This window comes from Pseudonocardia sp., from assembly GCF_029263155.1.
In the GTDB taxonomy this organism is placed as follows: domain Bacteria; phylum Actinomycetota; class Actinomycetes; order Mycobacteriales; family Pseudonocardiaceae; genus Pseudonocardia.
On the sequence record NZ_JAJCYB010000099.1, the window covers coordinates 1 to 55743 of the forward strand.

The 55743-nt window shown below is 72.3% G+C and carries 60 protein-coding genes, 2 tRNA genes and 1 pseudogene (1 of these 63 only partly in view); 42 read left to right on the top strand and 21 right to left on the bottom strand.

Features of this window, described 5'->3' with window-relative positions:
• The 4 genes from Q1K26_RS19670 to Q1K26_RS19685 form a co-directional block, all read left to right on the top strand.
• Positions 1-244, top strand: a 244-nt coding sequence (locus Q1K26_RS19670; protein WP_300014978.1) for a hypothetical protein, incomplete at its 5' end; no start/stop codon positions are given.
• Between the two features lie 189 nt (positions 245-433).
• Positions 434-880, top strand: coding sequence for a GNAT family N-acetyltransferase (locus tag Q1K26_RS19675; RefSeq protein ID WP_300014981.1), 447 nt, complete (start codon positions 434-436; stop codon positions 878-880).
• A 48-nt stretch (positions 881-928) separates the two neighbouring features.
• Positions 929-1738 carry a hypothetical protein gene (locus Q1K26_RS19680; protein WP_300014984.1) on the top strand — a complete coding sequence of 270 codons (810 nt, stop codon included), beginning with the start codon at positions 929-931 and terminating at the stop codon, positions 1736-1738.
• A 54-nt stretch (positions 1739-1792) separates the two neighbouring features.
• A complete protein-coding gene (locus tag Q1K26_RS19685) occupies positions 1793-2140 on the top strand; it encodes an MmcQ/YjbR family DNA-binding protein (RefSeq protein ID WP_300014987.1) in 348 nt (115 codons plus the stop codon).
• Here the strand turns inward: Q1K26_RS19685 and Q1K26_RS19690 are convergent.
• Complete coding sequence (locus tag Q1K26_RS19690; RefSeq protein ID WP_300014989.1) at positions 2073-2663, bottom strand: GNAT family N-acetyltransferase; 591 nt, start codon at positions 2661-2663, stop codon at positions 2073-2075. The genes Q1K26_RS19685 and Q1K26_RS19690 overlap by 68 nt on opposite strands.
• A 203-nt stretch (positions 2664-2866) precedes the next feature.
• On the opposite strand from Q1K26_RS19690, the gene Q1K26_RS19695 reads away from it, so the two are divergent.
• Both Q1K26_RS19695 and Q1K26_RS19700 read left to right on the top strand, forming a co-directional pair.
• Positions 2867-3136: a hypothetical protein gene (locus Q1K26_RS19695; protein ID WP_300014991.1), complete on the top strand. Its 270-nt coding sequence runs from the start codon at positions 2867-2869 to the stop codon at positions 3134-3136.
• A 389-nt stretch (positions 3137-3525) separates the two neighbouring features.
• A complete protein-coding gene (locus Q1K26_RS19700) occupies positions 3526-3690 on the top strand; it encodes a hypothetical protein (protein ID WP_300014993.1) in 165 nt (54 codons plus the stop codon).
• An 87-nt stretch (positions 3691-3777) separates the two neighbouring features.
• On the opposite strand, the gene Q1K26_RS19705 is transcribed toward Q1K26_RS19700, so the two are convergent.
• Positions 3778-3851 (bottom strand) — tRNA-Gly (locus Q1K26_RS19705).
• 187 nt (positions 3852-4038) lie between these two features.
• On the opposite strand from Q1K26_RS19705, the gene Q1K26_RS19710 reads away from it, so the two are divergent.
• Together Q1K26_RS19710 and dcd are read left to right on the top strand one after the other, a co-directional pair.
• Positions 4039-5211 carry a UDP-N-acetylglucosamine 2-epimerase gene (locus Q1K26_RS19710; protein WP_300014995.1) on the top strand — a complete coding sequence of 391 codons (1173 nt, stop codon included), beginning with the start codon at positions 4039-4041 and terminating at the stop codon, positions 5209-5211.
• Positions 5212-5220: 9 nt separating this feature from the next.
• On the top strand, positions 5221-5802 hold the full coding sequence (dcd, locus tag Q1K26_RS19715; protein WP_300014997.1) for a dCTP deaminase: 582 nt from the start codon (positions 5221-5223) through the stop codon (positions 5800-5802).
• On the opposite strand, the gene Q1K26_RS19720 is transcribed toward dcd, so the two are convergent.
• Both Q1K26_RS19720 and Q1K26_RS19725 read right to left on the bottom strand, forming a co-directional pair.
• Positions 5803-6588, bottom strand: a complete 786-nt coding sequence (locus Q1K26_RS19720) for an ABC transporter permease (RefSeq protein WP_300014999.1) — start codon at positions 6586-6588, stop codon at positions 5803-5805.
• Positions 6585-7526, bottom strand: a complete 942-nt coding sequence (locus Q1K26_RS19725; RefSeq protein ID WP_300015001.1) for an ABC transporter ATP-binding protein — start codon at positions 7524-7526, stop codon at positions 6585-6587. The genes Q1K26_RS19720 and Q1K26_RS19725 overlap by 4 nt, the downstream gene beginning before the upstream one ends.
• A 136-nt stretch (positions 7527-7662) precedes the next feature.
• Between Q1K26_RS19725 and Q1K26_RS19730 the strand changes: the two genes are divergently transcribed.
• Genes Q1K26_RS19730 through Q1K26_RS19740 form a run of 3 tightly spaced genes read left to right on the top strand, consistent with a single transcriptional unit; the run spans position 7663 to position 10459 of the window.
• On the top strand, positions 7663-8847 hold the full coding sequence (locus Q1K26_RS19730; protein WP_300015003.1) for a histidine kinase: 1185 nt from the start codon (positions 7663-7665) through the stop codon (positions 8845-8847).
• Positions 8844-9512 (top strand): response regulator transcription factor, encoded by a 669-nt coding sequence (locus tag Q1K26_RS19735; protein WP_300015005.1) that lies wholly within the window; start codon positions 8844-8846, stop codon positions 9510-9512. The genes Q1K26_RS19730 and Q1K26_RS19735 overlap by 4 nt, the downstream gene beginning before the upstream one ends.
• A gap of 35 nt (positions 9513-9547) precedes the next feature.
• A complete protein-coding gene (locus tag Q1K26_RS19740) occupies positions 9548-10459 on the top strand; it encodes a hypothetical protein (RefSeq protein ID WP_300015007.1) in 912 nt (303 codons plus the stop codon).
• Between the two features lie 16 nt (positions 10460-10475).
• On the opposite strand, the gene Q1K26_RS19745 is transcribed toward Q1K26_RS19740, so the two are convergent.
• Positions 10476-12842 carry a (Fe-S)-binding protein gene (locus Q1K26_RS19745; protein WP_300015010.1) on the bottom strand — a complete coding sequence of 789 codons (2367 nt, stop codon included), beginning with the start codon at positions 12840-12842 and terminating at the stop codon, positions 10476-10478.
• 286 nt (positions 12843-13128) lie between these two features.
• Here Q1K26_RS19745 and Q1K26_RS19750 point away from each other — a divergent pair, with 286 nt between their 5' ends.
• The 12 genes from Q1K26_RS19750 to Q1K26_RS19805 all read left to right on the top strand — a co-directional run bounded on the left by Q1K26_RS19750 (position 13129) and on the right by Q1K26_RS19805 (position 25861).
• Positions 13129-13647, top strand: coding sequence for a hypothetical protein (locus Q1K26_RS19750; protein WP_300015013.1), 519 nt, complete (start codon positions 13129-13131; stop codon positions 13645-13647).
• Between the two features lie 191 nt (positions 13648-13838).
• Positions 13839-14102, top strand: coding sequence for a hypothetical protein (locus Q1K26_RS19755; RefSeq protein ID WP_300015353.1), 264 nt, complete (start codon positions 13839-13841; stop codon positions 14100-14102).
• Positions 14099-14509 carry a hypothetical protein gene (locus Q1K26_RS19760; RefSeq protein ID WP_300015016.1) on the top strand — a complete coding sequence of 137 codons (411 nt, stop codon included), beginning with the start codon at positions 14099-14101 and terminating at the stop codon, positions 14507-14509. Before Q1K26_RS19755 ends, Q1K26_RS19760 begins: the two co-directional genes overlap by 4 nt.
• Complete coding sequence (locus tag Q1K26_RS19765) at positions 14496-17363, top strand: ATP-binding protein (RefSeq protein WP_300015019.1); 2868 nt, start codon at positions 14496-14498, stop codon at positions 17361-17363. The genes Q1K26_RS19760 and Q1K26_RS19765 overlap by 14 nt, the downstream gene beginning before the upstream one ends.
• Positions 17360-19267 carry a hypothetical protein gene (locus Q1K26_RS19770; protein WP_300015021.1) on the top strand — a complete coding sequence of 636 codons (1908 nt, stop codon included), beginning with the start codon at positions 17360-17362 and terminating at the stop codon, positions 19265-19267. The genes Q1K26_RS19765 and Q1K26_RS19770 overlap by 4 nt, the downstream gene beginning before the upstream one ends.
• Positions 19248-19868 carry a hypothetical protein gene (locus tag Q1K26_RS19775; protein WP_300015024.1) on the top strand — a complete coding sequence of 207 codons (621 nt, stop codon included), beginning with the start codon at positions 19248-19250 and terminating at the stop codon, positions 19866-19868. The genes Q1K26_RS19770 and Q1K26_RS19775 overlap by 20 nt, the downstream gene beginning before the upstream one ends.
• A 6-nt stretch (positions 19869-19874) precedes the next feature.
• The gene (locus Q1K26_RS19780; protein WP_300015027.1) at positions 19875-20894 is read left to right on the top strand and encodes a C40 family peptidase; all 1020 of its coding nucleotides are present in this window, start codon (positions 19875-19877) and stop codon (positions 20892-20894) included.
• A 36-nt stretch (positions 20895-20930) separates the two neighbouring features.
• Positions 20931-21359 (top strand): hypothetical protein, encoded by a 429-nt coding sequence (locus Q1K26_RS19785; protein WP_300015030.1) that lies wholly within the window; start codon positions 20931-20933, stop codon positions 21357-21359.
• A 304-nt stretch (positions 21360-21663) separates the two neighbouring features.
• Positions 21664-23535 carry a molecular chaperone DnaK gene (gene dnaK / locus Q1K26_RS19790; RefSeq protein WP_300015033.1) on the top strand — a complete coding sequence of 624 codons (1872 nt, stop codon included), beginning with the start codon at positions 21664-21666 and terminating at the stop codon, positions 23533-23535.
• Complete coding sequence (gene grpE, locus Q1K26_RS19795; protein ID WP_300015036.1) at positions 23532-24209, top strand: nucleotide exchange factor GrpE; 678 nt, start codon at positions 23532-23534, stop codon at positions 24207-24209. Before dnaK ends, grpE begins: the two co-directional genes overlap by 4 nt.
• A 12-nt stretch (positions 24210-24221) precedes the next feature.
• A complete protein-coding gene (dnaJ, locus tag Q1K26_RS19800; RefSeq protein WP_300015039.1) occupies positions 24222-25430 on the top strand; it encodes a molecular chaperone DnaJ in 1209 nt (402 codons plus the stop codon).
• Positions 25427-25861, top strand: coding sequence for a helix-turn-helix transcriptional regulator (locus Q1K26_RS19805; protein ID WP_300015042.1), 435 nt, complete (start codon positions 25427-25429; stop codon positions 25859-25861). Before dnaJ ends, Q1K26_RS19805 begins: the two co-directional genes overlap by 4 nt.
• Positions 25862-25870: 9 nt before the next feature.
• Here Q1K26_RS19805 and Q1K26_RS19810 read toward each other — a convergent pair whose 3' ends face one another.
• Positions 25871-27043 (bottom strand): globin domain-containing protein, encoded by a 1173-nt coding sequence (locus Q1K26_RS19810; RefSeq protein ID WP_300015044.1) that lies wholly within the window; start codon positions 27041-27043, stop codon positions 25871-25873.
• Positions 27044-27196: 153 nt separating this feature from the next.
• On the opposite strand from Q1K26_RS19810, the gene Q1K26_RS19815 reads away from it, so the two are divergent.
• Complete coding sequence (locus Q1K26_RS19815) at positions 27197-27865, top strand: pyridoxamine 5'-phosphate oxidase family protein (RefSeq protein WP_363320501.1); 669 nt, start codon at positions 27197-27199, stop codon at positions 27863-27865.
• Here Q1K26_RS19815 and Q1K26_RS19820 read toward each other — a convergent pair.
• Together Q1K26_RS19820 and Q1K26_RS19825 are read right to left on the bottom strand one after the other, a co-directional pair.
• The gene (locus Q1K26_RS19820; protein ID WP_300015052.1) at positions 27853-29448 is read right to left on the bottom strand and encodes a helix-turn-helix domain-containing protein; all 1596 of its coding nucleotides are present in this window, start codon (positions 29446-29448) and stop codon (positions 27853-27855) included. The two genes, Q1K26_RS19815 and Q1K26_RS19820, sit on opposite strands and share 13 nt — an antisense overlap.
• Before the next feature lie 45 nt (positions 29449-29493).
• Positions 29494-30669, bottom strand: a complete 1176-nt coding sequence (locus Q1K26_RS19825; protein ID WP_300015055.1) for an LLM class flavin-dependent oxidoreductase — start codon at positions 30667-30669, stop codon at positions 29494-29496.
• A gap of 256 nt (positions 30670-30925) precedes the next feature.
• On the opposite strand from Q1K26_RS19825, the gene Q1K26_RS19830 reads away from it, so the two are divergent.
• Positions 30926-31438, top strand: a complete 513-nt coding sequence (locus Q1K26_RS19830; protein WP_300015057.1) for a DUF1097 domain-containing protein — start codon at positions 30926-30928, stop codon at positions 31436-31438.
• Positions 31439-31510: 72 nt separating this feature from the next.
• Complete coding sequence (locus tag Q1K26_RS19835; RefSeq protein ID WP_300015060.1) at positions 31511-34645, top strand: BTAD domain-containing putative transcriptional regulator; 3135 nt, start codon at positions 31511-31513, stop codon at positions 34643-34645.
• Here Q1K26_RS19835 and Q1K26_RS19840 read toward each other — a convergent pair.
• The 3 genes from Q1K26_RS19840 to Q1K26_RS19850 form a co-directional block, all read right to left on the bottom strand.
• Positions 34621-35403 (bottom strand): ABC transporter permease, encoded by a 783-nt coding sequence (locus tag Q1K26_RS19840; protein WP_300015062.1) that lies wholly within the window; start codon positions 35401-35403, stop codon positions 34621-34623. The two genes, Q1K26_RS19835 and Q1K26_RS19840, sit on opposite strands and share 25 nt — an antisense overlap.
• Positions 35400-36398, bottom strand: coding sequence for an ATP-binding cassette domain-containing protein (locus Q1K26_RS19845; protein WP_300015064.1), 999 nt, complete (start codon positions 36396-36398; stop codon positions 35400-35402). The genes Q1K26_RS19840 and Q1K26_RS19845 overlap by 4 nt, the downstream gene beginning before the upstream one ends.
• A 78-nt stretch (positions 36399-36476) precedes the next feature.
• Entirely contained in the window at positions 36477-37310 is an 834-nt protein-coding gene (locus Q1K26_RS19850; protein WP_300015066.1) for a MerR family transcriptional regulator, read from the bottom strand.
• 47 nt (positions 37311-37357) lie between these two features.
• Here Q1K26_RS19850 and Q1K26_RS19855 point away from each other — a divergent pair, with 47 nt between their 5' ends.
• Positions 37358-37669, top strand: coding sequence for a nuclear transport factor 2 family protein (locus Q1K26_RS19855; RefSeq protein WP_300015068.1), 312 nt, complete (start codon positions 37358-37360; stop codon positions 37667-37669).
• Between the two features lie 125 nt (positions 37670-37794).
• Here the strand turns inward: Q1K26_RS19855 and Q1K26_RS19860 are convergent, their stop codons facing one another.
• A complete protein-coding gene (locus tag Q1K26_RS19860) occupies positions 37795-38256 on the bottom strand; it encodes a MarR family transcriptional regulator (RefSeq protein WP_300015070.1) in 462 nt (153 codons plus the stop codon).
• 64 nt (positions 38257-38320) lie between these two features.
• Here Q1K26_RS19860 and Q1K26_RS19865 point away from each other — a divergent pair, with 64 nt between their 5' ends.
• From Q1K26_RS19865 to Q1K26_RS19880, 4 genes are all read left to right on the top strand, one after another.
• A complete protein-coding gene (locus Q1K26_RS19865) occupies positions 38321-39418 on the top strand; it encodes a substrate-binding domain-containing protein (RefSeq protein ID WP_300015072.1) in 1098 nt (365 codons plus the stop codon).
• A gap of 176 nt (positions 39419-39594) precedes the next feature.
• The gene (locus Q1K26_RS19870; protein WP_300015074.1) at positions 39595-39894 is read left to right on the top strand and encodes a zinc ribbon domain-containing protein; all 300 of its coding nucleotides are present in this window, start codon (positions 39595-39597) and stop codon (positions 39892-39894) included.
• A 79-nt stretch (positions 39895-39973) separates the two neighbouring features.
• A complete protein-coding gene (gene fmdA / locus Q1K26_RS19875; RefSeq protein WP_300015356.1) occupies positions 39974-41227 on the top strand; it encodes a formamidase in 1254 nt (417 codons plus the stop codon).
• A gap of 166 nt (positions 41228-41393) precedes the next feature.
• Entirely contained in the window at positions 41394-42509 is a 1116-nt protein-coding gene (locus tag Q1K26_RS19880) for an urea transporter (protein ID WP_300015076.1), read from the top strand.
• A 21-nt stretch (positions 42510-42530) separates the two neighbouring features.
• On the opposite strand, the gene Q1K26_RS19885 is transcribed toward Q1K26_RS19880, so the two are convergent.
• A complete protein-coding gene (locus Q1K26_RS19885; RefSeq protein ID WP_300015078.1) occupies positions 42531-43787 on the bottom strand; it encodes a cation:proton antiporter in 1257 nt (418 codons plus the stop codon).
• Positions 43788-43984: 197 nt separating this feature from the next.
• Between Q1K26_RS19885 and Q1K26_RS19890 the strand changes: the two genes are divergently transcribed.
• The 3 genes from Q1K26_RS19890 (at position 43985) to Q1K26_RS19900 (ending at position 45627) form a co-directional block, all read left to right on the top strand.
• On the top strand, positions 43985-44386 hold the full coding sequence (locus Q1K26_RS19890) for a hypothetical protein (RefSeq protein WP_300015080.1): 402 nt from the start codon (positions 43985-43987) through the stop codon (positions 44384-44386).
• Positions 44387-44489: 103 nt separating this feature from the next.
• Positions 44490-44786 (top strand): YggT family protein, encoded by a 297-nt coding sequence (locus tag Q1K26_RS19895; RefSeq protein WP_300015082.1) that lies wholly within the window; start codon positions 44490-44492, stop codon positions 44784-44786.
• A 160-nt stretch (positions 44787-44946) separates the two neighbouring features.
• Entirely contained in the window at positions 44947-45627 is a 681-nt protein-coding gene (locus Q1K26_RS19900) for a class I SAM-dependent methyltransferase (RefSeq protein ID WP_300015083.1), read from the top strand.
• A gap of 214 nt (positions 45628-45841) precedes the next feature.
• Here Q1K26_RS19900 and Q1K26_RS19905 read toward each other — a convergent pair whose 3' ends face one another.
• Positions 45842-46870 (bottom strand): hypothetical protein, encoded by a 1029-nt coding sequence (locus Q1K26_RS19905; RefSeq protein ID WP_300015085.1) that lies wholly within the window; start codon positions 46868-46870, stop codon positions 45842-45844.
• Between the two features lie 116 nt (positions 46871-46986).
• On the opposite strand from Q1K26_RS19905, the gene Q1K26_RS19910 reads away from it, so the two are divergent.
• The gene (locus Q1K26_RS19910) at positions 46987-47586 is read left to right on the top strand and encodes a TetR/AcrR family transcriptional regulator (RefSeq protein WP_300015087.1); all 600 of its coding nucleotides are present in this window, start codon (positions 46987-46989) and stop codon (positions 47584-47586) included.
• Positions 47587-47683: 97 nt separating this feature from the next.
• Here Q1K26_RS19910 and Q1K26_RS19915 read toward each other — a convergent pair whose 3' ends face one another.
• From Q1K26_RS19915 to Q1K26_RS19930, 4 genes are all read right to left on the bottom strand, one after another.
• Positions 47684-48487: a class I SAM-dependent methyltransferase gene (locus Q1K26_RS19915; RefSeq protein WP_300015089.1), complete on the bottom strand. Its 804-nt coding sequence runs from the start codon at positions 48485-48487 to the stop codon at positions 47684-47686.
• Positions 48488-48533: 46 nt separating this feature from the next.
• Positions 48534-49769 carry an NAD(P)-binding domain-containing protein gene (locus Q1K26_RS19920; RefSeq protein WP_300015091.1) on the bottom strand — a complete coding sequence of 412 codons (1236 nt, stop codon included), beginning with the start codon at positions 49767-49769 and terminating at the stop codon, positions 48534-48536.
• Position 49770: 1 nt separating this feature from the next.
• Positions 49771-50334 (bottom strand): OsmC family protein, encoded by a 564-nt coding sequence (locus tag Q1K26_RS19925; RefSeq protein ID WP_300015093.1) that lies wholly within the window; start codon positions 50332-50334, stop codon positions 49771-49773.
• Between the two features lie 211 nt (positions 50335-50545).
• Entirely contained in the window at positions 50546-50998 is a 453-nt protein-coding gene (locus tag Q1K26_RS19930; protein ID WP_363320502.1) for a tautomerase family protein, read from the bottom strand.
• Between the two features lie 24 nt (positions 50999-51022).
• Here Q1K26_RS19930 and Q1K26_RS19935 point away from each other — a divergent pair, with 24 nt between their 5' ends.
• The 7 genes and pseudogenes from Q1K26_RS19935 to Q1K26_RS19965 all read left to right on the top strand — a co-directional run bounded on the left by Q1K26_RS19935 (position 51023) and on the right by Q1K26_RS19965 (position 54814).
• Complete coding sequence (locus tag Q1K26_RS19935) at positions 51023-51469, top strand: helix-turn-helix domain-containing protein (RefSeq protein ID WP_300015097.1); 447 nt, start codon at positions 51023-51025, stop codon at positions 51467-51469.
• Positions 51470-51790: 321 nt separating this feature from the next.
• On the top strand, positions 51791-52480 hold the full coding sequence (locus Q1K26_RS19940) for a GntR family transcriptional regulator (protein WP_300015099.1): 690 nt from the start codon (positions 51791-51793) through the stop codon (positions 52478-52480).
• 202 nt (positions 52481-52682) lie between these two features.
• Positions 52683-53018, top strand: coding sequence for a transposase (locus Q1K26_RS19945; protein WP_300015102.1), 336 nt, complete (start codon positions 52683-52685; stop codon positions 53016-53018).
• Positions 53019-53200: 182 nt separating this feature from the next.
• A pseudogene (locus Q1K26_RS19950) lies at positions 53201-53312 on the top strand (transposase); the annotation flags it as partial.
• 36 nt (positions 53313-53348) lie between these two features.
• A complete protein-coding gene (locus Q1K26_RS19955) occupies positions 53349-53570 on the top strand; it encodes a hypothetical protein (RefSeq protein WP_300015359.1) in 222 nt (73 codons plus the stop codon).
• A 678-nt stretch (positions 53571-54248) separates the two neighbouring features.
• Positions 54249-54539, top strand: a complete 291-nt coding sequence (locus Q1K26_RS19960; RefSeq protein ID WP_300015105.1) for a hypothetical protein — start codon at positions 54249-54251, stop codon at positions 54537-54539.
• Positions 54536-54814, top strand: coding sequence for a type II toxin-antitoxin system RelE/ParE family toxin (locus Q1K26_RS19965; protein WP_300015108.1), 279 nt, complete (start codon positions 54536-54538; stop codon positions 54812-54814). Before Q1K26_RS19960 ends, Q1K26_RS19965 begins: the two co-directional genes overlap by 4 nt.
• A gap of 147 nt (positions 54815-54961) precedes the next feature.
• On the opposite strand, the gene Q1K26_RS19970 is transcribed toward Q1K26_RS19965, so the two are convergent.
• From Q1K26_RS19970 to Q1K26_RS19980, 3 genes are all read right to left on the bottom strand, one after another.
• Positions 54962-55035 (bottom strand) — tRNA-Thr (locus Q1K26_RS19970).
• 46 nt (positions 55036-55081) lie between these two features.
• Complete coding sequence (locus Q1K26_RS19975; protein ID WP_300015111.1) at positions 55082-55480, bottom strand: nuclear transport factor 2 family protein; 399 nt, start codon at positions 55478-55480, stop codon at positions 55082-55084.
• A 28-nt stretch (positions 55481-55508) separates the two neighbouring features.
• Positions 55509-55743: the final stretch of a DNA polymerase III subunit delta' gene (locus Q1K26_RS19980; protein WP_300015114.1), read on the bottom strand. It continues 917 nt past the right edge of the window; only the last 235 of its 1152 coding nucleotides appear in the window; the start codon falls outside the window, past its right edge; its stop codon occupies positions 55509-55511.

Below are 55743 nucleotides of genomic sequence, written 5' to 3' on the forward strand. Positions count from 1 at the left end.
CGGCGGCGGCGAGACCGGCGGCGGTGGCGAGACCGGCGGCGGTGGCGAGACCGGCGGCGGGGGCGAGACCGGCGGCGGCGGCGAGACCGGCGGCGGCGGCGAGACCGGCGGCGGCGGCGAGACCGGCGGCGGAGCACAGAGCGAGAACCCCGGGTCGGAGGGGACCGGCGGCGCGCAGAACGAGCCCGTGGCCAGCCCCGCTCCCACCTCGAGCGCGGCGCCCACCACGGAGACGGTCGCCTGAGGGGTCCGAACTCCTTCGTCCTCGCGGGCGAAGGCTGGAGCCGGGACCGGTGCGGAGGGGAGCCCCGTACCGGTCCCGGTCTCGCTTCCGAATCGATCGAGAAGGGCCGACACCGACACCGCGATCGCCCGGTGGCGTAGGTGATCCCCGGGATCGTCGGCCCCTGACCTGGTCGCGCACACTGGGTCCGTGCGCATCCGCCGTGCCCGACCGGACGAGGCCCCCGCGCTGGCAGCGCTCGCCGTCCGCTCGAAGGGCCACTGGCCCTACCCGCCGGATCTGCTGGCGCGCTTCGCCCGCGGCCTGGGGATGAGCGCGGAGGTGGTGGCGGCCAACGAGGTCTGGCTCGGTGAGCGTGACGGCCGCGTCGGAGGCTTCTACACGCTGGTGCACCGCGCCGACCGCACCGTCCTCGACGACCTGTGGCTGGAGCCCGCCGAGATCGGCCGCGGCTGCGGGCGGGTGCTGTTCACCCACGCCCGACGCCGCGCCGCCGATGCCGGAACGGGGGTGCTGGAGTGGGAGGCCGAGCCGTACGCCGTGGGGTTCTACGAACGGATGGGCGGCGTCACGGTCCGGTGGACCGCGTCGCCGCTGGGCCGGCCGCTGCCGGTGATGCGGATGACGCTGCCGTAGCCGCGCGTCGCGGCGGGACCGCGGGACCGGGGACGGCATGCTTGCGCGGTGCTGATCGGGGTGGGAGCGGCGCTCGTCGCGATGCTCCTGAACAGCGTCGGCGCGCTCCTGCAGGCCGACGGCGCGCTGCGCGCCACCCGGACGCGGCCGATCGTCGTGCAGCCGCGCTACCTCGCCGGTCTGGGGTTCGACGGCGCCGCGTGGCTGTGCAGCGCGGTGGCGCTGCGGTTCCTGCCGGTGTTCGCGGTACAGGCCGTGCTCGGCGGCACGATCGCGCTGACCGCACTCGCCGGGCGGCGGATGTTCGGCACCGTGCTGCGGCGGGTCGACCGGGCCGCCGTCGGGGCGTGCCTGCTCGGTCTGGTGCTCGTGGCCGCGTCGGCGGGCCGGTCCGGGCCGCCGACGCGATCACCCGTCGTCGACGTCGTGCTGCTCGGGTCGGTGCTGCTGCTCGCCGTCGCCACCCTGGTGCTGCGCCGCGGCACGCACGCCTGGCCGCTGGCCGTGGTGGCCGGGCTCGGCTTCGGCGGCGCGGCGCTGTCGGTGCGGGCGGCGCACGTGCAGGGCGGCCTGGACCCCACCATGCTGGTGTCCCAGCCGGCCACGTACCTGGTGCTCGGTTTCTGGGCGGTGGGCCTCGTCGGCTACTCGTCGGCGCTGTCGCGCGGCGAGGTGGCCTCGATGACTGCTCTGCTCACCGTCACCGAGGTGGTCGTCCCCGGGCTCGTCGGCATCGTGCTGCTCGGTGACCCGGTGCGTCCGGGGTGGGAACCGGCGCTGGCCCTGGGGCTGGCCGTGGCCGTGGCCGGGGTCGTGGTGCTCGCGCGGGCGCCGGGTCAGCGTCCGGGCCGCCGCTGAGCGCAGGTCCGTTCCGTCCACGACAGGCGGAGCGGCCCCCGCCAGGATGGTGACATGCCGAGCTGGGACGACGTCGTGGAGATCGGGTGCGGGCTGCCGGAGGTCGAGGAGTCGACCTGGTTCCGCAGCCCGTCGCTGAAGGTGAAGGGCAAGGGATTCGCGCGGTTGCGCACCGAGGCCGAGGGCCTGCTCGTGCTGATGTGCACGCTCGAGGAGAAGGAGGCGATGCTGGCCTCGGGCGACCCGACCTTCACCACCACCCCCCACTACGACGGCTACGGCGCGATCCTCGTCGACCTCGACGTCGTGGAGCGCGAGCAGCTCGTCGAGCTGGTCACCGAGGCCTGGCGGTGCAAGGCGCCGGCCCGGGTGCGCGCGATGCGGACCACTCCTCCCGGGTGAGCGCGTACTCGACGTCGCCGTGCTCGGCGCCGTCGAGCGGCTCGTCGTAGTGCGGGTGAACGGTGCGCACGTGGCGCAGCCCCGCCTTCTCCAGCACCCGCCGGGAGCCGGCGTTGACCGCCATCGTGTCGGCGACGACGCGCCGCGCGCCCATCTCGGTGAAGCCCCTGTCCACCAGCGCGATGGCCCCCTCGGTGGCGAACCCGCGTCCCCACGCGGCGGTGTGCAGCCGGTAGCCGAGCTCGAGCACCGCCGGTTCCGGGTCGACCTTCGGCGGCCGGAACAGGAACCAGCCGAGGAAGGTCCCCGTCGCCTTCTCGACGGCCGCCCAGTACCCGTACCCCTGGTCGTAGAGGCGCCGGAAGTACGGGAGGCGCTCGGTGCGGACCAGCTCGGCGGTCTCGACGCAGGGGCCGAGGAAGCGCATCACGTCCGGATCGTTGTGCAACTGCACCAGCAGGTCGACGTCGTCGGGTCCGAACTGGCGCAGGGCCAGCCGCTCGGTCTCCAGGAAGGTCTCCACGGCACCGAGGGTGTCATTTCCCGCACGCGAGTTCGGCCCGCGCGGCTGACCGCTGGGGAGGGTCGCGCCCACGGGAAGGTGTCGTGACGGTGTGAGGGAACCGGAGTGACGGCGGCGTCCCCACCGGTCCCGCTCGGCTGCCGGATGCGTCGGGTTCCACCTCCATCTCCGTCTCGTGACTTCCTTGCTGGCAGGCTGGGCCGATGGAGATCGTCGGAGTGGACCCGCGAGATCAGCGGTGGGAGTGCGACTCGCCGCGATACCGCGTCTACTTCTACGAGGGCACGACGTCCGACGAGTACGAGGTCCGTGGCGCCGAAGACGTCCACGCCGTTGTCGAGTGGGCGGAGAACGACCACTCCGGGCGCTCGTACGTGCTCTACGCGGTCGTCGATCAGGATGGCCTCGGGATGCTGCGACTGGCGGGTGAGGACCCGTACGAAGCAGCGGATTCACCGGTCGGCGGCGCGTAGGTGCGGATCGACGCCGCATCGGCGATTGCCGCCCGCCCCGAGAGCGGGACCACGTTGCGGACCGTCGCGCGACCCGGGGATGTGCGCAGCCGCGACCCTGGACATGGACAACCCTCGGGGGTCGTGCCTGCCCCCGCGCTGGTACACGCAGATCCCGTGTGGGCCACGGCGCTGGGAGAAGGACCCCTACGACGAGAGCGAAGGAGAACGTGCTCGGACGAAGCTCGACGACGCAGTCACCGCCCTCGGCGAGCGGGAGTCCCGACCACTGCGCCGCTCGGTTGCCTCCCTCGACGAGCGATTCCTGGCGGCAACCGTGCCCGACCCGTCAGTACCCGCAACGCGGCCCTGGTGGCAGCGCCGCGACTGGTTCTGACGGATCACCCCGGGTGATCGGGCGCCCCCTCCTCGGCGACTCCGGGCCGTCCGGCGCGGCCCTCACGGCAGACCGGCCCGACGATCAGGCCCAGCTCGCCGAAGCACCGCCGGCCACCGGACACGTCGACGACGAGCCGGACGACGGCGCGGCCGGCGCCCTGGTCCCGACGGGCTGAGGACACGTCGTGGGCACGCGGTGAGACTCGATCAAGAACCGATGAAGGCCCAGGTGCGGCAGTGCCGTCTGACCTGGGCCTTCGGTGTGGAGCGGATGACGGGAATCGAACCCGCGTATTCAGCTTGGGAAGCTGATGTTCTACCATTGAACTACATCCGCAACATGCTCGCAGAAGCGTATCAGCTCACGCTGAGTCATCGACGTTACTCTCCGGGTACCCCCGTCCGAGTGGAGTTGGCTCGATGGGTGCCGCCCGCCGGCACCCGGTCTCGACGCGCGGTGCCATCGCGGTTCACACTGCTGTGGCCCCGCATGGCCAGCTCCCCCGGCCGAGAAGGACCCGAGCATGACCCAGAGCAGTTCCCCACTGGGTTCGCTCCCGGAGCAGGATCACGATCACGACGTCCTGCTGATCGCCGGAAGCCGACCCGAGGTGGCCCGGCTCGCGCCGGTCGCCACCGCGTTCAACGACATCGACCGCATCCGCGCGCTCACGGTGGCCACCGGCGTCGACCCGATGGGGGTCCACGAGGCGTTCGAAGCGCTGGGGGTGCCCGCCGACGTCACGCTGCTGCTGCGCGAGCCGCCCGGCACGCACCCGGCGGCCGTCGGGGCCATGCTCATGACCCGCCTCGACGAGTTGCTCGTCGATCTCGACCCGTCGGCCGTCATGGTCTACGGCGGGGGGATGACGGCGGCGATGGCCGCCCAGGTGGCGTTCTGGCGGCAGATCCCGGTCGTGCACCTGCAGGCCGGGGTGGCCAGCGACGACCTGCTGTGCCCGTTCCCGCAGGAGGCGAACCGGCGCATCATCGGACAGCTCGCCTCGCTGTTCCTCACCACCGGCGGCGCCGCGCTGGGCAGCCCGATCGGGCCCAACGCGATCCCGGTCGGTGACACGATGGCCGCCAACCCCCAGCCCGCCGACCTGCGCTTCGCCCGACTCGTCCGCCGGGTCCGTGCGGGGGAGTCCAAGCTGGTGCTGGTGGGCCTGGACCGCGCCGATTCGCTCGGTGTCCTCGCCGGGCTGCCCGACCTGCTCGAACGCGAGCCCGGCGTGGAGATCGTCGTCTACGGCGAGCTGGCGATCCACGGGGCGGCCCATCCGCTCACCCGGCACGAACGGGCCATCGCCGTCCACACGCTGCCGCTCGCCGAGCTGGTCGGGCTGATCGCCGCCGCCACGGTGCTCGTCTCCGACGATCCCGACCTGGTCACCGACGCCCCCGGACTGGGCACCCCCGCGGTGCTCGTCGACGGCCCGCACGTCCCGCACCCCGGCGACTCGATCCGCAGCATCCTGTCCCCGGCGGTGATGACCACGGTGCGGCAGGTGCTCGCCGTGTCGCCACCACCGGAGGGCGTGCCGTCCGACGGCAAGGAGGCGCAGCGGGTGGAGCAGGCCGTCGCCTGGATGTTCGGCCTCACGCCGTCGCCGGCGCTGACCGAGCCCGTGGTGCCCGAGCAAGCTCGTGAGGAGTCGCCGACCACCGAGGAGCAGTCCACCAGCGAGGCCTAGGGTGGCGCCGTGCTGCTCTCGGACGGTGACCTGGTCAAGGAGCTCGACAGTGGTCGCCTGGCCCTCGACCCGTGGGACCCGGCGATGCTGCAGCCCTCGAGCGTGGACGTGCGGCTGGACCGGTTCTTCCGGGTGTTCCAGAACTCCCGCTACACCCACATCGACCCGCGTGAGCAGCAGGACGAGCTGACCACCACCGTCGAACCCGAGGGCGACGACCCGTTCGTGCTGCATCCCGGGGAGTTCGTGCTGGGGTCGACGTTCGAGTCGGTGTCGCTGCCCGACGACCTGGCCGGACGCCTCGAGGGGAAGTCGAGCCTCGGGCGGTTGGGCCTGCTCACGCACTCCACCGCGGGCTTCATCGATCCCGGCTTCACCGGGCACATCACGCTGGAGCTGTCCAACGTCGCGAACCTGCCGATCATCCTGTGGCCGGGGATGAAGATCGGCCAGCTGTGCCTGTTCCGGCTGTCCAGCCCCGCGCAGCGGCCCTACGGCAGCGACGGCGTCGGCTCGCGCTACCAGGGGCAGCGCGGTCCGACACCGTCGCGGGCGCACCTCAACTTCCACCGGGTGGACACCCGGCGCTGATCAGCTGCGCGGATCCCAGCGGAAGCTCCGCCTCGCCAGAACCGTGAACACCACGGGCCACACGACCAGGCTGAGCAGGCCGGGCAGCGCCGCCGGCAGCCCCAGCAGGCCGGGCGCCCACGTGCCACCGGTGAACGCGAGCTGCGCGAGCAGCCCGATCGGCGCGCCGGGCACCAGCACCAGTGCCTGCCACCACGAGTCCAGCGGCAGGATCGGCACCACGAACGCCGCCCCGAACATGGCGAAGAACAGCGGCAGCGTGGTGATCTGGGCCCGCTCCGGCGACGGCGTCACGACGGTGGTCGCGAACCCGGCCGTCACGCACACGGCGAGCCCGCCCAGGGCCGCCAGCACCAGCGGCACGGGATCGGCCGGGAACGGCGCACCCAGCACGGTGTTGATGACGGCGTAGAGCGCCAGGTGCACGACCGCGGTCGCGACCGCGGGCCCGGTGGTGGCCAGCAGCACGCCCGTGTCGCTCAGGCTGGTGGTGCGCATCCGCTTGAGCACCCGTGACTGGCGCCGCGCCACCACCGTCTGCGTGATCGTGGTGTAGACGCCCATCGTGAAGGTCAGCACGAGTTGCAGCGCCACGACGAGGCTCCACAGGCCGGGGTCCGCGGACGAACCCGGGTCGAACGTGAATGCGAAGAACGCCCCGAACGCGACGGGCAGGAACAGCGACGAGATCGCCGCGGTGCGGTTGCGGAGCAGGAGCCGCACCTCGGCGGCGGCCAGGGCGAGCACCCTCCCGGCAGGCGATGTCGTGGCGGTGGGCGCGGTCATGTCTGCTCCGATCCGGTACGGACGGCGTGGTAGATGTCGGCGAGCGAGGCCGGGGCGGCGCGCAGGTCGGACAGCCGCACCCCTCGAGCGGCGGCCCAGCCCAGGAAGTCCGTGAGGTCGCGCTGCAGGTCGTCGGTCTGGACGCGTACCTGCGCGCCGTCCCGATCCACCGTCCCGCCGAGGACGGGCAGCTCGTCCGCACCGTCGGGCAGCGTGGCCGAGAACCCCGCCGGCTGCGTGGCGATGATCTCCGCGAGCGTGCCGGCGACGGCGAGCCTGCCCTCGTGCATGATCGCCACGCGGTCGGCCAGCGCCTCGGCCTCCTCGAGGTAGTGCGTCGTGAGCACGACGGTGCGGCCGGCCTCCTGCAGCTCCTGGATGGCGTCCCAGGTGCGGCGGCGCGACCCCGGGTCCAGCCCGGTGGTCGGTTCGTCGAGGATCACCAGCTCGGGCGAGCCCCACACCGCCAGCGCCAGATCGAGACGGCGCTTCTCGCCACCGGAGAGCTTCGAGACGGCGACGTCGCGGCGGCCGGTCAGCTCGAACCGCTCCAGCAGCCGCTCGGGCCGGTCGGGCCGCTCGACGAGCCGCTCCCACAGCCGCAGCGTCTCGACGACGGTCAGCTCGTCGACGAAGCCACCCTCCTGCAGCTGGACACCCATCCGGGGCTGCAGCGCGGCCCGGTCGACGGCTGGGTCGAGGCCCAGCACGCTCACGGTGCCGCCGCTGCGGGTGCCGAAGCCCTCCAGCACCTCCAGCGTGGTGGTCTTGCCTGCGCCGTTCGTGCCGAGCAGCGCGAAGACCTCGCCCCGCCGGACGTCGAGGTCGATACCGCGCACGGCGGAGAAGTCGCCGTAGCGCACCTGCAGCCCGCGCACCTCGATCGCCGGCGCCGCCTCGACCCGGCGGGGATCCGGTGCGGTGGTCGTCTGTGTCATGGTTCCACCGTGACCGACCGGTGTCGTCGTCGATAAGTACCGGGGGTCACCCGTGGGGCTGACATCGCGCAGCAGCCGCGATGACAGGTGTCATCAGGGCGGACCGGTGGCGGTCGGCCTCGGATACCGTCACCGGGTGCACACATCACCGCCGGTCCCGGGGTTCGAGGAACGCCGCGTGCGCTCCGCCCGCCGGTTCGGCCGGATCGGCGTGATGAGCACCGTGCTGTACCTGCTGCTCGTGCCGATCCCGCTGTTCCTCGACGCCCTCCGGCCCGGCTTCGCGCCGATCATGGTCATGCTCTACGTGGCCGGGTTCGGCCTGCACGTGTGGCGGATCCGCGAGCTGATGCAGTCGCTGGGCCGCCCGGCCGCCACGTGGTTCACCGTCGCCGCGTCGGCCGTCGGGCTCGCGGTCACCGTGGTCGGGCTGGGCAGCGGGTCCCTCGGCTTCACCTGGTCCCTGCTGGGCGGGATCCTGCTCGGGGACATCGTCGGCGGCCTGCGGGCCCGGGTCACCGCCGTGTGGGTCGTCATGGCGAGCGTGCTCACGGCGGTGCTCGGCTTCTGGGTGACCGGCCTGATCTATCCCACGGATCCCGAGTCCCAGGCGTTCCGCTGGATCAGCCTGGGCCTCGCCGTGATGTACGTGGCCGGCATGTGGATCCTCGACGTCGAACGGCTGTGGTGGCTCAAGGCCGTCATCGACCTGGACGGTGCCCGCCGCACGGCCGCCGAGCTGGCCACGGCCCGCGAGCGGCTGCGCCTCGCCGACGACCTGCACGACATCCTCGGCCACGCCCTCGAGGTCGTCGCGTTCAAGAGCGAGTTGGCGGCACGGCTACCCGACCAGGAGCGCGCGCGCAGCGAGATGGTGGAGGTGCAGCGCGTGGCGCGCGAGTCGCTGTCGGAGGTGCGCGCGCTCGTCCGCGACACCCGCACCACCGATCTGGTCACCGAGATCGCCGGGGCCCGCGCCGTGCTCGACTCCGCCGGCGTCGTCCTCGTGGTGCGCGGCGATCCCACGACCGTCGGCCCCACCGCCCGCAACGTGCTCGGCCGCGTCCTGCGCGAGGCCATGACCAACGTGCTCCGGCACGCCGAGCCGAGTCACTGCACCATCGAGATCCACGTGGAGAACGGCGACGCGCGCTTGCGTGTCGTCAACGACGGGGCCCTTCCCTCCGGTGAGGCCGACGCGGGAACGGGCCTGGCGGCGCTGGATCGCTACCTCCACGAGCATGCGGGCCACCTCGACGCGGGCCTCACCGACGACGGGACCTTCCGCCTGGACGCGATCCTGCCGGTGGGTGCCCGATGAGCGAGCCTTCGGGCGCGGGCCGTGCCGACCGGTCACGGAACGGGGCTGCGGCGACGACGCGGATCCGGCTCGTACTCGCCGACGACGAGTCCCTCACCCGGGGAGCGGTGGGAGCGCTGCTCGGGCTGGAGGCCGACCTCCTCGTGGTCGGGGAGGCGGGCACCGGCGACGAGGCGGTGACCGCGGTCGCCGAGCACCGGCCGGACGTCGCGGTCCTGGACGTGGAGATGCCCGGGCGCGACGGCGCCGAGGTGGCCCAGTGGGTGGCCGCCAACGTGCCGGGCACCCGCTGCATCATCCTCACCCGACACGCCCGGCCCGGGGTGCTGCGCCGGGCCCTGGCCGCCGGCGCCGCGGGGTTCGTCACCAAGAGCGCCCCGGCCACCGTGCTGGCGGACGTGATCCGCCGCGTCCACCGCGGCGGCCGGTACGTCGACCCCGACCTCGCCATGACCGCGCTGATGACCGAGGAGTGCCCGCTCACCGACCGCGAGCTGGACGTGCTGCGCCACGTCGACGCCTCCGGCACAGCGGCCGACATCGCAGGCCGCGTGCACCTCTCACCCGGGACGGTGCGCAACTACCTGTCGTCGGCGATGCACAAGCTGGGCGTCGGCACCCGCATGGAGGCCGTCGAGCAGGCCCGCGACCACGGTTGGCTCTGACGCACCGCGGCGCGGACCAGTAGGGTCTACCGGCGATGGACGACCAGCGCCGCAGCCCCGCCGGCCCACCGGCCCACCGGCCCCAGTCGCCGCCACCGGTCGCCCCGTTCCACGACCCCGTGCCGCCGCAGCCGCCCTCGCGGCCCGCGGCGTGGAAGCGGCTCACCCGTACCGTCCGGGGCGCCGCCGGACTCGGCATCGGGGCCGCCGCGCTCCTGCTCTGGCCGTTCTCCGACTGGTCGGCGATCCCGTGGCTCGCCGGCGTGGCGGTGCTGGTGCTGCTCGCGCTGCTGCGCCTGGACCGGCTGCTGCGCGGCTGGGTCTGGCACCTCGCGGGCCTCGTCGTCGTCGGCGGGCTGATGCTGTCGACCAGCCCGTGGGCGTGGGCAGTTGCCGCGAGCATCGGGGTGCTGGTCGCCGGGCTGCTGCAGCTGCCCGCCTGGCGTCTCGCCGCCGTCGGTGCGGCGCTGTGCCTGGTCAGCGGTGTGGCGTTCGCATTCGTCAACGTGCAGGACGCGCGGGAGGCGGCCGCCGCACAGGCGCAGACCAACGCGCTGGACAAGGGTCGGCAGGGGTTCGCTACTCCGATCGAGGTCCTGCCTGCGCTGCTCAACAGACTTGCGTACGGAGACCGGCCGGAGGCCGCGGCCGCGGTGTGCGACAACCTCCTGTCGGCGCCGGCTGCGGCGTCGTTCACGGCTTCCCTGGAGGCCCCGGACTGTCCGTCGGCAGTGAAGGCACTGGCTTCGCGGGTGTCCGAGCCGAACGACTACGCCGACGCCGAGGCGCCCTCCCGTGTGCAGGGCGACGGGTTGGCCGTCGACGCCTGCGCTCTCACCTGGGAGGCCGTGGCCGCCGGACCACAGCTCGGACGTCTCACCGTGGGCCGGGAAGGCACCGGCCAGACCTACATCGTCACCTCGTTCGCGGCGTGCGGAGCCTCATGATCTGAACGGACGGGGCTCAGCTCTGGGAGTCACCCTGCGCGGGTTCCTTCGCCGGCTCGGAGTCCGACGCCGAGCCGTTGGCGGAGCTGTGGCCGTTGGTGTCGGTGTCCCCCCGCCTGACGGCGGCGAGCAGCATCTGCGAGACGTCCTGTACCTGCATGCCCTCGCCCTCGCCCTCGCCCTGCTTCTGGGTGAGGCCGTCGGTGAGCATGGTCTTGCAGAACGGGCAGCCGACGGCGATGGTGCCGCCGCTCGCCGCCCCGTCGGAACCGGCCACGGGCGTGTCGAGGTTGGCGCCCCGCGCGTTGAGCGCGGTCTTGCTCGGGGTGTCGGCGCCGGAGAGGGTGGCGATGGCCTCCTCGGTGCGGTTGACGTTGACCCGCTGCCCGATCCGCTCCTCCATCCACATCTGTGCACCACCGGCGCCGCAACACATCGAACGGTCGGCGTGCCGGGGCATCTCCGTGAGCGTCGCGACCGCGCCGACGAGGGCGCGGGGCTCCTCGTACACGTCGTTGTGCCGGCCCAGGTAGCAGGGGTCGTGATAGGTGACGGGCGCGAGCTTGTCCTCGGACGGGGCGGCGACCGGGACGAGCTTGCCCTCGCGGACCAGCTTGTTCAGCAACTGCGTGTGGTGGACGACCTCGTAGTGCCCGTCGAGCTGCGGGTACTCCCGGCCCAGCGTGTTCAGGCAGTGCGGGCAGGTGGTCACGATCTTGCGGGTGCCCGGCTCGCGGCCCTCGAACACCGAGTTCAGGACCTCGACGTTCTGCTGGGCGAGCATCTGGAACAGGAACTCGTTGCCCGAGCGACGCGCCGGGTCACCGGTGCAGGTCTCCTCGGGCCCGAGCACCGTGTACTCGACACCCGCGCGGTGCAGCAGCTCCGCGGTGGCCTGCACGGTCTTCTTCGCGCCGTCGTCGAACGCACCCGCGCAGCCGATCCAGAACAGGTACTCGGTCTCCGGGGCCAGCTCGCCGTCGAAGACGTTGACGGTGAAGCCGAGCTTCTTGGTCCAGTCCAGGCGCTCCTTGGAGTTCTGCCCCCAGGGATTGCCCTTGTTCTCCAGGTTCTTGAACAGCGTGCCCAGCTCGGAAGGGAACTCCGACTCGATGAGCACCTGGTGGCGGCGCATGTCCATGATGTGGTCGACGTGCTCGATGTCGACCGGGCACTGCTCCACGCACGCCCCGCAGCTGGTGCACGACCACAGCACGTCCGGGTCGATGACCCCGCCCTGCTCCGCGGTGCCCACGAGCGGGCGCGCGGCCTGGTCCGGGCCGGACCCGCGGACCCGCTCGAAGCCCGACTCGGGTACCCCGTGTCCGGGGTGCGCGGTGAGCCCGGCCGAGAAGTCGATCGACCCCTCCTCCGGCATGTCCCGGCCGCCGATCATGTACGGCGCCTTCGCGTTCATGTGGTCGCGCAGATCCATGATCAACAGCTTCGGCGACAGCGGCTTGCCGGTGTTCCAGGCCGGGCACTGGGACTGGCAGCGGCCGCACTCGGTGCAGGTCGCGAAGTCCAGCATGCCCTTCCAGGTGAAGTCCTCGATCCGGCCGCGACCGAAGACGTCGTCCTCGCCCGGGTCCTCGAAGTCGATCTTCTTGCCGTTCGACTCCATCGCCGGCAGCGGGCCCAGGGCCTTCGGGAAGCGCTTGGCCGAGACGTTGATCGGCGCGGTGAAGATGTGCAGGTGCTTGCTGTAGGCGACGATCACCGTGAAGACCAGCATCACGCCGATGTGCAGCAGCAGGCCGATGGACTCGACGACCTCCAGGGTCGGCTCGGGCACACCCGCGAACAGCGTCCCGAGACCGATCGACGCCCATGCGCCGGAGGTGTAGGGCAGGTACCCCAGCGCCGAGGCCGCTGCCCGGTAGAGGAACAGCGTCCACAGCACGTTGAAGATCATGAACAGGATCAGCCACGCACCGCCGGTGTGGCTGCCGTAGAACCGCGAGTCCCGGGCCTTGCGCTCCGGAGCGTTGCGCAGCCGGATCACCGAGAACACGCCCAGCGAGACCAGCGCCAGCACCGCGATCGTGTCCTGCAGGAAGCCCAGCACCGGCCAGGTGCCGATCAGCGGGATCGCGAAGTCCGGCACGAACAGCGCACCGTAGGCCTCGATGTAGACCGTGATCAGGATGACGAACGCGTAGAAGGTGAACAGGTGCGCCAACCCGGGCACCGACCACTTCAACAGCCTGCGCTGCCCGAACACCTCGACGAACTGCGCGCGTACCCGCTGCCCCAGCCCGTCGGCGCGGTCGTTCGCCGGCTGGCCCGACGAGATCAGCTTGTAGATCCAGAACGCGCGGCGGCCCGAGACCGCGACCGCGATCACGGTCATCGCCAGGCCGATGATCAGTCTCTCGAGCACGGGTACTTCCTCCCATACTGGACCGCGAGTGGTGGACCGCGGCCCGCTGCGCAGCAGACTAGACGCTCGGGTCGGGGCTGCCTGCCCGGACGCCGCAGCGGATCACGGCGAACTTACCCGGCGGTAACCACCGACTCCAGTCGGGACACGGTGACGGACGCCTCAGTCCCCGGCAGCGTCTGCACATCACTGAAGGATCTGCGTCCGAACAGGAGAGAATCACCGGAACAGATGAAGCGCAGCAGAACGGGCCCTTCAGCCGGCTCCGGGTGTTGAGATCGCAGTCGTGGAACAGTCGCCGGCGGGGGGAGCATACATGAGACAATACGCATGGATCGGGATCGCACTGCGAGTCGGAACGACGGTGATGGTCGTCCTGACGCTCGTGACCATCGGGTGGACGAGACCGGAAAACGCTCCGTCGTACGACGGGAGCGACATCGAACTCGTGTCAGCCGGTGGATGTACGGTCAGAAGCGGTCCGGCCACCCTCAACCAGAACTGTATCCATGTCAGGGGCGAAGGCCTCCACGTGGACAGCATCAACGGCTACATCCAGGCCGGTTCCTTCCCCTACGGCCCATCCACCGTCTGTGAGATCACCGTCGAGATGACCGGCACCCTCGCCGGCAACGTTCCGTATTTCGTGTCGGCCAGGACGAAGCCCGGCTGTTCGTTCATCTCTCGGGGAATCACGGCGACGGTGAACAAGAAATTCGCACCGGACTCCAAGATATGCAGCCGTACGTACTGGGGGGCGACCTATGGTTGGTCGACGCCAGCCTGCATCACCGTACGGTACTGAGACTGCTCGCCATCCATTCGGATGGCGGTGAAAGACGCCGGCGACCGGACGTGAGCCGCACGTGTCCGCGGTGCGGCTCACGTCTATGCTCAACCCGGGCGGACATGGTGTACTCGGAGGCTCCGGGACGTCGGTCTTGGGGCGGGTACCGAGCAACCTCGGGCTGGTCGGGCCACGAGGATGGAGCGATGATGATCGGACCAGAAGCGCTCGTCGCGCTGGTTGCACAGGCAGTATCGTCAGGCCCACTACAGCAGTGGATCCAGGACAACGTCGTACCGCTGATCCTGCTCGGGATCGCGATCATCCTGCTGTGGATCGGCGGGCGCGGCGACAACGCCGGTGTGGCCCGCCGCAGTGTCGGACTCATCATCGGACTCGTCGCCCTGGGAATCGCCGTGTCGGGCAACGGCCCGGAGATCGGTAGCTTCCTGGCAAGCCTCCTCACCGGGTGAACGGCGTGCTCGTCCGCACCGATGACGAGGTGTACCGGGTCGACTCCGTCTGGCTCGGTCCGCCGCGCGCCACGTTCCCCTGGCGCGCCCGCTACGTCTCCTACGGCGTCGGGCTGCTCGTGATGATCCTGGTGATGTTCGTCCAGCGCCGGGTGGGCATCGGGTTGGACTTCTTCTCCGTGGCCTGGGCCCTCGTGCTCACCGTCGTCGTCACCCGGTTCCTCGGTCAGCGCATCGACTACGAGCGCCCGCTGGGCCAGGTCGTCACCCTGTTCGGGCACGAGGTGCGCGGCCCGCGACGGCGAACGGCGGTGGCCGGTGGCCCCGTCCGGTCCGGTCACGTCCGGCTGGGATCGGTCGTCAGGCCCGCCCACCGCAGGAAGGGTCGGGCCCGTGGCGCGGCGTGAGAAGAAGCTCCGTGACGTCCCGCCCGTCGAACCGCGCCGCCGGCGCGGTCGGGCGCTGGCCGGTGAGTCGGGCCTGCCGAAGTACACCCCGGAGATCGCGCTGCGCTCCATCGAGGGCCACCTGACGCGGACCGGGACCCAGGTGATGGCGTGGTACCGGCTCGCCGCCCAGGCGTGGAGCTTCCGCAGCGACTCCCAGCGCGAGGTGCTGATCCGCCAGATCGCCGCGCAGCTCGGCGAGCTGCAGGGCCGCTGGCTGCACCTGCGGGTCACCACCCGGCCCTACCCGGTGCACATGTGGGCCGAGTCGTTCGACAACAACGCGCTGGGCCGCATGCCCGATGTCGCGGGCGCGCTGGGCTGGGACGGTTTCCTGGAGGGCGAGCAGCGACACCTGATGGGCCTGTCGATGTCGGACAAGGAGGTCTTCCTCGGCATCGAGGTCTCCGGGCGCGGGATGGTCGACCGGTGGATCGAGGCCGCCGCACCCGTACTCGGCCGGATCGCCCCCGCCGCCGTGCGCGCCGAGCTCGCGGCGCTGGACTCCGAGGTGGCCCACCTCGACGAGCTGGTGGCCGGCAACGGTCTCGACGCCGTGCCGGCGAGTGCCGCGGACATCGCGTGGCTGATGCAGCGGTCCTGCGCGCTGGGCCTGCCCTCGCCACGCACGCTGTCGGTGGTGCCGGGCGGGGTCACCCGCTGGGAGACCGAGGACCTCGCCGGGTTCACCGACGGCATCGACATGTACCAGGAACCCTACGCCCCCACGGTGCGGGTGGCGGGCCGGATCCGGTCGCAGACGGTGCAACGCAACGTCGCCGTGCTGTCGGTGGGGCTGATGGAAGGGCTGCGTATCCCCGAGGTCGACGACCCGTGGATGCAGCACAGCGACCGCCTGCCCTTTCCCGTCGAGTGGTCGGCGCGGATCTACGTCCGCCGCCCCGAGGAGGTGGCCGGTGAGCTGCAGCGCCAGATGGGCAAGGTGCGCTCCCAGATCCGGCACTACACCCACGACCACGATCTCGACCCCCCGATGTCGCTGGCGCGCCAGGCCGACCGGGTGCTGGAGGTCGAGGACGAGCTGACCACCGGGCTCACCCAGCTCAACACCCGCCTCTACGGCTGGTGGCGGGTGGCCGTGGCGGGCAAGGACGAGGCCGAGGCGGTCAGCCGCGCGCAACAGGTGCTCGACATCTACCGGCCCAAGGTCCAGATGGAGCACCCGGAGGCGCAGTACAAGTACGCCCGCGAGTTCATCCCGGGCGAGCCGCTGGCGTCCACCGCCTACCGCCGCCGGGGCTCGGTCACCTGGGCCGCCGCGGCGGTCCCCGCGGCCACGGCGAGCGTCGGCGACCGGCGCGGCATCATGATCGGCGAGACGTGCACCGCCACCCGCCGCCCGGTCGCCTGGGACCCATGGCTGGCCCAGGAGGTGCGCCGGGCCTCCGGCCTGACCGCCGTCGTCGGCGGGCTGGGATCCGGGAAGTCCTTCCTCACCGGGCTGATCGTCTACAAGACGCTGCGTTCGGGCGCCACCTGGACGGTGCTCGACCCGTCCGGTCCGCTGGCCGAGCTCACCCGGCTGCCGGAGCTGGCCCCGTTCTCCCGGCACATCAACCTGCTGCGCGCCGACCCCGGCATCCTCAACCCGTACCGGGTCGTCGCCGAGCCGCGGCGTGACCACTTCGCCGACGAGGAGGACCCCGAGCGGGCGTGGCGCCGCGAGCGCAGCCTCGCCGCCGCCACGAGACGCCGGCTCGTCCTCGACGTCCTCACCGGGCTGCTGCCCTACGACCTGTCCCGGCTCCCGCACACCCGCATCGTGCTGCTGCGTGCCGTCCGTGAGGTGGGTGGCGGGCACGACCGGCACCCCGGTCTGGTCATCGACGCCCTGCGCCGGCACGCGCGCGACGGCGAGGAGCACGCGGGGGTCGTCGCCGACTTCCTCGACGAGCGCCGCGAGCTCCCGCAGGCCGCGTTGCTGTTCCCCGACACCACCCGCGACGACCCGTGGACCGCCGACCGCGACTTCCGCCTGACCGTGCTCACGATGCAGGGCATGACCCTGCCCCGCCCGGGGAGCCCGCGCGAGGAGTGGACCGACGGGGAGTCCCTCGCCGTCGAGCTGCTGAACCTGGCCTCCTGGCTCACGCAGCGCACCATCTACGAGGCGGACCGCAACCTGCGCAAGGGTGTGGCCCTCGACGAGACGCACTTCCTGTCCCAGGTGCCCACCGGCAAGGTCCTCATCGACCGGCTCGCCCGCGACTCCCGCAAGTTCAACGTCCGCGCCCTGTTCGCGTCACAGCTGGCAGGCGACCTGTTGCGCGTCTCCGGGTTCGCGTCGCTGGTCAACGCGGTGTTCGTCGGCCGCACCGACGACGGCGAGGCCCAGGACGAGGCGTTGCGGCTGCTCAAGGTGCCCACCGGGGTCGGCTACGAGCAGATGCTCGGCACGCTCTCGCCACGCCCGCGCCACGACGACCGCCCCGACGACACGCCGCGCCAGTTCGTGTTCGCCGACGGGCACGGCGGCGTCGAGAAGATCCGGATCGACCTGGAGGCCCCGCACCTGGAACACGTCCGGGCCGCGCTGGACACCAACCCGGACGCCTCCCGGGTGTCGGTCCGGGGGGTCCCGGTGCCCGCCGCCGCCGCGCCCGCCGCGGTGCTGGCACCTGACGAGCCGGCCCCACCACGGCCCGCCGAGCTGGTCGTCGACCCCGCCGACGACGACGTGCTCGACGACTTCGGCGAGCTCGACGACGACGTGCTCGGCCTGACCCGCAACGGGCACCACGACAGCACGACCGTGGACGACCGGGAACGGGTGGCCGGGGAGAGCGTGCGGTGACGCCGGCACCGATCGGGGTGCTGCCGGTGGGGCTGGTGTTGCTCGCTGCCCTGCTGGTGGCGCTGCGCCGACGGCGCAGGCGGAGCGGTCGGGCGTCGCGGCGCGGGGCCCTGCTCGTCGTCACCGCGATCGTCGGCGGGTCGGTGCTGATCGGACAACCGGCGATGGCGCAGCCCTTCGACTGCAAGGAGGCCCCCGAGCCGGACCGGCCGGGCACCGGGCTGGTCGGCTCGCTTGACCCCTCGCCCTACGGTGTCGGCGAACCCGGAAGTGTCTACGACGAGGTCGGTTACGCGGGACTGATCTGGCACAACTACGACCTCGGTTGTGCGGGGTCCGCGGTCTTCAACCCAGCCAGCACCACCGACACCTGGCTCGGCAACCAGGCGTTCAACGTGGCGAAGTTCGCCGTCGGTGGCGTCAACTGGTCGCATTACCTGATCGCCAACGGCAGTGGACTCCTCGCGCCTCTGGACGACCTGATCGTCGGCGGTACCCAAGCGATGTACGACGCGGTCTTCACCACCTGGATCGGTCCGGCCCTCGCGATCCTAGCGGTGTTCCTGCTCGTGCTCGCGCTACGCGGAGATCTCGCGGAACAGGCGAGGCGAGGGGGGTTCGCGCTGATCGCGCTCGTCGTCGGATCAGCCGCGTACCTCGCACCGATCGACTGGTCACGAGCCGCCGACAGCCTGCTGCTGGACGGGATCACCGAGATGCAGGAGGGGTTCCTGGATCAGGTGGGACTCGGCAATCGGGACACGCTGCCGACCGTACTCGTCGATCAAGTGATCTACTCCAATTGGCTGCGCGGTGAGTTCGGCGCGCCCGATGTGCCACAAGCCCAGGAACTGGGTCGCGATCTCCTGCGTGCGCAGACCTATACCAAGCCGGAGATCGCTCAGCAACTCGCGGGTCCGGAGCTGGCGGAGCAGAAGAAGGCCGACTTCGCCGCGATCGGCGAGCAGATGGGTGACCGCTACCCCTACTTCACCGGCGAGGCCGGCAGCCGCACCGGCGCCGGCGTGCTCGCCGTCGTGCAGGCGATCTGCATCGCGCTGTTCCAGCTGCTGTCCAAGGTCCTGGTGCTGGTCGCGATGCTGATGCTGCGGCTGATGGTGATGACGGCGCCCGCGATCGCCGTGGTGGCGGTCCTCAAGCCCGACATCCTGCCCGCGCTGCTGCGCGTGGCGGGGGCGGCGGTCGTCAACACCCTGGTGGTCGGCGCGCTGGCCGGGCTGCACGCGCTGCTCGTCGTGTCCCTCTTCCGGCCCGGCGCCGGCATCGACCTGTGGCTCGCGCTGCTGGTGACCGGGGTGGTCACGGTCGTGCTGTGGGCCGTCGCGCGACCGTTCCGCCGCCTGGTGTCGATGGTGTCGCTCACCCGCGAGCAGTTCGGCGGGATCGTGCCGGGCGCCGGCACCGGTCCGATGTCGCGGGTGTGGCAGCGGATGCGAGGCGGGGAACCCGACGACCGGCAGTCCCGCTGGTGGGACGAGCGTCGCGGCGCCGCCGCCGGTACCTCCTTCACCGACGGCGGGCGGCCCGAGGCCCAGCCCGGCACCCGGGTGCGGGCCACGGCCGAGCGGGTCGTACCGGCCCGCCGCGAGGTGGAGGCGCCCGCGGCGCCCACGCCGGTGTCGTCCGCGCGCCGTCCGGCACTCCCGCGCGGGGGCGGCTCCGGGGTGGGCGCCGCCGCTGCGCCGCCCAGCTGGTCCGACCCCGGTGAGATCGACGACCGCACCATCTACCGGCGCGCCGACGCGATCCCGCGCCGCCCGGGCGCCGCCCGGCCGGTGGAGGCCGAGATCGTCGACGGCGCGCCGGTGTACCGCATCTACCGCCCGCGCCCCGCCTTCGACGGTCCCGTCTACGACCGCACCGGTGGCGGCCGTGCCGATTAGGTCCCCGCGCGGCCGCGCGGCGGCCTACCGGGCGGTCTGGCAGTGGCCGCTGCGGTCGCCCACGCACCTCGCCGTGACCGCGGCCGTGGTGCTCGCGGTCGTCGTCGGGGTGAGCACGGCCCTCACGGCGCTGAACCCACCCGCGCCCGCGACCGCGACCACGGCAGCGAGCTCCACCCAGGGCAGCTCGCGTCCGGCACCGTCGTCATCTCCCCGGGAGACGCGGACCCCGGCGCCGACCGCACTCCCTCCGCTGCCGGAGCTCACCCCGTCGCCGCAGCCGCTCAGCAGCGCTCCCGCAGCCGCGCTGCAGGTGGCGTCCGCTTGGTCGGCGGCGTGGGTCCGGCCCCCGGAGGACACGACGGCCGAACAGTGGCTCGACGGGCTGCGGCCCACCACCACGCAGGAGTACCTGGGCGTGCTCGCCACCGTCGACCCGGCGGCGATCCCGGCCAGCCGGGTGACCGGCGAGCCCCGGCCGGTCAGCGTCGCCGCCGACTCCGTCGAGGTCGAGGTGGCCACCGACGCCCTGACCCTGCTCGTGCTGGTCGTCCGCACCGAGGACGGGGACTGGCGCGTCTCCGGGTACGACCGGGTCTAGGGGCCGATGATGCGCCTGCTGCGCCCGATGCGGCTGCTCGTCCCCGCCGTCGCGGTGCTCGCGGCGCTCGGGCTGGTGCTCGTCGTCGGGATGATCGCGTTCACGGTGAACGGCGGCGGGGCGCGGTCCGCGTCGGCGTACGCGGCCTGTGACGCGGGCCTGCGGGGTGGCGGCGTCGGCCTGGTCCCCGACCGGGCCGGCACCACGGCGGCCACGCTGTCGGAGGAGCAGCGGGTGAACGCCGCGACCATCATCGGGGTGGCTCGCGACATGGGCGCGCCGCCGCGGGCGTGGCTCGTGGCGCTGGCCACCGCGATGCAGGAGTCGACGCTGCGCAACATCGACTACGGCGACCGGGACTCGCTCGGGTTGTTCCAGCAGCGCCCGTCCCAGGGCTGGGGGTCCCCGGCCCAGGTCACCGACCCCGTCTACAGCACGACGATCTTCATCGAGCGGCTGCTCGAGGTGCCGGGTTGGGAGACGATGCCGGTCACCGTGGCCGCCCAGACCGTCCAGCGCTCGGCGTTCCCGGCCGCCTACGCGAAGTGGGAGGGGCTGGCCGCCGACCTCGTGCGGACCCTCGCCGACGTCGCCGATCCCGCCGGCTGCGGGCGCACCGCGGTGCTGGCCGAGGGTGCGGCGGCCACGGCGATCCAGTTTGCGCTCAGCCAGGTCGGCGATCCCTACCTGTGGGGCGGCAACGGGCCGGACCGCTGGGACTGCTCGGGGCTGCTCGTGGCGGCGTTCCGCGAGGCCGGCATCACGCTGCCGCGGGTGTCGCGCGACCAGTTCCGGGCCGGGGGACACGTCCCGGTGCGCCAGATGGCGCCCGGGGACCTGTTCTTCTACGGCACCGACCCGACCGACCCCCGCACCATCCACCACGTCGCCATGTACATCGGCAACGACCAGATGGTCGAGGCCCCCTACACCGGGGAGTTCGTCCGCGTGCGGCCCATGCCGTGGGACCACCCGAGGCTGCTGCCCGTGGCCACCCGCCCGGGCACCACACCGAACCGGGCGTGACCACACCGTCACAGCCCCTCTGCCACGATGGCGGTGATGGACAGCGACCCCCCTACCCCGGCCTCGACCACCCCGGTGGCCGACTACCTCGACCGCCCCGCCCCCGGCGCCACCGAGGACCACCTCGTCGTACCACGCTCGCTCGCCCAGTCGATGCCGCTACGCTGGCAACAGGTGTTCGTGGGGTTGCTGGCGGACCTGCACGACGCCTACCGCGACCAGCCGTGGCCCCAGTACCGCGTCGTCCCGAGCCGCTGGGAGCGGCTGGCCGACATGGACGAGGAGCAGCTCGCCGCGTCCGGATTCCACGCCGACCTCGGCCCGGACGGTGAGCTGGAGTACCGCGACGCCCGCGACGAGCTCGTGACCGACGCCGCGACGCGCCGCGTTCTCGCCCCGGTCGACGACCCGCTGCCCCGGGCCTCGGCGGGGCGCGTCCCGCCGCGCCCCGCCGACCCCCTGTAGGGCGACCCCGGTCGGGCGCGCCCCCGGTCGGGCGGCCCCCTCAAGGTCGCACGCCGTTCAGCGCCGCGACGTGCCGTCCGCGGTCCTGTGCGTCCCGGGCCCGGACGGGTGTCACCGGCCGAGGATCCCGCATCGGCCCGCGTCACTCCGTCATCCCGGCGGCCCGGAACAAGATACGGCCGCCACCCGTTGCACCCTTCGAACAAGTTGAGCGGATCCGGCTCAAGGGCGGCGTCGCCGCCGTCGGGCCTTCGTGGCAGACTTGAGTCGGACCAACGCAAGGCAAGCATCTCGGAGGAACACCATGGCTCGTGCGGTCGGCATCGACCTCGGCACCACCAACTCCGTCGTCGCCGTCCTCGAAGGCGGCGAGCCGACGGTCATCGCGAACTCGGAGGGTGCACGCACCACCCCGTCCGTCGTCGCCTTCGCCCGCAACGGCGAGGTGCTCGTCGGGCAGTCGGCCAAGAACCAGGCCGTCACCAACGTCGACCGGACGATCCGGTCGGTCAAGCGCCACATCGGCACCAGCTGGTCGACCGACGACATCGACGGCAAGAAGTACTCCGCCCAGGAGATCAGCGCGCGCGTGCTGCAGAAGCTCAAGCGCGACGCCGAGTCCTACCTCGGCGAGCCGGTCACCGAAGCGGTGATCACCGTGCCCGCGTACTTCGAGGACGCCCAGCGCCAGGCCACCAAGGAGGCCGGTGAGATCGCGGGCCTCAAGGTCCTGCGCATCGTCAACGAGCCTACCGCGGCCGCGCTGGCCTACGGCCTGGACAAGGGCGACAAGGACCAGACGATCCTGGTGTTCGACCTCGGCGGCGGCACGTTCGACGTGTCCCTGCTGGAGATCGGCGAGGGCGTCGTGGAGGTCAAGGCCACCAACGGCGACAACCACCTCGGTGGCGACGACTGGGACGAGCGGATCATCACCTGGCTCGTCGACAAGTTCAAGTCCAGCCAGGGCATCGACCTGACCAAGGACAAGATGGCCGGGCAGCGCCTCCGCGAGGCGGCGGAGAAGGCCAAGATCGAGCTGTCGAGCCAGAACTCGGCCACGATCAACCTGCCCTACATCACCGTCGACCAGGACAAGAACCCGCTGTTCCTCGACGAGACGCTGTCGCGCGCGGAGTTCCAGCGGATCACCTCCGACCTGCTCGACCGCACCCGCACCCCGTTCAACCAGGTCATCAAGGACGCCGGCATCTCGGTCGGCCAGATCGACCACGTGGTGCTCGTCGGCGGCTCCACCCGCATGCCCGCCGTCACCGAGCTGGTCAAGGAGCTCACCGGCGGCAAGGAGCCCAACAAGGGCGTCAACCCCGACGAGGTCGTCGCCCTCGGCGCGACCCTGCAGGCCGGCGTGCTGCGCGGTGACGTCAAGGACGTCCTGCTGCTCGACGTCACCCCGCTGAGCCTCGGCATCGAGACCAAGGGTGGCGTGATGACGAAGCTCATCGAGCGCAACACCACGATCCCCACCAAGCGCTCGGAGATCTTCACCACCGCCGACGACAACCAGCCGTCGGTGCAGATCCAGGTGTTCCAGGGCGAGCGCGAGATCGCGGCGTACAACAAGAAGCTCGGCATGTTCGAGCTGACGGGCCTGCCGCCTGCACCGCGGGGCGTGCCGCAGATCGAGGTGTCCTTCGACATCGACGCCAACGGCATCGTCAAGGTCTCGGCCAAGGACCAGGGCACCGGCAAGAGCCAGGACATGACGATCACCGGCGGCTCGGCGCTGGGCAAGGACGAGATCGACCGCATGATGCGCGAGGCCGAGCAGCACGCCGAGGAGGACAAGGCACGCCGCGAGGACGCCGAGGTCCGCAACCAGGCCGAGTCGCTCGTCTACCAGACCGAGAAGTTCCTCAAGGAGAACGACGACACGCTGCCCGACGACCTCAAGGCCGAGGTCAACACGGCGCTCACCGAGGCGCAGGACGCGCTGAAGGGCACCGACACCGGGGCGATCAAGGCGGCCACCGAGAAGCTGGCCACCGAGTCGCAGAAGCTCGGGGCCGCGCTGTACGCCCAGCAGGGCGCCGACGGCGCGGGCGGGCCCACCGGGGCCGCCGGAGACACCCCCGGTGCCGACGGGTCGCAGGCCCAGGCCGACGAGGACGTCGTGGACGCCGAGATCGTCGACGAGGAGAAGGACCGCACGTGACATCCCACGACCGCAACGAGCACGCCGGCAACGGCGATGGCGAGCGGGTCGTGGTGCGGGACCGGCGCCGGGTGGACCCGGTGACCGGTGAGGTGCGCGCCCCGGCAGGCGACGAGCCCGCCGGGGCCGCCCCCGCTGCTTCCGACCCGGTGGAGGAGGTGTCCGTGACCGAGGCCGAGGCCGACCCCCGGATCGAGGAGCTCACCGGCGAGGTGGCGGAGCGCACCGCCGACCTGCAGCGGGTCAGCGCCGAGTACGCCAACTACCGGCGCCGGGTCGATCGCGACCGCGAGGCGGTGCTGGTCGGGGCGCGGGTGCAGTTCGTGTCCGAACTGCTCACCGTGCTCGACGACCTCGACCGCGCGGAGAGCCACGGCGACCTCACCGGCCCGTTCAAGGCGGTGGCCGACAAGATCGTGGCCGTGACGCAGAAGCAGGGTCTGGAGCCGTTCGGCTTCGACGGGGAGCCCTTCGACCCGTCGCTGCACGAGGCCGTGCAGCACGAGACCAGCGACGCCGCGGGACCCACCGTCACCGTCGTGTCCGCGGTGCTGCGCCGCGGCTACCGCATCGCCGACCGGATCCTGCGACCGGCGATGGTCACCGTCGTCGACCGGGTGCCGGACGGCCCGGTGCCCGACCCGGATCAGCCGACCGAGACGTCCGAGCAGTAGGGAGGAGGCGCCGTGACCCAGCGCGACTGGATCGAGAAGGATTTCTACCGTGAGCTGGGCGTCGCCTCCGACGCGTCCACCGAGGACATCAAGAAGGCGTACCGCAAGCTCGCCCGCGAGCTGCACCCGGACGCCAACCCCGGCGACGCGAAGGCCGAGACGCGGTTCAAGACGGTGTCCGAGGCCTACGGCGTGCTGTCCGACGACAAGAAGCGCAAGGAGTACGACGAGACCCGGGCGCTGTTCGCCGGCGGCGGCGGCGCCTTCGGGCCCGGCGGTTTCGGTCCGGGCGGGTTCGGTGGCGGGGGCGGTGGCGCGCAGAGCTTCGACCTGAACGACATCTTCGGCCAGGGACAGGGTGGCGCCGGCGGTCTCGGCGACATCTTCGGGGGCCTGTTCGCCAACCAGCCCGGCGGCGGCCGCCGTGGCACGGCACCGGCCGGTGCCCGCCGCGGCACCGACGTCGAGACCGAGCTCCGGATCGACTTCGTGCAGGCGGTACGCGGGGCCGACGTGCCGATCCGGCTCTCCTCGCCGGGTCGTTGCGACCGCTGCGGCGGCACGGGAGCCAAGCCGGGCACCACGCCGCGCCAGTGCCCCACCTGCAACGGGGTGGGCCTGGTGAGCCGCAGCCAGGGCGCGTTCGCCTTCTCCGAGCCGTGCCGCGACTGCCGCGGTACCGGCCGGCTGATCGACGACCCCTGCCCGGAGTGCGGCGGCGACGGCGTGAGCACGCGCACCCGCCAGCTCACCGTCCGCGTCCCCGCGGGCGTCGACGACGGCAACAAGGTGCGGCTCAAGGGCCAGGGCGAGCCCGGACGCGGCGGGGCCCCGGCCGGGGACCTGTACGTCACCGTGCACGTCACGCCGCACCGGCTGTTCGGGCGCTCGCCCCGCAACGCCGACGACCTGACGCTCACCGTGCCGGTGACGTTCCCCGAGCTGACGCTGGGGAGCACGGTCACGGTGCCGACGCTGGACTCGGCGGGGGTCCCCTCCACGGTCTCGCTGCGGATCCCGCCCGGCACGACCTCCGGGCGCACGTTCCGGGTCAAGGGCCGCGGCGTGGTGCGCAAGGCGAGGACGGGTGACCTGCTCGTCACCGTCGAGGTGGCGGTGCCCTCGAAGCTCGACGACGCGGCCACCGCCGCCCTGGAGTCCTTCGCGGAGGCCACCAAGGCGTTCGACCCGCGCGCCGACCTGCTCGGGGGCGGTCGGTGAGCAGGCCGGGCCGGGAGCCGGGCGGGCCCAGCGCCGACAGCCCGGTGTTCGTGATCTCGGTGGCCGCCGAGCTGGCCGGCCTGCACGCCCAGACGCTGCGCAGCTACGACCGGCTGGGGCTCGTGAGCCCCGGCCGGTCGGCAGGCGGTGGCCGCCGCTACTCGGCGCGTGACATCGCGCTGCTCCGCGAGGTGCAACGGCTCTCGCAGGTCGAGGGCGTCAACCTGGCGGGGATCAAGCGGATCATCGAGCTGGAGCAGCTCGTCGACGACCTGCGCACCCGCATCGACGAGATGGCGCAGGAGCTGCTGGCCGCCCGGGCGGCGGCCGAGCAGGCGGCGGCCAGCGTGCACGCCTCCTACCGGCGAGATCTGGTGCCGGTGGACCGGCGCCAGGCGCTCGTGGTCTGGCGCCCGAAACCGCGCGAGTGAGCGACCCGGTCAGTCCATCGTGAACGGGTCGTAGCGGATGCGGTCCAGTGGCGTGCCCGCCACCAGCATCCGCGAGACGGTGGCCCTGATCATCGACGGGGAACCGCAGACCAGCACGTCGTGGTCGGCCCACGCCCCGTAGCGGGTGACGACGTCGGCCAGCGTCCCGCTCTCCGCGCCGGAGTCCTCCTCGTCCTGCTCCACGACCGGGATCACGTCGAGCCAGCTGTTGCTGTAGGACAGCTTGCGCAGCGCGCCGAAGTCGTAGAGGTCCTCCCAGGTGCGACCGCCCACGAACACCTGGGTGCGGGGCCGCTTCTCCTGCGCGGCGAGATCCTCGATCAGCGCCTTGAGCGGAGCCATCCCGGTGCCGCCCGCGATCATCAGCAGATCGCGCCCAGACGTGCGGTCGATGCTCATGCGGCCCATCGGGGGCCCGATCCGCCAGGTGTCGCCGACGCGCGAGTGCGCCACGACCGCGCGGCTCACCCAACCGCTGCTCACGGCGCGCACGTGGAACTCCAGCGTGCCGTCGGGGCGGGGGGCGTTGGCGGGGGAGAGGTAGCGCCACAGCCGGGGGCGCTGCGGGGTCTCGACGCTGACGTACTGGCCCGCCCGGTACGGGATCGGCTCGCTGGTCTGCACCGTGATGACGGCCAGGTCCCAGCCCATCCGGGTGTGGCTGACGACGCGGCCCAGCCACGAGGCCGGCCCGCGCTCGGCCTGGGCCGCGGTCCGCATGGCTCCCGCGACCACGCCGTAGGCGTCGGTCCAGGCCTTCTCCACCTCGGGGGTCCAGGCGTCACCCGCGAACTCGGCGACGGCCGAGAGCAACGCGCCGCCGACGGCGTCGTAGTGCTTGGCGATCACACCGAACTTGCGGTGGTCACGCCCGAGCTGTTCGAGGAACGGGACGAGGTCGTCGGGCTGGTCGACCATCTGCACCACGTGCACGAGCGCCCGGAGCAGCCGGCTGCGCTGCACCTCCATGTTCACGGGGAACAGGTCGCGCGTCTCGGGCGCCCGGCTGAACAGCGTCGCGTAGAAGTGCCGACCCACGTTCTCGGCGTGCGGTTCGACGAGCGCGAAGCTCGAACGGATGATCTCGACCATCCCCGACGCCCCGCTCCGGGACTCACCGGCCGAGGGGAGATCGGCGGTGAGCAACTGTTCGGCGGTCATTCGGTGGCCGGCTCTCTCTGCTCGACGGGGCCGCATCGGGGTGCGGTGACGCGGGGTGCTAGCGGCTCAGCCTAAAGCACGCACGGGAGGATGACGCCACCCGGCGACGCTCGAACCGTGACCGAACGTGCGCGGGATGGCACTGTGCGGGGGGTGACACCTCCAGCCGGGCCCGTGCCCAGTGAGCCGTCCGCCGTCCCCGAGACCGCCGACCCGCACCGCCCGGGCTCCTCCGGGGAGCACGAGCTGCAGTGCGCGTACGGCACCCGCGACCGCGCCGACCGCTTCTACTCCGAGCAGGTGCGCGACCGGTTGTTACCGGCGATGGTGGAGTTCGTGCGCCGGATGGAGATGGTGTTCGTCGCCACCGCGGATGCGTCGGGTGAGTGCGACGCGTCGCTGCGCGCCGGACCGGCCGGCTTCGTCCAGGTGCTCGACGATCACACGCTCGCCTATCCCGAGTACCGGGGCAACGGCGTGCACGCCAGCCTCGGGAACATCACCGAGAACGGTCACGTCGGGTTGCTGATGGTCGATTTCGAGCGGGACCGGATCGGCCTGCACGTCAACGGTGGCGCCCGGATCGTGGCCGACGACGAGCTGCGCGCGGAGCATCCGGAACTGCGCCACGACCCGGCCCCGGGTCGGCAGGCGCAGTGGTGGGTCGTCGTCGAGGTCGAGGAGGCGTACGTGCACTGCCGCAAGCACATCCCACAGATGCAGCGCGTCGCGCAGCGACGGCCGTGGGGCACCGACGACCCGGCCGGCAAGGGCGGCGACTACTTCGGGGCCAGGGACACCGCGCCCACTCAGCGCCGGTAGGCGCGCAGCTTCGCGTAGAGGGCGGTGCGCGAGATGCCCAACTCCCTGGCCGCGGCGGACTTGTTGCCGCCGCACTCGGCGAGCACGGTGGCGATCACCGACGACTCGGCGCGCTCCAGCGGGGTGAGGGCGCGTCCGGTGGCCGCGACGCGGATCCCCTCGGGCAGCGCGTCCGCCCCGACGACCCCGGCCCGGGCGCGACCGGCCGCGTCACGCAGGGTCCGGACCAGCTCGGCGACGTTGCCGGGCCAGCCGTACCGGACCAACGCAGCCAGCGCATCCGGGGCGAGCACCAGGTTCCGGCCGTGCCGGCGCAGCTCCTGTCGGGCGAGCCCGGCGACCTCGTCGGTTCGCCTGCGCAGCGGCGGAAGGCTCACGGCGGAGGCGCCGATCGCGTCGAGCAGCGGCGCGTGGCCGTCGGGAGGGATCGTCACGCCGACCGGCCGCTGCTCGCCGGTCAGCGCCGTGGCGAGGGCCGGTACCGCGTGGGCCGACAGCACGTCGGCATGGCGCACCACCACGGGCATCCCGTGCGGGACGGTGACCGGGTGCGCGGCGTCGAGCACGGCGGTCTCCGGGCCGAACACCGTGCTCAGCAGCGTCGTGCGGCCGCTGCCCGGCTCACCCCGGACGGCGACCGGTCCGGTGGCGGCGAGGGCCCGCACCTGCGCGATGAGTCGGCCCCAGCGGTCGCGCCGCGGGCCCCGGGTCCGTGGTGCCGGTTCCGGGGCGGCCGGACCGATCACGCTCAGCACGGCGCCGGTCGTCGTCGGACCGTCCCTCACCAGCCGCAGGCGCGCGGTCAGGCTCGAGGGCAGCGTGACCTGCATGCCGTCGGCTCCGTGGCGCACCTCGTCCCAGATCGCGTGCTGCTCGAGGCCGAGTGCGGTGGCCGCGGCGTTCGCGATGACGACGTCGTCCCCGACGGTGAGCACCGGCCCACTCGCGCTGCGCTGCTCGGTCAGGAAGGCGTCCAGCAGGGCGCGCTCCCGCCGGCTCGCCGCGTCGCGCAGGGCGGCCTGCACCTCGTCGACGAGCTTGCGCACCACCACCGCGAGCAGCGGCGAGGTGTCCTGCGCGCGGCACGTCACGTTGACCGCGCCGACGGTGCGCCGGGTCACCGGGTGCCGCACCGGTGCCGCGACGCACGTGACCTCGTGGAACCGCTGCACGAAGTGCTCCGATCCGCGCACGACGGCGAGCCCGCCGGTCTCCAGCGCGGTCCCGAGCCCGTTGGTACCGACCATCGCCTCGTCGAAGCAGAATCCCTGCACCACCGACAACCGGTCCAGTGCGCCGCGCAGCATCGGCTCGGACACCCAGCGCCAGACCACGCTGCCGCGGGCGTCGGACAGCGCGAGGCAGGACCGGTCACCGACCAGCATCTCGGCCATCCGCTCCATGATCGGCACGGCGACCCGGACGAGATGGGTGTCCAGGTCGGTCTCGACATGGGGTGGCTCGACGAATCGGGGGTCGACGCCGCTGATCCGCGACCGCCGCCACGACGTGAGGACCTCGCCACGGACGCCGTGCGGCTCCTCACCCGCATGGAACCGCTCCCACGCCGTACCGACCGTCATGAATGCCCCCTCCGCGCCGTCGCGTGTCCCCGACGATCGCACGGATCAGCCCTTGTCGGTGAGCTCCTGCTGGTACTTCGCGGCCATGTGGTCGACGGCCGCCAGCTGGCTGGCCGCGTGCCCCTCCCGGGTCTGCGATGCGCGGCCGGCCGCGGCGAGCGTGCCGGCCGCCTGGTCCTGGAACTCGGGGAAGACGTGCTGGGCGATGAGCTCGAACGAACGATGCGTGGCGACCGGGTCGGCCCAGTCGTGCCCCATGATCAGCATCGCACCGAAGCCGCCGTTGCTCTGGGCGACCAGCTTGCGGACCTGCGCCTTCGCGTCCTCGACGGTGCCGATCGCCCCGATCCCCGCCTCGTTGACGAAGTCGATCATGCCCTTGATGTCGCCGCTGTCGGTCACCCCCATCTGTGGGAACGCGGCGACCTTCTGGAAGTAGTTGAACCAGTGCTCGATGCCGAACTCGACGTCACGATAGGCCTGCTCACGGGTCTCGGCGATGTGCATGAGCCCGACGAGGCGCCAGCCGGAACGGTCGGGGGTCGGCTGACCGTAGTGCGCGGCCCGCTCCTCGACGACACCCCAGTGGTGGGCGAGGGCGTCGAACCCGTCCTGGGTGAGGGTGGCGCCGATCGAGAGCAGGCCGACACCGTGCCGCCCGGCCAGCCGGGGCCCGGTGGGTGAGGCGACGGCGGCGACCGCGATGTCGAAGCACGGGTCGGTGTAGGGCCGCAGCTGCAGCTGCGCGTCGATGAGGTTGTGCGTCCTGGTCTGCTGGGTGACCGACTCGCCACGGAGCAGCCGCATGATGATGTCGAGGTTGACATCGAGCAGCTCACGCGTGTCGGTGGGGTTGAGCCCGATCATCGACGAATCGGTCGGCAGCGACCCGGGGCCGACACCGAGCATCGTCCGTCCACGGGTGAGGTGGTCGAGAAGCACCATCCGGTCGGCCACCCACAGCGGGTTGTGGTAGGCGACCGAGGTGACGCCGGTTCCCAGCTTGATGTGCCGGGTGCGCTCCGCGGCGGCCGCGATGAAGATCTCCGGCGACGCGATGATCTCACTTCCGGCCGAGTGGTGCTCCCCGATCCAGGCTTCGTCGTAGCCCAGCGCGTCGAGGTGCTCGACGAGCTTGAGGTCGCGCTGGATGGCCAGCGTCGGGTTCTGGCCGGGGGCGTGGAACGGGGCGAGGAAGGTGCCGAAGCGCAGACGGGTCATGGTCCGATGATGACTCGCGTCACAGGCGATGAGGTGTGCGGATTCCGTACAGGAGGGACCTTTGTGCCGACCGTCGCGTTGACGTGTTGTGTCGTGCCGTTTCCGGATCATGTCCCCCGGATAACTCCTGGTCACAGCATCGGCGTGTCCCCCTCTTCCTCTTGTCGAACGGCTTCCCGCGCCGGATCGTCCTGCGCCGTACAACTCAATTGCGTCCACCTGTCGTAGGGGGCGCTGGACCAGAGGATGGCGTTCCATGAAGCTGCCTGTTGCGCTGGCGCTCGTCGTCGGCATCGTCGGCGGGATCCTGACCTGGCTCTACGTCGGCCCGCTCGCCGGCCTCGGCCTGTTCATCCCGGCCACCTTCCTCGGGGCCGCGAGCTTCTTCGCGGCCGGCGGGGATCTCGACGCACTGAAGAAGTCGGTGCCCGCCAACCTCTGGGGCGTCGCGTGGGCCACCGTCGCGCTGATCCTGATCGGTCTGACGACGAGCCCGCTCCTGATCGGGGTGATCGTCGGCGGCCTGACCGGGGTGATGATCCTCGGTGCGCTGCTCCCGGCGCTGGGTTTCGTCCCGGGCCACGTGATCGGGTACGCCTCGACCGCGGGCTTCGGCCTGCTCAGCGGGGCTGCCGGGACCGACTTCTCGCTGCCGACCGGCCCGTTCACGGTCATGGCCATCTCGTTCGTCGTCGGCGGGCTGTACGGCTACGCCGGAGCCCTCCTGGTCGGCAGGCTCGTCAGCGCCCGCGCCCCGCAGGCGGCCTGAACGCGGGGGCGACCGGGCCGGCGTGGTCGCGCCCGGCACCTCCTGGGCGGCGGGGCTGGCTAGCCTGGGCCGGTGGCCCCCGAGCTGACCCTGCTCCCGCGGGTCGCCCACCGCGGCCGGGAGATCACCGGGCCCCGGCTGCGCGGCCTGCTGGCGCTGCTCGCGGCCGATCTGCGCGCCGGCGCCGGCACCGCCCGCCTCGTGGACGGGCTGTGGCCCGACGGGCGGCCCGAGAACCCGACCAAGGCCCTGCAGATCCTCGTGTCGCGCGCCCGGGCGCAACTCGGGGCGGGGGTCATCGCCACGACGGCGACGGGCTACCGGCTGGCCGTGGACGAGGGCCAGGTCGATGCGGCCGCGCTGCTGCGCCACGTTGCGGCGGCCACCGAGCTCCAGCGCACCGCCGACCACGCCGGTGCGCTGGACACGGCCGAGGCCGGGCTGGCGCTGTGGGACGGCACCGGCGACATCGAGGCGGGCGATCCGGTCGCGGAGCTGCGTCGCCACCGGATGGCGGCGGTCCGGACGCTGCGGCGGGTCCGGGCGCTGGCCCTGGCCCACCTCGGTCGCCGCGACGCGACCGCGCTCGCGGAGCTGCACCGTGAGCACCCCCGCGACGAGGAGGTGCTGCTGGAGCTGCTGCGGGCCGAGGCCGCGACCGCGGGGCCGTCCGCGGCACTGGCCCGCTACGACACCTTTCGCCGGACCCTGCGCGACGAGCTGGGCACCGACCCCGGCCCGGCGCTGCGGGCGTGGGCACAGGACCAGCTGCGGAGCCAGGGGCCCGAGGTGCGCCGCGGGGTCGCGTACGAGCCCAACGAGCTGCTCGGGCGCGATGCCGACGCCGCCGCGGTCGGGGAACTGCTCCGCCGGGCCCGAGTGACGTCCATCGTCGGGCCGGGGGGCCTGGGCAAGACCCGGCTGGCCCACGTCGTCGCCCGGCAGGCCGAGCACCGGGTCGTGCACCTGGTGGCGCTCGCCGGGCTCGGCAGCGCCGGCGAGGTGGTCGGCGAGGTGGCCTCGGCGCTGGGGCTCGGCGAGTCGCGGCACCGCGCGGCGGTGGATCCCGACGTCGTGACCGGAATCCTCGGTGCGCTCGGCACGGGGCCCACGCTGCTGGTGCTGGACAACTGCGAGCACGTCCTGGACGGGGTCGCGGACCTCGTGCGGGTGCTCGTCGCGATGACGCGCGATCTCACGGTGCTCACCACCAGCCGCGCGCCGCTGGGTCTGACCTCGGAGTCGGTGTACCCGCTGCCCGAGCTGACGCTGCCCGTCACCGTGGAGCTGTTCGGGCGGCGGGCGCGAGCGGCCCGGGCGGGTGTCGAGCTGCCCGCACCGGTGGTCGAGGACCTGTGCCGCCACCTCGACGGGCTGCCACTGGCGGTGGAGCTGGCCGCGGCGCGGACCCGGGTCATGTCCGTCGCGGAGATCGCCCGGCGCCTCGACGACCGGTTCGCGCTGCTCCGCGGCGGAGCGCGGGACGCCCCGGAGCGGCATCGCACGCTGCACGCCGTCGTCGACTGGAGCTGGAACCTGCTCGACCCGGCCGGGCGGGCGGCGTGGCGGGCGCTGTCGCTGTTCCCCGGCGGATTCACCGCCGGCGCCGCGGCGCACCTGGTCGGCGGACCCGCCCGCGGGGACGTGCTCGGGGTCCTGGAGCACCTGGTCGACCAGTCCCTGCTGGCGGTGGACGACACCGGCTCCGAGGTCCGCTTCCGGATGCTGGAGACCGTGCGCGAGTTCGGCGCCGCCCGCCGGGACGAGGCCGGCGAGACCGAGGCGGCGATCGACGGCCTGCTCGCCTGGGCCCGCGACCTCGGTGTGGCGCACCACGCGGCCCCGTTCGGCCCCGACCCGGCCACCGCGCTCGCCCGGGTGTCGGCCGAGCAGGACAATCTCGCGTTCGCGCTGCGGCACGGACTCGAACGCTGCGACGGCGCCACCGTCGCGGCCGTGACCGCCGTGCTCGCCGGCCTGTACACGTTCGGCTCCGAATCGCTGCGGATGGTGGCGCTGGTGCGCGACACGTCCGGAGTCCTGTCCCGCTTCCGGCCCGGGCCCGCCCACGTCGAGGTCGCCCGGACCGCCGCCACGCTCGCGGTCGCCACCCAGTTCAGCCTGTTCGGCGCGCGGGCCACCCGAGCGCTGGTCCTGCTGCGCCGGCTTCCGCCCGCCCCCGCCGACACCCCGGTCCGGGCGATGGCCACGGTGCTGGCCGCCGCCCCCGAGGTCCTCGGCCCGGACCCGGAACCGCTGCGGCGGATGTGCGGGTCGGCGGAGCCGCTGCTGGCCGGGATCGCCCGCGGTGTCGCGATCTACGTTCACGCGCACGCGAACGACCCGGCCGGCGCGCGGGGGGCGGCCGAGTCGATGGTGGCCTCGTTCCACGTCACGGAGCATCCGTACCTGTGGGTGCTCGCCCGCGCGCTGCTCGTGGAGAAGCTGCTGCTCACCGGCGACGCCGCCGCGGCGCTGCCGCGCATGCGCGAGATGCAGCGGCTGCTCGACGGGTTCGGTGACTCCGCAGACGCGTTCCAGATCCGCTGGGCCGCCGCGCTCGCCCACCTGCAGGCGGGCGACCCGGACGAGGCCGAGCGCCTGCTGGACGGGGCCGAACCGAGCCGGGCCGCGGGCTTCACCTTCGACGTCGAGCTGCGGGCGGAGATCGCGCTCGCCCGGGGCGCCCTCGATACGGGCCTGGGGCTGTGGCGCCGCGCCGTGACGCGGCTGCGTGACACCGAGGGCCTCGACGTCGACCCGACCGGCCTGGAGCCGTGGGCGCTGGAGATACACGCCACCGCAGTGGTGGCCCACGCGCGCCACGGGCGGCTGGACCTCGTCGCCGACATCGCCACCGACCTCCCGCACACCCTGGCCGCGATGCTCGACACCCCGGTCGACCGGCCGCCGGGGTACTTCGTCGTCTACCCGCTGTGGGGTGCGTTCCTGCTGGCCCAGGCCATGCTCGAGCTGGCGGAGGGACGGGACGGTGCGACCGCCGCGCGCATGATCGCCCTGGCACAGGCCCTGCACTACCCGCAGCAGGCACCGACGATGGCGGCCCGGCACGCCGTCGACCTCGCCCGGCGCGCCGGCGGGCCGGCGTACGACGAGGCGGTGTCGTCGTACGCCGGCCTGGACCCCGAGGGCCTGCGCCGGGCGGCGCAGGAGCTGCTGGGTCAGCGGGACGGGTCGCGCTCGTAGAGCCTGCGGGCCCACAGGTAACTGGCGATTGTGATCGCCAGGCACCAGCCGATCGCGAGCAGTGCGCTGTCGAGCGGTCCGCCGGTCAGCAGGCCCCGCAGCGTTTCGATGATCGGGGTGAACGGCTGGTTCTCGGCGAACCAGCGCAGGCCGGCGGGCATGGACTCGGTCGGCACGAAACCGCTGCTCAGGAACGGCAGGAAGGTCAGCGGCATCGGCAGGTTGCTGGCCGTCTCCACGCTCTTGCTGACCATGCCCAGGGCCACCGACAGCCAGGTCAGCGCGACGGAGACCAGCACCAGGATCCCCCACGCGCCGAGCCACCCCAGCGGCCCGGCCGAGGGCCGGAATCCGATCAGCAGCGCCACCCCGACGACCGCCAGCACGCACACCATCGACTGCACGACGCTGCCGACGACGTGCCCGGTCAGGACCGAGGCCCGGGAGATGGACATGGTGCGGAACCGGGCGACGATCCCCTCGACCATGTCCATCGCGACGGTGATCGCGGTGCCCTGTGCGGCCGACGCCACGGCGATCAGCAGGATGCCCGGCGTCAGGTACTGCAGGTACTCGGTGCGGCCGCCCCCGACCCCGAGCCCCGCACCGAGGGTGCCGCCGAAGACGTAGACGAACAGCAGCAGGAGCACCACCGGCAGGCCGATGAGCATCAGTGTCAGCGACGGGTAGCGCAGCAGGTGGCGCAGGCTCCGGCGCACCATGGTCGCCGAGTCGCGCAGTGCGTACGTCGTGGTCATCGGGCCTGCTCCTTCGTGGGGTTCGCGGGGGATGGACGGGCCGACGCAGGAGACCCGGGACGGGTCGGGCCGGTGAGGGCCAGGAAGACGTCGTCGAGGTCGGGGGTGTGCACGGTCAGCTCCTCGACGTCGACGGCGGCCGCGTCCAGGCGGTCGAGCAGCCCGCGCAGCGACCGCACGCCACCGTCACCGGGTACCTGCAGCGTGAGCGCCTCGTCGTCACGGGTCGCGGTGTCGAACATCTCGGCCGCGGAGGCCAGCGCGGGACCGTCGGCGAAACGCAGGGTGACGTGGCCGCCGGGGACGCGCCGCTTGAGCTCGGCGGCCGTGCCCTCGGCGACGACGTGCCCACCGTCGAGCAGGGCGATCCGGTCGGCGAGCCGGTCGGCCTCCTCCAGGTACTGCGTGGTCAGGAAGATCGTGACGCCACCGGCCACGAGGCCGCGGATGATCTCCCACATCACGCGGCGGCTGCGCGGGTCCAGGCCGGTGGTGGGCTCGTCGAGGAAGATCACGCGCGGGTCACCGACCAGCGTCATGGCGAGGTCGAGGCGACGCTTCATGCCGCCGGAGAACGTCGCGACGGCCTGGCCGGCCGCGTCGACCAGGTCGAACCGTTCCAGCAGCTCGTCGGCGCGTCGCCGCCCCTCGGCCCGACCCAGGTGGCGCAGGTCGGCCATCAGGATCAGGTTCTCGCGGCCGGTCAGCAGACCGTCGACGGCCGAGAACTGCCCGGTGACGCCGATCGCGGCGCGCACGGCGTCCGGCTCGCGGGCCAGGTCGTGGCCCGCCACCCGGAGCTCGCCGCCGTCAGCCGGGATCAGCGTGGACATGATCTGGACGGCGGTGGTCTTGCCGGCGCCGTTCGGCCCGAGCAGCGCGAAGATCGTCCCGGTCGGCACGTCCAGGTCGATACCGTCGAGCACCGGCGTGTCGCCGTAGGACTTGCGCAGTCCCGTCGCCGCGATGGCGGACGGTGGAGGTGAGTCGGTCATGGTCGCAGCGTGTGCGTGGTCGGTCTTGCGCCGGTTTCACTGCGGTTTCACCGGCCGGCGCCAGATCCACGCCGGGCCTCAGGACCCCGGAGCCCGGCCGCCCCCGGTCCGGAACACCGGCCAGCCGATCTCCGTGCGCCAGGACCCGGCCACGGCCGTGTCCGACGGGCCCACCAGGTAGCGCTCGCGCACCGGCCCGGCCACGGCCATCGCCTGCTCCGCGACCCACGAGCCCAGCGCACCGTAGGTGACGTCGATGTCGTCGTGCGGCCCGGGGTGCACCGTCACCGCCAGCTCTGCAGTCGGAAGGACCAGCGGATGCACCCGGCCCTCGACGGGCGGATCGGCCACCGGCACGAAGACCGTGGCCGATCCGCGTTCCTCGGTGAACAGCGCGTTGCCGTAGAGACCGCCGCGGGGCCCGGTGGGTTCGCAGCGCCTCCGCCGCAGCACCGCGTCGAGCTCGGCCGCGGCGTCGCGGTAGAAGTCGAGGACTCCCTCCAGGTCCACCGTCGCGACGATCGCGGCCACCGTCGTCGCGGCCTCCCGTCGCAACTCCGTCACGATCGGGGCGGGGGACGGGGCGAGGAGCCTGCGCAACGCCGTCACCGCCTCGCGGGTGCGATCGAGTTGCTCCTCCAGGCGCGCGAGATGGGCGGCGACGAGCGCGCCGCGGGCGTCCGGGTCGGTGGTGGCCAGCACCTCACCGACGTCGCGCACGGGCATGCCCAGCTCGCGGAACCGGTGGATGACCTGTGCCGTGGGCACCTGCGCCGTCGAGTAGTAGCGGTAGCCGGTGTGGGGGTCCACGGACTCGGGTTCGAGCAACCCGGCGCTGTGGTATCGGCGCAGCGTCCGCACGCTGAGGTGGGTGATTCGGGAGAAGTCGCCGATCGTGAGCCGAGCCTGCATGCGCGCACTCTGGACCCTCCTCCCGGGAGAGGGTCCACGGTGGTCCGATGGACACCACGACGATCGACCGCTACTTCACCCTCGCCGCCCGCCCCGACCCCGCGGACCACCTCGCCCTGTTCGCCGACGACGCGGTGGTCGAGGACGAGAACCGGACGCATCGCGGCCGGGCCGCCATCCACGCCTGGCGGGCGGAGGCGCCGCGCGTGTCCTACGACGTCCTCGCCGTCGAGCCGGGCCCGCGGGCGCGCGTCGAGATCGCCGGGGACTTCCCGGGCAGCCCGGTCGAGCTCACCTTCACGTTCGGCCTCGACGGGGACGGGCGGATCTCGCGGCTGGCGATCCGGCCGAACGGCTGATCGGGCCGGGAACGGGCGGTGCCACGGTGGCCGTCGGTCCCATGTCACGACCGTCTTCCCGCACCGGAGGCGCTCGGACGCCCGGTCATGCTCCCGCCGTACGGCCGGCCGCGGGTGCAGCGGGCTCAGGCCGGCGGGGCGGGCTCGGTGGTCCGGATCAGGCCGCGCGAGAGCCGCCGCAGCAGGTCGTCGAGCAGCTCGGTGTCCGAGCCCAGGATCTCCCGGAACTGCTGCTGCACCTCGGCTGAGGCGGCGTCCCACGCGGCCAGTGCCTCGCGTCCGCGCGGGGAGGCGAAGACCAGCACCCGCCGCCGGTCGTGCTCGTCGGCGCGGCGCAGCACCAGGTTGGCCGACACCATCCGGTCGACGAGCTTGCTCAGCTTCGGCGCCAGCATCATCGCGTGGTCCCCGACCACGTTCATCGGGCAACCTCCCTGCTCGACGAGCAGCGAGAGGATCCGCCACTGGTCGATACCGGAACCGTGCGCGCGGAGCGCCTCGTCGAGCCGCTGCGTGGCGGCGCGCTCCACCAGCGAGAGCAGTCGCAGGGACTCGTCACCGTCCAGCCGCCCGGGCCCTACCGCCATCAGAGAATGTTATCCCTGCGATTGGAGCAGCACGATCCTGGCGACGACTGACTAGCGTATTGCCATGACCTCACCTGTGGTGCCCCAGCACCTCACGGTGCCGCCCGGGCCCGAGCGCGACGTCTTCAACATGGCCCTGGTCATCCCGCTGCAGGGGCCCGCCGGCATCTTCGGGCCGTCCTGCGAGAGTTGCGCAGCGCTCGCGATGGAGGAGGTCAACGACGAGGGAGGCGTGCTCGGCCGCCGGCTGAACCTGGTCCCGGTGGACGGCGGAGCGCCACCGGCGGCCGTCGCCAGGGAGATCGACGCCCTCATCCGGGTCGGGGCGATCGAGGCCGTCACGGGCTGGCACATCTCGGCGGTCCGGGAGGCCATCGCCCCCGCGATCGCCGGGCGCGTCCCCTATGCCTACACCGCGCTCTACGAGGGCGGCGAGCGTCGGCCCGGCGTGTTCATGACCGGGGAGACGCCGGACCAGCAGCTGGGCCCGACGCTCGACTGGTTCGCCGGCGCCGCCGGGATCCGGCGCTGGACGATCGTCGGCGACGACTACGTGTGGCCGCGGCTCTCCGCTCGCGCCGCACGGCGGTTCCTGCGGCAGATCGGCGGCACGGTCTGCGACGAGATGTACGTCCCGCTCGGCACCACCGACTTCGCCGACGTGCTGCACCGGGTCGAGGCCAGCGCCTGCGAGGCCGTGCTGATGCTGCTCATCGGCCAGGACGCGGTCGAGTTCAACCGGTCGTTCACCGCATGGGGGCTCGACCGCGACGTCCTGCGGTTCAGCTCGCTGATCGACGAGAACGTGCTGCTCGCCTCCGGCGGCGACAACACGCGGGGCCTCATGACCTCCGCCGGGTACTTCGAGGACCTCACGACGGCCTCCTGCCTCGACTTCGCGGCCACCTACTTCCGCCGCTTCGGCCCGGACGCCCCGGTGCTGAACAGCCTGGGTGAGTCGTGCTACGAGGGCGTGCGGCTGCTCACCCAGCTGATGCGCCGCGCGGCCTCGACCGAGGTCCTGCCGATGACCTCGGTCGCCGAGGGGCTCGCCTACGAGAGCCCGCGCGGGACGGTCGAGGTGCGCGATCGGCACCTGCGGCAGAAGGTGTTCCTCGCCGCCGCCGACGGCCTGTTCTGGGACGTCATCCAGCAGCTCTGACCGTCCGCACTCGTCCGCCGCGGCCATTGACAAGGCCTGTGACGCTGCGTATTTTCCTAGGAAATTGTTTCCACAATTCAGGCGCACCGCCTCCGTCTTCTGACGGCCGGCGGTGGGTCCGGATCGCCGCGCCCGGACACGGAGCGTGGCAGACCGCCGGCCAGGAGGTCGATCAGATGGCAACGTACGGGTACCGATGCGAGGTCGACGGACCCGTCGACGTCCGCATGCCGATCGGGACGGCGCCGGCAGCCCTCCCCTGCCCGCGCTGCGGCACGCCGTCACCGCGGGTCTACACCGCGCCACTGCTCGGGCTCGCCGACCGCACCCGCATGGGCGTGATCGACCGGACCGAGGCCTCCCGGTCCGAGCCCGCCGTCGTGTCCTCGCTGCCGGCGGCCCCGCGCCCGGGGCGGGCACGACGCGCCCCGTCGCCCCGGCTGGACCCGAGGACCAGCCGGCTGCCACGCCCCTGAGGCCACCCCACCCCGACGCGCCGGTCCCCCGGCGTTCGACGTTCGTACCAGGTGACACGGATGAGGAGTGCTGATCACCATGCCCGAGGTCGTCTTCCCTCTCGACTCGATGAAGAAGTTCACCGAGCAGCGCATCGTCGGCCACAACCGCTGGCACCCCGACATCCCCGCGCAGGTGCAGGTGAAGCCGGGTGACTCGTTCCGCGTGGACTGCCGGGAGTGGTTCGACGGCGCCATCCACAACGACGACTCCGCCGACGACATCCTCAACGCACCGCTGGCGAGCGTGCACGCACTCTCCGGACCGATCGCGGTGGAGGGCGCGCAGCCCGGCGACCTGCTGATCGTCGACATCCTCGACGTCGGTCCGATCCCCCAGGAGGACTCCGGACCCCTCGCCGGGCAGGGCTGGGGATACACCGGCGTGTTCGCCACCCGCAACGGCGGCGGATTCCTCACCGAGCAGTTCCCCGACGCGTACAAGGTGATCTGGGACTTCACCGGCGGCGTCGCGACCTCACGGCACGTGCCGGGCGTCGCGTTCACCGGCATCGTCCACCCGGGCCTGATGGGCACCGCGCCGTCGGCCGCGCTGTTGTCGACGTGGAACGCCCGCGAGCAGGCCCTGATCGACACCGACCCGAACCGGGTGCCGCCGCTGGCCCTTCCCCCGCTGCCGGACTCGGCGATCCTGGGCAACCTCACCGGCGACGAGTTCACCCGCGTCGCGTCCGAGGCGGCCCGTACCGCGCCGCCCCGGGAGAACGGCGGCAACCAGGACATCAAGAACCTCACCAAGGGATCCCGGGTGTTCTACCCGGTCTTCGTCGACGGCGCGAAGCTCTCTCTGGGCGACCTGCACTTCTCCCAGGGCGACGGCGAGATCACCTTCTGCGGCGCGATCGAGATGGGCGGGTTCATCGACCTGCGCGTCGACCTGATCAAGGGCGGGATGGACACCTACGGTGTCTCCGAGAACGCGATCTTCATGCCGGGTCGCACGGACCCGCAGTACAGCGAGTGGCTGGCCTTCTCCGGCACGTCGGTGACGCTGGACGGCGAGCAGCGCTATCTCGACTCGCACCTGTCCTACCAGCGGGCCTGCCTGCACGCGATCGACTACCTGCAGAAGTTCGGCTACAGCGACATCCAGGCCTACATGATCCTGGGCGCCGCACCGATCGAGGGCCGCCTGTCCGGCGTGGTCGACATCCCGAACTCCTGCTCGACGGTCTACCTGCCGACCGAGATCTTCGACTTCGACGTCCGGCCGGGCAAGGGCGGCCCGCACCAGGTCGACCCGGGTATGGGCGTGCCGGTGGCGCGCGCCTGAGGACACCCGCACCACCCCGTGCGGTCCGGGGGCGGGCCCTGCTGCGGCCCGCCCCCGCGTGCGGCCGCGCTCGGAACCGCCCCGAAGACGCCGCCCGGCGGGCGGCACACACCGTCGCGCCGGCGTACGCACGGCACCGGCCCACTCCCGAGGATGGAGCATCCCCATGACCGCCGGCACGGCAACGACGCACCATGCGCTGGACTGGGTCAACGGCACCGCACCGCGGTTGCAGGAGCGCGTGCGGCGGATCCCGCCGCTGGCGTTCGTCGAGAACTGCCTGCGTGGCGTCGGGCAGGTGATGTTCATGAACAACCCGCTGACCGGCTTGTTCGTCCTGCTCGCGGCCTGGACGTTCGACCCGTGGATCGGCTTCGGCGGCACCGTCGGCGTCGTCGTGTCCACGCTGGTCGCACTGCTGATGGGATTCGACCGGGGCGCGATCCACGCCGGGCTCTACGGCTTCAACGGCGTGCTCTGCGGGCTCGCGCTCGCGACGTTCCTGGCCCCGCCGTGGGACGGCGTGGCGACGGTGTGGATCGTCGCGGTGAGCGCGGGCTCGTCGATCGCGATGGCCGCGCTCGCCGCGCTCTTCGGCGGCGCGTGGGGCGTCCCGCCGTTCACGTTGGCGTTCAACATCTCCGTGCTGCTCTTCCTCATCACCGCGCTGCACGCCGTGCGGGGCCGGGTCGGCGAGCTGATCGTCCCGACCCCGCCCGCCGTGACCGGCCCGACCGTGTCCGAGGCCCTGCGCGAGAGCGCCACCTCCGCCGCCGGGACCGACCTCGCCGCCGTCGTCAACGCCGTGCTGCGCGGCATCAGCCAACTGTTCTTCGTCAACAGCATCCTCGGCGGCATCCTCATCCTGGTCGGGATCCTGTTCTGCTCACGGATCGCCTTCGGCTTCGCGCTGGTCGGCTCCGCGGTCGGGATGGGCGTCGGGATGGCGCTCGGCGCCGACGGCACCGCGATCTACAACGGCCTGTGGGGGTTCAACTCGTTCGACGCCTGCCTGGCCATCGCCGGTGTCTTCTACGTCTTGACCTGGCGCTCGGCCCTGCTCGGGATCGCCTGCGCCGCATACACGGCGCTGCTGTTCGGCGCGATCGCCTCCTTCCTCGGCCCCTGGGGGCTGCCGGCGATGACGCTGCCGTTCTGCTTCGGCGTGCTGACGTTCGTCATGCTCAAGGACGCCTCGCCGCGGCTGTTCACGTTCGTGCCGCCCGGGGAGATCGAGACACCGGAGGCACACCTGCGCCGCGCCCGGACCGTCTCTGCCTGAGGACCGGGCGGGGCGGCCCGCTCAGGGAAGCCGACCCTCGACCTCGGACCGTTCGCCGTCGGGCCGGCCCGTCCCGGTCCGCCGGGCGAAGCCGCGCACGCCGGGACTCGAGGTCAGGGTGTGGACCAGCACCGACGCGCAGATGGCGAGCGAGGCCGCCGCGAACAGGCGCTCGTATCCGGGCAGGCCGTAGCGGTGGGCGAAGGCGATGTAGTAGATGCCGGCCACGCCGAGCGGCCCGAACCACGACAGGAAGCCACGGCTGGACGGGCCGGTCGCGGTGAGCGACAGGGTCGCTGCGGCCACGGGCGGGCGGCGCAGCAGCAGCACCCAGGCCGCGAAGAGCAGGCCGGGCGCGCCGAGCGCGGCCCACCCGGACCACGGCAGCACGGTGCCGAAGACCCCGAACACCGCCACCACGCCGAGTCGGCTCGCGGCGCCGAGCGTGTCCCCGACGGGGGTCCGCAGTTCGTCGGGGAGGGTGAGTGACATCGCCAGCGCCGCGAGGAACGCCCCGAGCACACCGCTGCCACCGAGCAGGTGCACCAGGCCCAGGGTCAACAGTGCGCCGGCCACCCCGAGCAGCGGGACGTAGCTGCCGGACATCAGCTCGCGTCCCTCCGCCAGCCGGGCGGCCCGCGCCGCCGCCCACCCCAGCACCGGGCCGATGGCCACGGCCAGGCCGATCTCGCGCCCGGCCTCGAGCAGCCAGGTCTGCACCGCGGTTCCGACGGTCTCGGTCGCAAGCAGGCCCGCGAGCAGGACGAACGGCAGCGCCAACCCGTCGTTGACGCCGGATTCGACCTGCAGGGTCCGGCGCAGCCGTCGGGGCAGCATCCGCTCCGGGAAGGCACCGGAGGCCAGGGCCGAGGCGACCACCGGATCGGTGGGGGTGAGCACCGCACCGAGCAGCAGCGCGGCCCCGACCGGCACGCCGAGCAGCAGCCAGGCACCGCCCGCGGTGACCAGCCACATACCGGCCATCACCACCGTCAGCAGGACCAGCAGCCGGCGGGCGTTGTGGCGCAGGTCGTCCCGGGTGATCTGCAGGGCGATGTCGGCGACGCCGAGTGCGAGCCCGATGCGCGCGACGTGCTCGAGCAACGTGTGCCGCTCGACGGCGGCCGCCGGGTCGATCCAGCCGAGCGCGACCGGCCCGACGAGGGCCCCGAGCGCGAGAGCGAGCAGCACGGGGGACAGCGAGTTGCGCTTGAGCAGCCGGGAGCTCAGCCCGAGGACGAGCACCGCGCCCGCGAGCAGCGCCAGCAGCGGATCCACCGGGTCACCCGGTTCCCGTCGTCGCGCCGGGCCGGGGCGGGTCGGAGGGCGACGGTGGACGCGGCCGACGGCAGTATGTGGAACGGGCCATGTCCGACCTGCTACCCGGCCGACCGCGGGGGAAACCTCGACCTGCGCGACCCGCCCGGGGCCGTGCTGCGAGAATCCCGCCGCGCAGGGTGCGCGGTGGAGGTGCGATGAGCCGGGCCGGACTGCGGGCGGTCGTCGTCGGTGCGGCGCTGGCCGTGCTGGCCTGCGGGTGCGGGAACCTCCCGACGCCGCGCCCGAGCGCCGGGCCCCCGGCGACCGCCACCACCACCACCGCCGCCGCCGCGACGCCGACCGTGGATCCCGACGGATTCCCGACCTCCTTCGGGCGCGGCATCTACGACGTCGGCGTCGACATCGCACCCGGCACCTACCGCACGGGCCCGAGCTCGAGCTGCTACTGGTCGCGGTCGGTGCCCGGCCCCGAGGGCCGCGGCCGCGAGATCGTCGAGGACGTCTTCGACCGCCCGGAGGGCGGGGTCCACCGGGTCACCCTGGCCGAAGGCGAGAGGTTCAACACCAGCCGCTGCGGCATCTGGGACGCGGAGTGATCCGCGGCGGCCTCGACGACCCCGGCCGCCCCGAGGACCGCCCGACACTCAGCCGATGCTCAGGCACGATGGGCACCCTGGTGGTGGAGAGGAAGGTGACCCCATGAGTGCCCTCGGTGCATTGCTCGGATTCATCCTGCTGCTGTTCCTGATCGCGTTGATCGTGCGGGCCGTGCTGGACTGGACGGGACTGGTCACGGCCGGCGACAACCGCTGGGTCAGCGGCGCCCGCGAGGTGTCCCACCGCGTGACCGAGCCGGTGATCGGTCCGGTGCGGCGGGTGCTGAAACCGGTGCGGATCGGCGGCGTCCAGCTCGACCTCGCTTTCACCGTCGGCTTTCGTCGCGACCCTGATCCTGCGCTCGCTCGTGTCGCAGCTGTGACTCCGATCCGCGGGTAGCGCGCTCGCCCCGCGGCGTGCGGGTGGGGTGTCGCTGCGGGTTCGCAGGCTTCGACTTCCGCCCCGTCGGCCGGCCCGCCGCGCGCCGGGGTCGGGAACACGCCTTGCCGGAACGGCAACGGAGGTCGCAATGACCGCGGCAGTGGGCGACCCTGGACCGGTGACCGACGACATCCAGGCAGGCTCCCCCACGACCGATGCACCGTCACCGGTCGACACCTACATCGGAGATCCGGCGGAACGGGCGGAATGGGACCGGCGCTACGCCGACAATGGGCCGCTGTGGAGCGGACGTCCCAACGGCGCGCTGGTCGCCGAGGTCGCCGGTCTCACCCCCGGGCGGGTGCTCGACGTCGGCTGCGGCGAGGGCGCAGACGCCGTCTGGCTCGCGCGCGGCGGCTGGGACGTGACCGCGCTCGAGGTCTCGGGCGTGGCGTTGGAGCGGGCGGCCGGGCACGCGCGCGACGCCGGGGTCACGGTCCGGTGGGTGCACGCCGGGCTGGCCGAGGCGGCGCTCCCGCCGAGATCGTTCGACCTGGTCTCGGCGCAGTACCCGGCCCTGCTGCGCACCCCCGACGCCGCAGGCGAGCGGGCGCTGCTCGCGGCTGTCGCACCCGGGGGAGTGCTGCTGCTCGTGCACCACGCGGGGATGGACACCCAGCCGGTGCCCGAGGGCGGGTTCGACCCCGCCGACTACGTCTGGCCCTCCATGGTCGCCGCGTTCCTGGACGAGGACTGGGAGGTCGAGGTGGACGAGCAGCGGCCGCGCGTCGCGCCCGAGGGCGGGGCCGGTGCCCACCACACCGACGACGTCGTCCTGCGGGCGCGCCGGCTGCGCTGAGGCGTGGCTGCGCTGAGGCGTGCCGGCCGGCGCCCGATCACGCCAGCAGCTCGACCGCCGGCGCGAGGTCGTGGAGGAACTCCTCGCTCACCGCCCAGTACCCGACGCCGAGCGCGTCGCGGCGGCGCAGCAGCTCGTCGGCCATCTTCCGCGACGGGCTCCCGGACTCTCTGGCGCACGCGCGCCGCACGGGTGGGCAGGTGGCGCCGGCGGCCTACCGGCGCGGTCCGGCGTACTCGGCGATCGCGCGGAACGCGAGCTTGGGTTCCCAGATCATGTCCGGGTAGGTGTCGCCTCGGCGGTTCTCCAGGACCTTGACGATGCCGTAGCTGGCCAGGTCGAGATCGTCTCGCGGATCGCCGTCGGGGCGGTGGGGATGGGAGTGCAGAGCGAAGAGGAAGACGAACGCGCTGTCGACGCCCTCGGAGTCGAAGATCTCCAGCAGTTCGCGGACACAGGTCGCCTGCTCCTCCTCGTCACGCACGTACTCGCCCTTGAGCCGCACCGGTATGCCACGGGCGTCGTTCTCGACGATCTCCAGTCCGCGGGCACCGTCCGCACTCGCGCCCTGGTAGGTGGCCGCACCGAATTCGGTGATCGCCACGGGCTTGCCCTGCGCGACGAGCCCTCGCACGCCCTCGGCGAACCGGTCGGCGACCTCGGGTGAGCGGTAGAGGTCCACGGAGACGATGTCGAAGGGTGTCCAGTCGACACGTTCGAGGGGGATCGAGGCGTAGGTGATCCGGCCGGTGAAGTGCCGCCGCACGACGGCGACGGCCTCGACCAGGAACTCGTTGACCGACGCGCTCACGCGAGCGACCCGCTCCGGCAACGACTGCGGATCACCGACCAGCTGCCGGACCCGCTCCTCGAGCGTCGTGCCGGGGAGGAACCCCGGGAGCATCAGACTCAGCTCGGCGCCGACGACGAACACGACCTCGCCACCGCGGAGACGCACGCGCTCGGCCCGTGCTGCGCAGTCGGCGAACAGGGCCAGCACGTCGTCGCCCGGCAGCTCGAGCGGGTAGGGCGAGAACCAGACCTCCAGACCCAGGTCGACGGCGCGCGTTGCGGCGATCTCGAGCCGCGCGGGATCGCCGCCGGTCAGACGTACGGCGTTGCACCGCAGGTCGTCGCGGATGATCTGCAGCTCGCGCGCGGTGACGTCCGGGTCGAAGCCCGGGAGGGCGTTCACGCCGTCGACGACGAAGCCGGTGTCGTAGGTGACGCCCCGGGCGCGCATGGCAACCTCCGGTTAGGTACTAGTCGTACCGTAAATGGCCCTGAGCACAGCGTCAACGATTTGCAGACGGGTACCATCCGTGCCGTAGGCGAAGTCGACGAATGTGGTGGGACCTGATGACGGACCAGGGCCGGGGCCGGACGCGACGCCGCGGCGTCGCCCTGGAGGAAGCCATCCTTCAGGCCGCGGTCGAGGAACTCACCGAGTCCGGCTTCGCCGCACTGACGATGGGCCGTGTGGCCACACGCGCCGGCACCAACAAGAACGCGGTCTACCGGCGCTGGCCCCATCGGCTGGCACTGGGTGTCGCCGCCTATCGAGTGCTCGCCGAGAAGGCTCCGGTGCCGGACACGGGCAGCCTGCGCGGCGACGCCCTCGAACTGCTCCGCGGCGCCAACCGCCACTGGAGCTCACCCCTGGGCGGGATCCTCCGGGAGCTGATGGCCGCCGCGGGCGGAGCACCCCAGTTCCTGGCCCAGCTGACCGGCGACGCCACCGACGGGCTGACCGCGACCTGGCTGATCGTCCTGGGACACGCCGTCGAGCGACACGAAGCCGCACCGGAGGCGCTGCACCCGCGGGTCGCCACCGTCGCCATCGTGTTGCTGCGCAACGAGTTCCTCATGCGAGGCATCCCCCACGCACCCGACGACGTACTCGTGGAGATCGTCGACGAGGTCTTCCTGCCACTCGTCGCACGACGCAGGGCCACGTAGGGGACGGGGCGCACCCACGCGTCGCGGCGACGTCCCTCGTCGTCGCGGCCGTCGTGCCGGCGCTGGTGTTCGGCCCGTCCGGTTCGCCGCTGTCGCGTCAGTCCCGGCCCTTACGGGCCAGGTATCCGGTCACCGCGATCTCGGCGCGCAGGGGCAGTCCGGCGCGGATGCGTTCCTCGGCGAGACGCATCGCGGCGGCGTGGAAGGCCTGCTCACCGACGTTGCTGATCGCCTCGTAGGCGGGTCCGGTCGACGCCAGGGCCCGCGCGTAGGTCTGCGGGTCGGCGAACTCCGACGCGAAGGGCACGTCGACGCGGCGGATCTCGACGTAGCCCGCCCGCCCCAGCAGCTCCTCGCCGACGCCGGGTCGCCCCAGGGCGACCATCGCCGCCTGGTTCGCCACGGCAGGCCGGGCGGCGAGCTGGAACGGGCTCAGCGCCCACGCGCCGGGCGAGATCTTGATGTGTCCCCAGACGGTGAGGCCGAGGCGACCGCCGGGCGCGAGCACGCGACTGATCTCCGAGATCACGTCCGGGGTCGTGCCCCAGACGCCGCGGAAGCTGGTGACGACGTCGAACGACCCCGCGTCCCAGGGCAGGGCGTGCATGTCCCCGACCCTGATGTCGGCGCCCGGGCTGCGGTCCCGCGCGACGGCCACGAGCCGCGCGGACGCGTCGATGCCGGCACAGGCCGCCCCCCGCAGCCTCGCGAGCTCGATGGCCAGTCCGGAACCGCAGGCGACATCCAGCAGGCGGTCCCCGTCGTCCACCCGCAACCGGTGGTGAACGGCGACGTACTCGCGACAGTGGGAGGGCTCGAACAGGGTGGCGAAGTCGACCGCCTCCCGACCCCAACCCTCGTCGACGCCACGCCAGCCCTGGATGTCCTCACGAACGGTCATGTGCACCTCATCGTCGGTTCGCCGGACGGGATCGCCGCGCGCCGCCTCATGCGGCATGCCGTGACCGGCGCAGATGTTCCATCAGCCGGCCACACAGCAGCTTCGCGTCGGAGCCGACACCGGCCAGGAGATTCGATGCCCGATGGCGGGTGACGGGCAGCCCGAGCACGTACATCCCCGGCGCCTCCAGCGTTCCGCCGTCGTGGCGGAGCGCGCCACGGTGGTCGAGCAGCGCCGGGTCGAGCCAGGGGTAGCTGGGCCGATGGCCGGTGGCCCAGACGACGGCGGAGAACCGGGCCAGGTCGAGCTCGGTCACCGGCGGTGGTACCGGGGTCGGGTCCGGTCGCTCGAGGGCAGCGACCCGGTCGCCCAGGTCCTGCTCGGCCACGTGGAGGTCGATCCGATCCAGGAGCCGGGCCTGCTTGAGATCGGCGATCTTGATCAGGTTGGCCAGCGCCCCGGAGATCTGGGCGTACCGACCGGCCACCCCGACGAGGCGACCGCACATCTCGACGCCCGCCGCGGACAGCGCGGCCAGGTCCAGGGTGCGCCGCTGCGCGGTGCCGACCAGCTGCAGCGACGGCAACCGACGGGCCCGGGTCAGGTCGGGCACCTCGTCATAGCGCTCGTCGAGGATGCCCAGGTCGTTCATCCAGCGGTAGATGTCGCGCCCGCGGTAGGTGCGCGGCACCCGGACGTGGTCGCCTGCGGCCACCGTGACCGCGCGGCCGGCCCGTCGCAGCTCGTCGGCGATCTGCACGCCCGACGCCGCGGCCCCGACGACCAGCACCGCGCCCGGCGCGATCTGCCCGGGGCCGCGGTAGCCCGACGCGGCGACCTGCTGGAGGTGGCCGGGCAGGTCCCGGGCGAGTGCGGGCAACCGCGGCTCGCCCTCCGTCCCCGTCGCCACGACGACGGCCCGGCAGCTCCACGGGCCGTCGTCGGTGTCCACCTGGAAGCCCGACGCGGTGGGCGCCACCCCGACGACCGTGGTGTGCGGGCGCACCGGCGCACCGAACGCACCGGCGTAGGCGTCGAGCAGCGCGACGACCTCGTCGGCGCGCTGGTAACCGTCGGGGTCCTCGCCGTCGTAGCCGTGGCCCGGCAACCGGCTCATCCAGTTCGGGGTGAGCAGGCGCAGCGAGTCCCAGCGGCGCAACCGCCAGGACTCGGCGACCGCGCCCCGCTCCAGGATCACGTGGTCGACACCGCGGCGGGCGAGGTACCAGCTCATCGCCAGGCCCGCCTGCCCGCCGCCGATCACGACGACGGTGGTGCGCACCTCAGCCGACCTCCACCGTCACGGCGGTCGGGTTGGTCAGGATGTCGTAGACCGCCGACCGCTTCTGCGACTGCGCCACGATGGCCTCGACGTCCGCGCGCGGGGCGTCGGCGTCGATCTCGTAGCGCACCCGCACCGCGCTGAACCCGTTGCGCACGTCGGGGTCGGCTCCGAGGATCCCCCGGATGTCGTGGTCGGCCTCCACCACCGCACTCACCGAGCGCAGCTGCACGTTACGGTGGGTGGCGACCGCGGCGATGCCCGCCGTCAGGCAGCCGGCCAGCGCCGCCAGCAGCACCTCGGTGGGCGTCGCCCCGTGGTCCGCGGAGGCGAACACCTCCGGGTGATCGCCCTCGAACGTGAACGGCGTGCGATGGGTGTGCTCGGCACCCAGCCCGGAGAAGTCGTGCACGGTGGTGCGGGAATGGGTGCCCTTCACCCACTCGCAGCGGGCGCGCCACCGGAACTGCGCGGCGTCGGGTGCCGCGGCCAGCGCGTCCCGCGCACCCAGCAGCGCCGCGACGTCGACGCCGTTGTCCACGGTGGGGCTCTCGACAGTGCTCATCATGCCTCCTCTGCATGCGGTCCGCGGCGGACCGGCTGCGACACGAACTGAAGCACCGGTCGCTTGCAGTCCGGTTGCACTCCACCTGCAAGGAGGGGAAGGCGCGGTGCCGCCAGGCGCCCGCACGGGCTGAGCCGACGGGCCGCGACGCTCCGCCATGACGTTTCCGACATCGGCTCCCGCCGGCTGACCGGTGCGCCGGAACCCGCAGTCAGTCCTCGGACGACTCCGGGAGGACCTCGCCGTCCTCGAGCACGTTCGCGCCGGGGGTCTCCTGGAGGAAGATGGCGATGTCCTTCTTGGCGGTCCCGGTGATCTCGCACCAGGCGTCGGCGAGACCGTGCAGCAGTCGGGCGCGCACCTCGGTCGAGCGGCCGGAGCGGATGGTGCCGACCAGCCGCGGACCGTCGACCGGCTCGCCCGCCACGAAGACACTGCGGGGCGGCACCTCGACGAACGAGCAGTGCACGTACGCCGCCGGGGCCCCGGTCACCTCGGCGTGCACCTTGGTCATCGCCGCAGCCACTTCCGCCCTGTGGCTCAACGTCGGGTCACCCGAGGGAACGGTGAACTGGTAGAAGGGCACGGCGACCTCCGGGATCGGTTCGACTCGAATCGAGTGTAACGATAGACAGGGCAGTCCGAACCCACAAGCTGCTGACACTCAAAAAGCCTTACACTGCGTGGCGTGCGACACGACGATCTCGGCGACGTCTACTGCTCCGTGGCCCGGACCTGGTCGGTCATCGGCGAGCGCTGGACGATGATGATCCTGCGCGAGTGCTTCCGCGGTGAGCGCCGCTACGACCGCTTCCGGAGCAAGCTCGGCCTCGGCGCGAACGTCCTCAACGACCGGCTCCGCGTCCTCACCGATGAAGGTGTCCTCGAGCGCGTCCCTTACCAGACCGGTCCGGTGCGCCACGAGTACCTCCTCACGCCGAAGGGCGCCGACCTCTACCCGGTTCTCGTCGCGCTGATGAACTGGGGCGACAGGTACGAGAACGACGTGCCCCCGGTGGAGCTGATCCACCGCGACTGCGGGCATCCCGCCCACGCCCGCATGACCTGCACACGATGCGGTGAGCCGATCGCGTGGCGGGCCATGACCGCCGAGGTACAGCCGGCGGCCTGGTAGCCGTCCGAGGCCCGAGCCGTGACCGACCCGGTGCTCTCGGACCGGGTCCTGGACCGCGGGATCGTCGCCGCACTGAAGCGTGCCGCCACGGACACAACGTGTGAATCACCCTGACCTCAGCCAGCAGAGTCACGACCCGTGCATTGCTTCGACCCTGAGCCATGACTTGGGGCGCTGACCTGCGAAGATGGAGCCGCCTTGGGGAGTCGAACCCAGACCTACGCACTACGAGGACAGCGTCCGATCTGTCAAGCCGACGATCCTGAGCTGCCACCTGTACGCTGCATGCAACCGATGACGTAGGGGACGTAGGGGCAGTCGATGGCACTCGAACAGGTGGCCCGGCCCGGCAGCTTGGCCGAGCTGGCCTATGACAAGTTGCGGACCGCCGTCCTCGACGGGCACTTCCGCCCGGGCGAGAAGGTCAGCGTGGTGACGCTGGCCGCCGAGCTGGGAATGAGCAGAAGCCCGGTGCGCGCTGCGCTCGAGCGACTCGTCAACGAAGGTCTGATCCGGCTGACCGCGGGTGGGGCGTTGATCGCCGAGCCGAGTCGCGACGAGCTGCTGGAGGCACTGGTTGTACGGTGCGCGCTGGAAGGGCTTGCCGCCCGCCTCGCTGCGCCTTCATTGAACCAGGCCGACCTCGACCACTTGCGGGCTATTCACGATCGTCTGGACCGGGCGGTGCAGGCCGGAGACACGGGGGCCGTGCGCGCGGCCGATCTCGAATTCCATCAGCAGGTTCAGGCTCACAGCGGGAATGCATGCCTCGTCGAGAACCTCACCCGGATCCAATCCAAGATCATGATCGCCACGTACTCGACACCGTGGGGGCCGCACCTGGCCGACATGCTCTCCGAGCACACCGCGATCCTTCGTGCCCTCGAAAGACGCGATCCTGAATCGGCTCACGCGGCAGCGACTCACCATCTCACGAACCATCTCGAACGCCTCAAGGTCGCGTGGCAGCGCGCACCAGAGGAATCGCTGGCGGCCTCAGGGGGACTGTAGATAGATCGTTCGACAGACCCTCGCGCACGCTGCCAGGAGATCCGTGCCTCAGCCGGCGAGGACCCGTCGACGGGAGACTGTACAGCGACCGGTGTATCCGACCCCGACACGCCGGGCTGAGGTCCGGCGGGATGGGTGGCGCACTTCCGACGGGCCGTGTGCTCGTCGCAGACGTGCTCGCGCTCGGTGCTCGTCGACCTGGTTGAGGAGGCGGGTCTGCACCTTCACAGCCTGGCGCTCGGTCTCCTGGTACTGGGTCGCGGACGCGCTGGCCGAGCTCGGCGCGCACGTGCACCTGGCCCACCCGCTGGGGGTCAAGCCGTTCTCGTATCGGCGGGTGAAGAACGACGAGCGTGACGCCGCGGACCTGGCTGACCTGCTGCGGATGGGCCGGTTGCCGGAGGCGTGGATCGCGCCGCCGGCGACCCGGGAGCTGCGTGAACTGGTGCGGCACCAGGAGAAGCTGGTCGGGCTGCGGTCGAACCTGAGTGTCAGGTCCACGCCGTGCTGGCCGGGGCTGGGGTCACGGTACCGATGAGCGATCTGTTCGGCGTGGCGGGCCAGCAGCTACTGGCCCGGGTCGAGCTGGCGGTCGCGGCCCGGGCCCGGGTGAACTCGCAGCTACGGCTGATCGCCACCCTCGACTTCGAGGTCGAGCTGTTCGCCAAGCTCGTCGCCGGCCGGCTCCGCACCCACCCCGGCTACGTCGCGATCCAGGTCATTCCCGGGATCGGGCCGGTGCTGGCCGCGGTGTTCGTCGCCGAGATCGGCGATGTCGGTCGGTTCCCCGGACCGCCGCAGCTGGCCAGCTGGGCCCGGGCTGACCCCACGCCACCGCGAGTCCGACACCACCGTCCACCGTGGACGGATCACCAAGCAGGGTTCCCGACTCGTGCGCTGGGCCGCGATCGAGGCCGTGCAACGCGTGCCCGCGCACACCCGTCTCGGGCAGGTCCGCGACCGGGTCGGGGAACGGCGCGGACGCAACATCGGCGTCGTGGCCGCCGTCCGCGAGCTGATCGGGCTGGTCTTCTACGGCCTACGCGATCACCACATCCGCTGCCTGGCACCGCGAACCGCGGCGGCATGAGCAGCACCGCAGACCGCGGTGGGGGTGCGGATCGTCCAGGTCATGACCCCCGGGTACCGGCGAGGTCGTCCTCACTGATTGATCCCGCCCCACCGCGAACTCGTCGTAGCACTCCATGCCGCCCTGCGCGGCGAAGGGATGACCGACAGCCCCCCCCCGCGGGGGCCTGTCCTGCCTGCCGAGGAATCGGCGCTGGAGCACGCACACCGATCCACCGTCACCGAGACGATCACGGAGCCGGACCAACCCCTTCCTCCACCCTGAACAGCATGCGCTGCACGACGTCGACGTCGCACACAGGCGCGCCCAAGAGCAGGCGGACGACGGCAGGAACAAAGATCAAGAGCAAGAACTGGGGGTTGACCGGCCCCGCTCCTTCAGGGATGACCTGCTTCTTCTGTGGAGCCGCCTTGGGGAGTCGAACCCCAGACCTACGCATTACGAGAAATTTCGCCGGCAGGTACTCCATGCACCCGGTCCATCGGTGCACGTCACCGAGTTCACGGTGCACACCGTCCTCCGGCGTGAGCCGTCGTTTCGTGCCACGAACCGTGCCACGACGGAGATCAACAACCGGTCCGATTACCACACTTTGCACAGGTGACCTGCCGGACCGCACACCGCAAGCAGGTCGCCGCATCGCTTCTCTGCACACGACGGTGCCCGTATCCTGAACGCGTGAGCGAACCTGTCACCAGAGTGACCGCCGAGGAGTCACCTTCCTGGGCAGAGGTCGTGCGCCATACAGAGCACGGCGACACCGTCGCGGTCATCGCACACGGAGACCACGTCGCCGACGTCGTACCCTCCGGCGAGCTCGACCGCCTACGCGAGACCATTGAGGTCCTCTCCGACACCGACCTCGTCCGCGATCTCCTCGAAGGCCTCGCCGACGCCCATGCCGGCCACGTCGTCCCTGCCTCGGACATCGCCGCAGATCTAGCTGCCCGCCGCGCGACCGGAGGATGACCGAACCTGTTACGTACTCGGTCACGTTCGCCCCGTCCGCCCGCCGCCGGATGGACAAACTTCCCCTTGACGCAGCGATCGCCCTCCTCGAGCACATCACCGGACCGGTGGCCGAGAATCCTCACCGGCTCGGTAAGCCACTCGAAGTTCCCTACGACGGCGTCTGGTCAACCCGACGTGGCGAGTACCGAGCGCTCTACATGATCGACAACGAGACCAACATCATCACCGTGGTCGCCGTCGCCCACCGCCGCGACGCCTACCGTCTTCCGTAGCTGCGCCCCTGAGCCGCCGAGCGACGCACACTCGACCCGTGCCATACAGCAGGCCTCTGAACAGCCAAAAACCCTCGCCGTCCGTGCCACGCTCCGCTGACTGGCCGCAAGGGCAGAGCTTTGACAGCCTCTGACCTGCATGAATAGAGCCGCCTTGGGGAGTCGAACCCCAGACCTACGCATTACGAGTGCGTCGCTCTAACCGACTGAGCTAAGGCGGCGTCGTGCCGCGGACGAGTGTACCGGCGACGGTCCGGGCGTCCGGGGTCAGGTCGACTCGGCCGGGACCAGCACGAACGCGGCGGAGTCGTAGTAGGTGCGGAGGCGGGTGATCGCGTCACCGTCGAGGTCGATGACCGTGACGCCGCGGTAGTCGATCGGGCGGTCGTCGCGCAGGGTGCCGCTGCTCGTCCATTCCAGCGCGAACTGGTCGTCGCCCTCCACCACGTTGAAGAAGGTGGTGCGGACCTCCTGGAACTGGTCGCGGTACTCCCGCCAGAACTCGGCCACCTCGCCCTGCCGCTCGCCGCGGGCGTCGAGGCGTTCGGTGACGGCGTCGGGGGCGAAGAGCGCCGCGAACACGGCGGTGTCGGAGTCCTGCTCGAACCGGCGCAGGCCGGCCACGAAACGGCGGGCGCGGTCGTCGGCGATGTGGTTATCCTCCATGTGGTCGGGCTACCCGGTACGGGCGGGCTCAACCGGTGTGGATGATCGTCATCATCGCCTCGGCGGCGATCTCGGGCTTGACGTTCTGGTCCAGCGCCGTGCGGCAGGCGAGAACGGCGTCGAGGCGGCGCAGGGTGGACTCGGGGGTCCACTCCTGGGCGGCGCGCTGCACGTCCGCGGCGCGGTCGGGGTTGGAGAGGGGGACCTGGGCGCCGCTGCCGGCGGCAAGGACGTCGCGGAAGAAGGCCGTGAGGTCGACCAGC

Bases quoted from the DNA above. Each gene is read 5' to 3' on its own strand.
- Q1K26_RS19965 (WP_300015108.1), top strand. From the start codon at position 54,536: ATGACCGAACCTGTTACGTACTCGGTCACGTTCGCCCCGTCCGCCCGC.
- dnaK (WP_300015033.1), top strand. From the start codon at position 21,664: ATGGCTCGTGCGGTCGGCATCGACCTCGGCACCACCAACTCCGTCGTC.
- Q1K26_RS19740 (WP_300015007.1), top strand. From the start codon at position 9,548: ATGGACGACCAGCGCCGCAGCCCCGCCGGCCCACCGGCCCACCGGCCC.
- Q1K26_RS19755 (WP_300015353.1), top strand. From the start codon at position 13,839: ATGATCGGACCAGAAGCGCTCGTCGCGCTGGTTGCACAGGCAGTATCG.
- Q1K26_RS19725 (WP_300015001.1), bottom strand. From the start codon at position 7,526: ATGACACAGACGACCACCGCACCGGATCCCCGCCGGGTCGAGGCGGCG.
- Q1K26_RS19925 (WP_300015093.1), bottom strand. From the start codon at position 50,334: ATGAGCACTGTCGAGAGCCCCACCGTGGACAACGGCGTCGACGTCGCG.
- Q1K26_RS19850 (WP_300015066.1), bottom strand. From the start codon at position 37,310: ATGCAGGCTCGGCTCACGATCGGCGACTTCTCCCGAATCACCCACCTC.
- Q1K26_RS19940 (WP_300015099.1), top strand. From the start codon at position 51,791: ATGGCACTCGAACAGGTGGCCCGGCCCGGCAGCTTGGCCGAGCTGGCC.
- Q1K26_RS19915 (WP_300015089.1), bottom strand. From the start codon at position 48,487: ATGACCGTTCGTGAGGACATCCAGGGCTGGCGTGGCGTCGACGAGGGT.
- Q1K26_RS19890 (WP_300015080.1), top strand. From the start codon at position 43,985: ATGAGCCGGGCCGGACTGCGGGCGGTCGTCGTCGGTGCGGCGCTGGCC.
- Q1K26_RS19785 (WP_300015030.1), top strand. From the start codon at position 20,931: ATGGACAGCGACCCCCCTACCCCGGCCTCGACCACCCCGGTGGCCGAC.
- fmdA (WP_300015356.1), top strand. From the start codon at position 39,974: ATGCCCGAGGTCGTCTTCCCTCTCGACTCGATGAAGAAGTTCACCGAG.
- Q1K26_RS19830 (WP_300015057.1), top strand. From the start codon at position 30,926: ATGAAGCTGCCTGTTGCGCTGGCGCTCGTCGTCGGCATCGTCGGCGGG.
- Q1K26_RS19825 (WP_300015055.1), bottom strand. From the start codon at position 30,669: ATGACCCGTCTGCGCTTCGGCACCTTCCTCGCCCCGTTCCACGCCCCC.
- Q1K26_RS19710 (WP_300014995.1), top strand. From the start codon at position 4,039: ATGACCCAGAGCAGTTCCCCACTGGGTTCGCTCCCGGAGCAGGATCAC.
- Q1K26_RS19845 (WP_300015064.1), bottom strand. From the start codon at position 36,398: ATGACCGACTCACCTCCACCGTCCGCCATCGCGGCGACGGGACTGCGC.
- Q1K26_RS19720 (WP_300014999.1), bottom strand. From the start codon at position 6,588: ATGACCGCGCCCACCGCCACGACATCGCCTGCCGGGAGGGTGCTCGCC.
- Q1K26_RS19905 (WP_300015085.1), bottom strand. From the start codon at position 46,870: ATGCGCGCCCGGGGCGTCACCTACGACACCGGCTTCGTCGTCGACGGC.
- Q1K26_RS19860 (WP_300015070.1), bottom strand. From the start codon at position 38,256: ATGGCGGTAGGGCCCGGGCGGCTGGACGGTGACGAGTCCCTGCGACTG.
- Q1K26_RS19865 (WP_300015072.1), top strand. From the start codon at position 38,321: ATGACCTCACCTGTGGTGCCCCAGCACCTCACGGTGCCGCCCGGGCCC.
- Q1K26_RS19855 (WP_300015068.1), top strand. From the start codon at position 37,358: ATGGACACCACGACGATCGACCGCTACTTCACCCTCGCCGCCCGCCCC.
- Q1K26_RS19840 (WP_300015062.1), bottom strand. From the start codon at position 35,403: ATGACCACGACGTACGCACTGCGCGACTCGGCGACCATGGTGCGCCGG.
- Q1K26_RS19810 (WP_300015044.1), bottom strand. From the start codon at position 27,043: ATGACCGCCGAACAGTTGCTCACCGCCGATCTCCCCTCGGCCGGTGAG.
- Q1K26_RS19820 (WP_300015052.1), bottom strand. From the start codon at position 29,448: ATGACGGTCGGTACGGCGTGGGAGCGGTTCCATGCGGGTGAGGAGCCG.
- Q1K26_RS19780 (WP_300015027.1), top strand. From the start codon at position 19,875: ATGATGCGCCTGCTGCGCCCGATGCGGCTGCTCGTCCCCGCCGTCGCG.
- Q1K26_RS19895 (WP_300015082.1), top strand. From the start codon at position 44,490: ATGAGTGCCCTCGGTGCATTGCTCGGATTCATCCTGCTGCTGTTCCTG.
- Q1K26_RS19685 (WP_300014987.1), top strand. From the start codon at position 1,793: ATGCCGAGCTGGGACGACGTCGTGGAGATCGGGTGCGGGCTGCCGGAG.
- Q1K26_RS19735 (WP_300015005.1), top strand. From the start codon at position 8,844: ATGAGCGAGCCTTCGGGCGCGGGCCGTGCCGACCGGTCACGGAACGGG.
- Q1K26_RS19870 (WP_300015074.1), top strand. From the start codon at position 39,595: ATGGCAACGTACGGGTACCGATGCGAGGTCGACGGACCCGTCGACGTC.
- Q1K26_RS19910 (WP_300015087.1), top strand. From the start codon at position 46,987: ATGACGGACCAGGGCCGGGGCCGGACGCGACGCCGCGGCGTCGCCCTG.
- Q1K26_RS19975 (WP_300015111.1), bottom strand. From the start codon at position 55,480: ATGGAGGATAACCACATCGCCGACGACCGCGCCCGCCGTTTCGTGGCC.
- Q1K26_RS19880 (WP_300015076.1), top strand. From the start codon at position 41,394: ATGACCGCCGGCACGGCAACGACGCACCATGCGCTGGACTGGGTCAAC.
- Q1K26_RS19695 (WP_300014991.1), top strand. From the start codon at position 2,867: ATGGAGATCGTCGGAGTGGACCCGCGAGATCAGCGGTGGGAGTGCGAC.